General features: G+C 73.2%; 50 protein-coding genes (2 of these 50 running past the window's edge). 34 read left to right on the forward strand and 16 right to left on the reverse strand.

All coding sequences use genetic code 11. The features are described 5' to 3' along the window. The 5 genes from ACIQR3_RS17780 to hemC form a co-directional block, all read left to right on the forward strand. On the forward strand, positions 1-1,000 hold the 3' portion of the coding sequence (locus ACIQR3_RS17780) for a hypothetical protein (protein ID WP_403539637.1). The gene continues 755 nt to the left of window position 1, outside the view; 1,000 of the gene's 1,755 nt are visible here — the last part of the coding sequence; the start codon falls outside the window, past its left edge; the stop codon is at positions 998-1,000. A gap of 76 nt (positions 1,001-1,076) precedes the next feature. Next, entirely contained in the window at positions 1,077-2,132 is a 1,056-nt protein-coding gene (locus tag ACIQR3_RS17785) for a YncE family protein (RefSeq protein ID WP_403539639.1), read from the forward strand. A 187-nt stretch (positions 2,133-2,319) separates the two neighbouring features. Beyond that, positions 2,320-3,300: an ATP-dependent DNA ligase gene (locus tag ACIQR3_RS17790; protein ID WP_403540054.1), complete on the forward strand. Its 981-nt coding sequence runs from the start codon at positions 2,320-2,322 to the stop codon at positions 3,298-3,300. Positions 3,301-3,430: 130 nt separating this feature from the next. Further along, the gene (locus ACIQR3_RS17795; RefSeq protein ID WP_403539641.1) at positions 3,431-4,207 is read left to right on the forward strand and encodes an NPP1 family protein; all 777 of its coding nucleotides are present in this window, start codon (positions 3,431-3,433) and stop codon (positions 4,205-4,207) included. 125 nt (positions 4,208-4,332) lie between these two features. After that, positions 4,333-5,268: a hydroxymethylbilane synthase gene (hemC, locus tag ACIQR3_RS17800; protein ID WP_403539642.1), complete on the forward strand. Its 936-nt coding sequence runs from the start codon at positions 4,333-4,335 to the stop codon at positions 5,266-5,268. Positions 5,269-5,337: 69 nt separating this feature from the next. Here hemC and ACIQR3_RS17805 read toward each other — a convergent pair whose 3' ends face one another. Continuing rightward, positions 5,338-5,871, reverse strand: coding sequence for a hypothetical protein (locus ACIQR3_RS17805; protein ID WP_403539645.1), 534 nt, complete (start codon positions 5,869-5,871; stop codon positions 5,338-5,340). A gap of 442 nt (positions 5,872-6,313) precedes the next feature. Here ACIQR3_RS17805 and ACIQR3_RS17810 point away from each other — a divergent pair, with 442 nt between their 5' ends. Continuing rightward, positions 6,314-7,105 carry an RNA polymerase sigma factor SigF gene (locus tag ACIQR3_RS17810; protein WP_215167604.1) on the forward strand — a complete coding sequence of 264 codons (792 nt, stop codon included), beginning with the start codon at positions 6,314-6,316 and terminating at the stop codon, positions 7,103-7,105. A 22-nt stretch (positions 7,106-7,127) separates the two neighbouring features. Here ACIQR3_RS17810 and ACIQR3_RS17815 read toward each other — a convergent pair whose 3' ends face one another. Further along, positions 7,128-7,445: an ANTAR domain-containing protein gene (locus ACIQR3_RS17815; RefSeq protein WP_403539647.1), complete on the reverse strand. Its 318-nt coding sequence runs from the start codon at positions 7,443-7,445 to the stop codon at positions 7,128-7,130. A 191-nt stretch (positions 7,446-7,636) separates the two neighbouring features. On the opposite strand from ACIQR3_RS17815, the gene ACIQR3_RS17820 reads away from it, so the two are divergent. Next, positions 7,637-8,440, forward strand: coding sequence for a VOC family protein (locus ACIQR3_RS17820; RefSeq protein WP_403539650.1), 804 nt, complete (start codon positions 7,637-7,639; stop codon positions 8,438-8,440). Positions 8,441-8,442: 2 nt separating this feature from the next. Here the strand turns inward: ACIQR3_RS17820 and glgX are convergent, their stop codons facing one another. Beyond that, the gene (glgX, locus tag ACIQR3_RS17825) at positions 8,443-10,611 is read right to left on the reverse strand and encodes a glycogen debranching protein GlgX (RefSeq protein WP_403539653.1); all 2,169 of its coding nucleotides are present in this window, start codon (positions 10,609-10,611) and stop codon (positions 8,443-8,445) included. Next, the gene (locus ACIQR3_RS17830) at positions 10,608-11,126 is read right to left on the reverse strand and encodes a pep a2 (RefSeq protein ID WP_403539656.1); all 519 of its coding nucleotides are present in this window, start codon (positions 11,124-11,126) and stop codon (positions 10,608-10,610) included. The genes glgX and ACIQR3_RS17830 overlap by 4 nt, the downstream gene beginning before the upstream one ends. A gap of 286 nt (positions 11,127-11,412) precedes the next feature. Between ACIQR3_RS17830 and ACIQR3_RS17835 the strand changes: the two genes are divergently transcribed. From ACIQR3_RS17835 to ACIQR3_RS17860, 6 genes are all read left to right on the forward strand, one after another. After that, the gene (locus tag ACIQR3_RS17835) at positions 11,413-11,721 is read left to right on the forward strand and encodes a DUF5133 domain-containing protein (RefSeq protein WP_403539659.1); all 309 of its coding nucleotides are present in this window, start codon (positions 11,413-11,415) and stop codon (positions 11,719-11,721) included. A gap of 50 nt (positions 11,722-11,771) precedes the next feature. Further along, positions 11,772-13,769 (forward strand): alpha-1,4-glucan--maltose-1-phosphate maltosyltransferase, encoded by a 1,998-nt coding sequence (locus ACIQR3_RS17840; RefSeq protein WP_403539661.1) that lies wholly within the window; start codon positions 11,772-11,774, stop codon positions 13,767-13,769. After that, entirely contained in the window at positions 13,766-15,502 is a 1,737-nt protein-coding gene (gene treS / locus ACIQR3_RS17845) for a maltose alpha-D-glucosyltransferase (RefSeq protein WP_403539664.1), read from the forward strand. Before ACIQR3_RS17840 ends, treS begins: the two co-directional genes overlap by 4 nt. 28 nt (positions 15,503-15,530) lie before the next feature. Beyond that, positions 15,531-16,898 carry a maltokinase gene (locus ACIQR3_RS17850; protein ID WP_403539665.1) on the forward strand — a complete coding sequence of 456 codons (1,368 nt, stop codon included), beginning with the start codon at positions 15,531-15,533 and terminating at the stop codon, positions 16,896-16,898. A gap of 1 nt (position 16,899) precedes the next feature. Further along, complete coding sequence (glgB, locus tag ACIQR3_RS17855; RefSeq protein ID WP_403539667.1) at positions 16,900-19,119, forward strand: 1,4-alpha-glucan branching protein GlgB; 2,220 nt, start codon at positions 16,900-16,902, stop codon at positions 19,117-19,119. Between the two features lie 110 nt (positions 19,120-19,229). Further along, positions 19,230-20,318, forward strand: a complete 1,089-nt coding sequence (locus ACIQR3_RS17860) for a glutamate--cysteine ligase (RefSeq protein WP_403539670.1) — start codon at positions 19,230-19,232, stop codon at positions 20,316-20,318. Positions 20,319-20,372: 54 nt separating this feature from the next. Here the strand turns inward: ACIQR3_RS17860 and ACIQR3_RS17865 are convergent, their stop codons facing one another. Then, positions 20,373-20,606: a DUF6480 family protein gene (locus ACIQR3_RS17865; protein ID WP_215165984.1), complete on the reverse strand. Its 234-nt coding sequence runs from the start codon at positions 20,604-20,606 to the stop codon at positions 20,373-20,375. 189 nt (positions 20,607-20,795) lie between these two features. Here ACIQR3_RS17865 and ACIQR3_RS17870 point away from each other — a divergent pair, with 189 nt between their 5' ends. Next, positions 20,796-22,736, forward strand: a complete 1,941-nt coding sequence (locus ACIQR3_RS17870; RefSeq protein ID WP_403539672.1) for an AMP-dependent synthetase/ligase — start codon at positions 20,796-20,798, stop codon at positions 22,734-22,736. Here ACIQR3_RS17870 and ACIQR3_RS17875 read toward each other — a convergent pair. Beyond that, positions 22,714-23,001, reverse strand: coding sequence for a DUF4190 domain-containing protein (locus ACIQR3_RS17875; protein ID WP_403539674.1), 288 nt, complete (start codon positions 22,999-23,001; stop codon positions 22,714-22,716). The genes ACIQR3_RS17870 and ACIQR3_RS17875 overlap by 23 nt on opposite strands. A 370-nt stretch (positions 23,002-23,371) precedes the next feature. Between ACIQR3_RS17875 and ACIQR3_RS17880 the strand changes: the two genes are divergently transcribed. Beyond that, positions 23,372-23,806, forward strand: coding sequence for an ATP-binding protein (locus ACIQR3_RS17880; protein ID WP_403539676.1), 435 nt, complete (start codon positions 23,372-23,374; stop codon positions 23,804-23,806). Between the two features lie 40 nt (positions 23,807-23,846). On the opposite strand, the gene ACIQR3_RS17885 is transcribed toward ACIQR3_RS17880, so the two are convergent. Beyond that, positions 23,847-24,212, reverse strand: a complete 366-nt coding sequence (locus ACIQR3_RS17885; protein ID WP_403539678.1) for a PRC-barrel domain-containing protein — start codon at positions 24,210-24,212, stop codon at positions 23,847-23,849. Positions 24,213-24,616: 404 nt separating this feature from the next. Here ACIQR3_RS17885 and ACIQR3_RS17890 point away from each other — a divergent pair, with 404 nt between their 5' ends. The 10 genes from ACIQR3_RS17890 (at position 24,617) to ACIQR3_RS17935 (ending at position 40,358) form a co-directional block, all read left to right on the forward strand. Beyond that, positions 24,617-28,618, forward strand: coding sequence for a HAMP domain-containing protein (locus tag ACIQR3_RS17890; protein WP_403539681.1), 4,002 nt, complete (start codon positions 24,617-24,619; stop codon positions 28,616-28,618). 184 nt (positions 28,619-28,802) lie between these two features. Next, positions 28,803-31,154: a SpoIIE family protein phosphatase gene (locus ACIQR3_RS17895; protein ID WP_403540057.1), complete on the forward strand. Its 2,352-nt coding sequence runs from the start codon at positions 28,803-28,805 to the stop codon at positions 31,152-31,154. A 209-nt stretch (positions 31,155-31,363) separates the two neighbouring features. Further along, positions 31,364-31,765: an STAS domain-containing protein gene (locus tag ACIQR3_RS17900; protein WP_403539683.1), complete on the forward strand. Its 402-nt coding sequence runs from the start codon at positions 31,364-31,366 to the stop codon at positions 31,763-31,765. Positions 31,766-31,962: 197 nt separating this feature from the next. Further along, positions 31,963-32,862, forward strand: a complete 900-nt coding sequence (locus ACIQR3_RS17905) for an STAS domain-containing protein (protein WP_403539685.1) — start codon at positions 31,963-31,965, stop codon at positions 32,860-32,862. Next, positions 32,859-33,278, forward strand: a complete 420-nt coding sequence (locus tag ACIQR3_RS17910) for an STAS domain-containing protein (RefSeq protein ID WP_403539688.1) — start codon at positions 32,859-32,861, stop codon at positions 33,276-33,278. Before ACIQR3_RS17905 ends, ACIQR3_RS17910 begins: the two co-directional genes overlap by 4 nt. Next, positions 33,278-33,718: an anti-sigma regulatory factor gene (locus tag ACIQR3_RS17915; protein ID WP_403539690.1), complete on the forward strand. Its 441-nt coding sequence runs from the start codon at positions 33,278-33,280 to the stop codon at positions 33,716-33,718. Before ACIQR3_RS17910 ends, ACIQR3_RS17915 begins: the two co-directional genes overlap by 1 nt. Further along, positions 33,719-34,789: a SpoIIE family protein phosphatase gene (locus ACIQR3_RS17920; protein ID WP_403539692.1), complete on the forward strand. Its 1,071-nt coding sequence runs from the start codon at positions 33,719-33,721 to the stop codon at positions 34,787-34,789. Next, a complete protein-coding gene (locus ACIQR3_RS17925) occupies positions 34,789-36,507 on the forward strand; it encodes a PP2C family protein-serine/threonine phosphatase (RefSeq protein ID WP_403539695.1) in 1,719 nt (572 codons plus the stop codon). The genes ACIQR3_RS17920 and ACIQR3_RS17925 overlap by 1 nt, the downstream gene beginning before the upstream one ends. A 147-nt stretch (positions 36,508-36,654) precedes the next feature. Next, on the forward strand, positions 36,655-38,022 hold the full coding sequence (locus ACIQR3_RS17930; RefSeq protein ID WP_403539697.1) for an NAD(P)/FAD-dependent oxidoreductase: 1,368 nt from the start codon (positions 36,655-36,657) through the stop codon (positions 38,020-38,022). A gap of 89 nt (positions 38,023-38,111) precedes the next feature. Continuing rightward, entirely contained in the window at positions 38,112-40,358 is a 2,247-nt protein-coding gene (locus ACIQR3_RS17935; protein ID WP_403539700.1) for an FUSC family protein, read from the forward strand. A 29-nt stretch (positions 40,359-40,387) separates the two neighbouring features. On the opposite strand, the gene ACIQR3_RS17940 is transcribed toward ACIQR3_RS17935, so the two are convergent. The 4 genes from ACIQR3_RS17940 to ACIQR3_RS17955 all read right to left on the reverse strand — a co-directional run bounded on the left by ACIQR3_RS17940 (position 40,388) and on the right by ACIQR3_RS17955 (position 43,481). Continuing rightward, on the reverse strand, positions 40,388-40,819 hold the full coding sequence (locus tag ACIQR3_RS17940; RefSeq protein WP_403539702.1) for a hypothetical protein: 432 nt from the start codon (positions 40,817-40,819) through the stop codon (positions 40,388-40,390). 28 nt (positions 40,820-40,847) lie between these two features. Continuing rightward, positions 40,848-41,687: a DUF1206 domain-containing protein gene (locus ACIQR3_RS17945; RefSeq protein ID WP_403539703.1), complete on the reverse strand. Its 840-nt coding sequence runs from the start codon at positions 41,685-41,687 to the stop codon at positions 40,848-40,850. A gap of 283 nt (positions 41,688-41,970) precedes the next feature. Further along, entirely contained in the window at positions 41,971-42,852 is an 882-nt protein-coding gene (locus tag ACIQR3_RS17950; protein WP_403539705.1) for a SigB/SigF/SigG family RNA polymerase sigma factor, read from the reverse strand. A 170-nt stretch (positions 42,853-43,022) separates the two neighbouring features. After that, on the reverse strand, positions 43,023-43,481 hold the full coding sequence (locus tag ACIQR3_RS17955) for an ATP-binding protein (RefSeq protein WP_403539707.1): 459 nt from the start codon (positions 43,479-43,481) through the stop codon (positions 43,023-43,025). Positions 43,482-43,646: 165 nt separating this feature from the next. Here ACIQR3_RS17955 and ACIQR3_RS17960 point away from each other — a divergent pair, with 165 nt between their 5' ends. From ACIQR3_RS17960 to ACIQR3_RS17970, 3 genes are all read left to right on the forward strand, one after another. Then, positions 43,647-43,868 (forward strand): hypothetical protein, encoded by a 222-nt coding sequence (locus ACIQR3_RS17960; protein ID WP_403539710.1) that lies wholly within the window; start codon positions 43,647-43,649, stop codon positions 43,866-43,868. Positions 43,869-43,917: 49 nt separating this feature from the next. After that, positions 43,918-45,396, forward strand: a complete 1,479-nt coding sequence (locus ACIQR3_RS17965) for an aminotransferase class I/II-fold pyridoxal phosphate-dependent enzyme (protein WP_403539712.1) — start codon at positions 43,918-43,920, stop codon at positions 45,394-45,396. A gap of 371 nt (positions 45,397-45,767) precedes the next feature. Beyond that, complete coding sequence (locus ACIQR3_RS17970) at positions 45,768-46,226, forward strand: cyclic nucleotide-binding domain-containing protein (RefSeq protein WP_403539713.1); 459 nt, start codon at positions 45,768-45,770, stop codon at positions 46,224-46,226. Positions 46,227-46,268: 42 nt separating this feature from the next. Here the strand turns inward: ACIQR3_RS17970 and ACIQR3_RS17975 are convergent, their stop codons facing one another. Both ACIQR3_RS17975 and ACIQR3_RS17980 read right to left on the reverse strand, forming a co-directional pair. Continuing rightward, positions 46,269-47,582 (reverse strand): MFS transporter, encoded by a 1,314-nt coding sequence (locus ACIQR3_RS17975; RefSeq protein ID WP_403539715.1) that lies wholly within the window; start codon positions 47,580-47,582, stop codon positions 46,269-46,271. A gap of 76 nt (positions 47,583-47,658) precedes the next feature. Then, a complete protein-coding gene (locus tag ACIQR3_RS17980) occupies positions 47,659-48,285 on the reverse strand; it encodes a LysE/ArgO family amino acid transporter (RefSeq protein WP_403539717.1) in 627 nt (208 codons plus the stop codon). Between the two features lie 80 nt (positions 48,286-48,365). Here ACIQR3_RS17980 and ACIQR3_RS17985 point away from each other — a divergent pair, with 80 nt between their 5' ends. The 3 genes from ACIQR3_RS17985 to ACIQR3_RS17995 all read left to right on the forward strand — a co-directional run bounded on the left by ACIQR3_RS17985 (position 48,366) and on the right by ACIQR3_RS17995 (position 50,119). Beyond that, on the forward strand, positions 48,366-49,286 hold the full coding sequence (locus ACIQR3_RS17985; RefSeq protein ID WP_403539718.1) for a LysR family transcriptional regulator ArgP: 921 nt from the start codon (positions 48,366-48,368) through the stop codon (positions 49,284-49,286). 124 nt (positions 49,287-49,410) lie between these two features. Then, positions 49,411-49,662 carry a WhiB family transcriptional regulator gene (locus tag ACIQR3_RS17990; protein WP_403539720.1) on the forward strand — a complete coding sequence of 84 codons (252 nt, stop codon included), beginning with the start codon at positions 49,411-49,413 and terminating at the stop codon, positions 49,660-49,662. 94 nt (positions 49,663-49,756) lie between these two features. Continuing rightward, complete coding sequence (locus tag ACIQR3_RS17995) at positions 49,757-50,119, forward strand: DUF488 domain-containing protein (RefSeq protein ID WP_403539722.1); 363 nt, start codon at positions 49,757-49,759, stop codon at positions 50,117-50,119. Positions 50,120-50,143: 24 nt separating this feature from the next. On the opposite strand, the gene ACIQR3_RS18000 is transcribed toward ACIQR3_RS17995, so the two are convergent. Next, positions 50,144-51,817 (reverse strand): FAD-binding dehydrogenase, encoded by a 1,674-nt coding sequence (locus tag ACIQR3_RS18000; RefSeq protein ID WP_403539724.1) that lies wholly within the window; start codon positions 51,815-51,817, stop codon positions 50,144-50,146. 176 nt (positions 51,818-51,993) lie between these two features. Between ACIQR3_RS18000 and ACIQR3_RS18005 the strand changes: the two genes are divergently transcribed. The 3 genes from ACIQR3_RS18005 to ACIQR3_RS18015 all read left to right on the forward strand — a co-directional run bounded on the left by ACIQR3_RS18005 (position 51,994) and on the right by ACIQR3_RS18015 (position 54,035). After that, positions 51,994-52,620 (forward strand): alpha-ketoglutarate-dependent dioxygenase AlkB, encoded by a 627-nt coding sequence (locus ACIQR3_RS18005; protein WP_403539725.1) that lies wholly within the window; start codon positions 51,994-51,996, stop codon positions 52,618-52,620. An 89-nt stretch (positions 52,621-52,709) separates the two neighbouring features. Further along, entirely contained in the window at positions 52,710-53,492 is a 783-nt protein-coding gene (locus ACIQR3_RS18010; RefSeq protein WP_403539727.1) for an MBL fold metallo-hydrolase, read from the forward strand. 57 nt (positions 53,493-53,549) lie between these two features. Next, positions 53,550-54,035 (forward strand): RidA family protein, encoded by a 486-nt coding sequence (locus ACIQR3_RS18015; protein ID WP_403539729.1) that lies wholly within the window; start codon positions 53,550-53,552, stop codon positions 54,033-54,035. A gap of 17 nt (positions 54,036-54,052) precedes the next feature. Here ACIQR3_RS18015 and ACIQR3_RS18020 read toward each other — a convergent pair whose 3' ends face one another. Both ACIQR3_RS18020 and ACIQR3_RS18025 read right to left on the reverse strand, forming a co-directional pair. Continuing rightward, entirely contained in the window at positions 54,053-54,889 is an 837-nt protein-coding gene (locus ACIQR3_RS18020) for a PhzF family phenazine biosynthesis protein (RefSeq protein WP_403540059.1), read from the reverse strand. A 52-nt stretch (positions 54,890-54,941) separates the two neighbouring features. Next, a protein-coding gene (locus ACIQR3_RS18025) for a proline hydroxylase (RefSeq protein ID WP_403539731.1) crosses the window boundary here: on the reverse strand, positions 54,942-55,682 show its 3' portion. 81 nt of this gene lie beyond the right edge of the window; the window shows 741 of its 822 coding nt (coding positions 82-822); its start codon lies off the right edge, out of view — the gene reads right to left on this strand; the stop codon is at positions 54,942-54,944.

Consider the following 55,682-nt stretch of genomic DNA (forward strand, 5'->3'; position numbering starts at 1 on the left):
CAGCCTGAAGGCGGACCTCACCGTGACGTCGTCCTCGTCCGGCGGCTCGGGCGGCTCGGCCGGCTCGGGCGGCTCCACCGGCGGCAGCGGCAGCGGCAGCGGCTCGGTCAGCTCCGGCGGCGCCACGAGCGGCGGCACCTCCGGGTCGGTGAGCAGTACCTCCGGCACCTCCGCCACCATCACCGGCGGCTCCCAGGTGGCCGCGGGCGGCAAGGTCTCCTTCCGGGTGACCGGCTTCCCGGCGGGACAGCAGCTGACCGTGAAACTGGACGACAGCGAGATCCTCGGCCAGTGGACCGTCGGCTCCGACGGGTCGTACTCCGGCAGCGTCACCGTCCCCTCGGACGCCACGAAGGGCGCCCACTGGCTGCGCTTCCTCGCCCCCAATCCGCCCACCAGCCTGCGCGCCGACTTCGCGGTGACGTCCGGCTCCACCGCCGCCGCCTCCGCCGGCTCCTCCTCGGACAGCTCCGCGACCCCCGTCCCCGCGGCCTCCGGCGCACCGGCCAGCGCCACCAACGACGCCGGCGCCAAGGCCGAGATCACCGCCAGCGAGGTGCAGCCCGGCGGCACGCTGCACTTCGAGGTGACCAAGTTCCCGGCCGGGAAGCAGGTGACGGTCAAACTCGACGACGAGGCCATCCTCGGCCAGTGGAAGACCGACGAGAACGGCTCCTACGAAGGCGACGTGACCGTCCCCGCGGACACCTCCGCGGGCGCCCACTGGCTGCGCTTCCTCGCGCCCGACCCGCCCACGTCGCTCAAGGTGGAGTTCACGGTGAACGCCGCCGCGGCGGGCGGCACGGGCACGGAGGCATCCTCCACCACCGCCCCCGAGGAGGCGGCCGAAAGCCTGGTGGCCGCGTCCGGCTCCTCCGTCTCCTACGCGACCGTCGCCTGGTCAGCGGCGGCCGCCGCGGCCGGCGGTGCGGCCGGAGCCGCCGCGACCACGCTCATGGTCGTACGCCGCCGCACCGGGCGGCCCGCGCACGGCGCGTGACGCCGGGCACCCCGAGCCACCTTTCCGCAGCAACTCCGTCAATCCCCTGTCACCCCATCAAGGGAGTTCCCCCATCATGTCCCTCACCGGCACCCGCACCCACCGCCGTACCGCGATCGCCTCGGCCGTCGCCGTGGCGGTCGCCGCAGGCAGCGTCCTCGCCCTGACGGGCACCGCGTCGGCGCGCACGAGCGGCTCGACGGTCACCACCGCGAAGCTCACCAAGGGCCTGTACCAGTCGGCCTACTCCGAGCGGAACAACGTGCTGTGGGTCACCGCCGCCGTCGGCCGCCCGCCGGTCACCGAGTCCCACCTGCTGAAGGTCGACCCGAAGACCCTCACGGTCGAGTCGGACATCACCCCGCCGGTCACCGACACCGCCACCGGCGCCGTCGAGGCCGTCTACGGCGTCGCCGTGGACGACGAGCACAACACCGTCTGGACGACCAACACCCGCAACAACACGGTGTCCGTCTACAGCCAGCGCACCGGCGAGCACCTCGCCACCCTCCCCAACGTCAACCACGCCCGCGAGATCGTCGTCGACGAGAAGCACAACACCGTCTGGGCGAGCGCCTACAGCGACGGCTCGCTGGTCGCCTTCGACAGCAAGACGCTCGAGGAGAAGCAGCGCGTCACCGTCGAGGGCGCGGGCCCGGCCGGCCTGGCCGTCAACGAGAAGACCGGCACGGTCTACGCCGCCGACCTGACCAACGACCGGCTGATCGCGGTGGAGCGCGGCTCCGAGACGCCGACCTTCGTCCCGGCCGGCGACGGCGCGATCTCCGTCTCCCTGTCGAAGAACGGCAAGACCGCCTACACCGCGGACCAGACCGCGGGCACCGTGTCCGTGATCGACCTGAAGAAGGGCGTCGTCACCAAGTCCGTGGCGACCGGCGCGGGCGCCCTGTCGGTGGCCACCGACGAGCGTTCCGGTGACGTCCTGGTCGTCAACCGCACCGCCGCCGACGTCACCCGCGTCGACGTGAAGACGGGCACCGTCGAGGAGACGTTCGCCACCGGCGCCAACCCGAACCACGTGGAGGTCGCCGACGGCACCGCCTACGTGGTCGACAAGTCGGGCGCCGGCACGGCCGAGGACACCCTCACCGAGATCCGCCTCTCCCGCTGACGTCCCCCGAGCCCGGCGCCCGTCACGCCCCCGCTACGGTCAGCGGCGGTGCGTGGCGGGCGCCGTCCCCGTTCACGGGCACCCCGACGTTCAGCGGCACCCCGACGGGCCGACGCCGTTCAGGCGAACCTGCCCGAGGCCGCGCGTGGCGGAGCCCGGACGCGTCGACACCTTCTCCGTGGACCCCGTGGAGCTGCCGCTGATCCCTCCCATGCTGGCCACGCCCGGCACCCTGCCGCCCGCGGCGCAGGACGCGCGCTGGGCGTACGAGACCAAGCAGGACGGCCAGCGGGTGGTGGTCTACCTGCCCGGCGACGGCAGTGTGCTGCTGCGCGCCCGTTCCGGTCTGGAGATCACCGCCGCCTATCCCGAACTGCGGCCCCTGGGCACCGCGCTCGGCACCACCCCCGCCGTGCTGGACGGCGAGGTCCTGGCCCTGGACGCCGAGGGCCGCGCCGACTTCCAGCTGCTCCAGTCCCGGATGGGCCTGGCCCACGCGCCGGTCCGGGCGGCACAGCGCGCGGCCGAGGTCCCGGTCCACCTCGTGCTCTTCGACGTACTCCACCTGGGCAGCCGACCGCTGGTGTCCCTGCCGTACACGCGGCGGCGCGGGGAACTGGAGGGGCTCGGACTCGCCGGGCCGTCCTGGTCGACCCCGGCGGCCCTGGTCGGCCACGGCGAACAGGCACTCCGGGCCACCCGCGAGCACGGCCTGGAGGGGCTGGTGTGCAAGCGGCTGGACTCGCGGTACGAGCCGGGCGTGCGCTCCCGGGCCTGGATCAAGATCCGCAACATGCGCAGCGAGGACGTGGTGATCGGCGGCTGGCTGCCCGGCAAGGGCCGGCTGACCGGGCTGCCCGGCGCCGTGCTGGTCGGCCAGCGCGCCGCCGGACGCCTGCGCTACGTGGGCGGGGTGGGCACCGGCTGGAGCGAGACCGAGCGCGCGGAGCTGGCCCGGCTGCTGCGGGCCGCCGCCTGTGAGGCCTGCCCCTTCGATCCCGTGCCGGCGGTGCCGGAAGCCCGCTGGGTGGTGCCCCGGCTGGTGGGCGAGGTCCGCTTCAGCACCCGCACCCGGGAGGGGATGCTCCGCCAGCCGTCCTGGCTGCGGCTGCGGCCCGACCTGGCCCCGGAGGAGTCGGCCGCCGACGTCCCCGACGACCTGGTGTGACACCGGCCCGACTGTTGGGCTGCGCTTCACCACCGGGACGCCTGCGCCTCTTGGCACGGACGGGGAACGACGGCATCCTGAACTCCCTTTCCCCCCACAGCCGTTGGGCTGCGCCCAAGAGGAGGACGCAGTGTCGTCGAGCATGTCCCGGACCCGCCGCCGGAGATGGCTGACCACGGTCGCCGGAGCCATAGCCCTGGTCGTCGCCTTCCCCGCCACCGCCTTCGCCGCCCCGCCCCCCGCGCTCCCCGCCAACGCCGACCCGGCCGAGGCCGCCTACCAGCCCGCCTTCGACTACGACACGGACGGCTGCTACCCCACCCCGGCCATCAGCGCCGACGGAACGGTCAACGGCGGCCTCAGCCCGACCGGCGCCCTCAACGGCAACTGCCGGGACGCCTCCGACCTGGACAACACCAACGGTTACGCGCGCGCCAAGTGCGACGGCGACTGGTGCGCGTACATGTACGGCCTGTACTTCGAGAAGGACCAGGCCCTCGCGGGCAGCAGCATCGGGGGCCACCGGCACGACTGGGAGCACGTCGTGGTGTGGGTGCGGAGCGGCACCGTGGAGTACGTGTCGACCTCCAACCACGGCGCGTTCACCGTGCACGCGCGCTCGGCCGTCCGCTTCGAGGGCACCCACGCCAAGGTCGTCTACCACAAGGACGGCATCAGCACCCACTGCTTCCGGCTGGGCACCGCGAACGACGAACCGCCGGAGAACCACAAGGGCACCTGGCAGTACCCGCCGCTGGTCGGCTGGAACGGCTACCCGTCGGGCGTGCGCGAGAAGCTCAGCGCGTACGACTTCGGCAGCGCCACGTTCGGCCTCAAGGACGCGAGTTTCGCCTCCCACCTGGCCTCTGCGAAGCCCTCCGGCATCACCTTCGACCCCTACGCCTGATCCCGTTCGGCCGCCTCCGGCCGGTGCCGGGCCGGGGGCGGCGGTCGGTCCCCGGCCCGGCCGCGCCGTGCCCGGCCGGTGCCGTACGGCGGCCCGGCGCCCGTGCGAGGCACTATCGTGGCCGCATGTCCGTGCCCGAACTGATCCGCGTCGTCTCCCGTGACTCACCGATGGCGCTCGCCCAAGTAGCGCGCGTGCAGCGGGAATTGGCAGCCCTCCACCCCGGCGTGCGCACCGAGGTGGTGCCGGTCAGGACCACCGGTGACAAATGGCTGGGCGATCTGTCGGAGGTCGAGGGCAAGGGCGCCTTCACCAAGGAGGTCGACGCCGCGCTGCTGGCGGGCGAGGCCGATCTCGCCGTGCACTGCGTCAAGGACGTGCCCGCCGACCGGCCGCTGCCGGCCGGCACGGTGTTCGCCGCGTTCCTCGCGCGGGACGATATCCGGGACGCCCTGGTCCACCCGGGCGGGCTCACCCTGGACGAGCTGCCGGCCGGCACCCGGATCGGCACCTCGTCGGTCCGCCGGGTCGCCCAACTGGCCGCCGGCCACCCGCATCTGACGTGCGTGCCGATGCGCGGCAACGCCAACCGGCGGCTGGCGAAGCTGGCCGCCGGTGACGCGGACGCGCTGCTGCTCGCCGTCTCCGGCCTGGAGCGCATCGGCCGCACCGACGTGATCAGCGACGTCCTCTCCCCCGAGACGATGATGCCGCCGATCGGCGCGGGCATCCTGGCGCTGCAGTGCCGGGAGGACGACACCCGGCTGATCGACGCGGTCAGCGGCCTCGGCCACCCGGACACCCACCGGGAGGCCACCGCCGAGCGGATGTTCCTGCACGTGCTCCAGGGACATTGCAACAGCCCGATCGCCGGGTACGCGCGGGTGGACGGCGGCGGCGAACTCTCCCTGCGGGCCTGCGTGTTCACCCCGGACGGCAAGACGCGGCTGAACGCCCACGAATGGGCGGGCCGGCTGGACCCGGCCACCCTGGGCACCTCGGTCGCCGTGTCCCTGCTGCGCCAGGGCGCCCGGGAGATCATCGACGGGATCGCCCACTGACCCCGCGGACTCCCCGAACTCCCCGAACTCTCCGGACGCCGCGGACCCCGCGGGTCTCCCGGTGACGGATCAGGCGGTGCCTTCCTCCGCCTGACCCTGCGTCTGCCCGCGCAGGAACGCGCTCACCTGCCGCTCCAGTTCCTCGCGCCCCGCGGACGGGCACGCGCCGCCGGCGCCCTCCGCGAGACCGACGCCGCCGGTCCACAGCCGCCGGCCGGTCCACTCGTCGTCGACCCGCAGCTGCACCTGCACGTCCACCCGCCCGAGGTCGGCCTCCGCGCCGGCCGCGTGGACGACGGCGGTGACCCGGCGCAGCGGATAGACGTCGAAGCCCTCCACGAACTGGGAGTTGCGCCAGTCGATGAAGGCGCCCTCGCCGTCGGGGCCGAGCCGCACGTCGATCTGACCGTCCTCCAGGTGGACGCAGAACCGCCGTTCGCTCCGGTTCTCCACGGTCACGCGGAGCCGGAAGTAGGTGAGCCCCTCGGCGGCGTCGTCCCGGCCGCGCGGCGGATCGCCCGGCTCGACGCGGTGGACGCGGACCCGCAGCCCGGGGTGTTCGTCGTACTCCTGCCAGTCCCCGACCACGTTCGGCTCGTACACGCTGCACCCTCTCGACCTCTTGGAGCTGCTTCCTATCTGTGTGCTCAGTGCACTGTCAAATGAGCGGAATGCGCTGTGGCCAGGGAGTTCGCCCCTTTTGCTCACGATCAAGCGCTGCCCAGCGAGAACGGCGGACGCGCCGGCGCGACGGCCGGTCCGAGCGTGCCGCACATCACGTTCACCCTTCATTCTTTAGTGGAGCTAACCAACCGGGAGGCGCCAGGACCTGCCCGATCGCCAGAGTGACCGTAAAATCACCTGATATGGGTATTTGTTTCGGAATGGGTGTGGCGGGGAATGCCTTGGGAGTGCTTCGAACCGGAGGCACGTCTGTGGGAGCCGGCGCGTCCGGGCCCGACGTGCTCCGGCGCGGTCCGCGCCCCGCCTCCCTCCTCCCGGTGTCCGATCACCCAGAGCCCCCCTGCCGAGGGAGGTGCGCATGATGCGTATCGCCGGCCGAACCACACCGCACCCGCACGACGACGCCCCCGACACCAGCACGGCCTTCGCGCGGCTCGCGGAACTGCCGCCGGGGCCGGAGCGCAAGGCCCTGCGGGACGAGCTGATCCAGGTCTGGCTGCCGATGGCCGAGCGGATCGCGGTCCGCTTCCGGGGCCGCGGCGAGTCCCTGGAGGACCTCTACCAGGTGGCCGCCCTCGGCCTGGTCAAGGCCGTCGACCACTACGACCCCGCCCGCGGCCACGCCTTCGAGGCGTACGCCGTGCCCACCGTGACCGGCGAGATCAAGCGGCACTTCCGGGACCACATGTGGACCCTGCACGTACCGCGGCGGGTCCAGGACCTGCGCAACCGGGTGCGCCGCGCCGCCAAGGAGCTGGCGCAGACGACGCCGGGGCGCGCCCCCACGGTCGAGGAGATCGCCGCGTACGCGCATCTGACCACGGACGAGGTGCGGACCGGCATGGAGGCGCTGGAGTGCTTCACCGCGCTGTCGCTGGAGGCGGAGATGCCCGGCACCGACGGCTACGCCCTCGGTGACGCGATCGGCGGCCTCGACCCGGCGTTCGACGTCGTGGTGGACCGGGTGGCCGTCCAGCCCTGTCTGATGGCGCTGCCGGAACGCGAGCGCACCATTCTCTACCTGCGGTTCTTCCGCGGCATGACGCAGAGCTGCATAGCGCAGCAGCTCGGCATCTCCCAGATGCACGTCTCGCGGCTGCTCAGCACCTGCTTCGCCCGGCTCCGCGAGGAGATACTCGCCGAGACCGGCTGACACCCCTGCCGCGGCGGCCCCGCTACGGCGGCCCGGTGCCCGGGACCTGGGTCGGGCCGTGGCGGTCCAGGGCGTCCTCCAGCGCCGCCCGGATCTCCCGCGGCATCGCGCCGGTACGGCCCCAGACCAGGATCAGCTCCGCCACGTTGCGCAGTTTGATGTTGGTGTGCTGGGAGACCTCCTTGAGCACCAGCCAGCCCTCGTCGGGCGTCACCCGGCCGAGGACGACGACCATCCCGATCGCCTGGTCGACCACGGCGTGCGAGAAGACCGCCTCCTTGAGCTGCCGGACCTGTTCCTGCAGCTCGACTATCTGGTCCGGGCCCCCGTCCGTGGACATGGTCACCTCCGGTCGCTGAGACGCATCCATCGTCACCACTGGTCCCTCTCCCCGCCACTGGGCCGTCCGGGGTCAACCGGCGTCGTTTCGCTGGTCTCGTAGGGGTACTCGGCGGGCGCAACGGACGGCTGAGGCCGGACACTGGTCGGGAACCGGTGGCTGCCGGTGGACGAGACCAGGACGCGACTGCCATGAACGACGACATGACCTCCCCCACCGGTGCGAGGAACGTGGTTTCCACGCACTCCGTGTACGGGGCCCCCTGCTGGGTGAGTCTCACCAGCCGTGATCTCAAGGCCACCGAGGAGTTCTACTCCGCGGTGCTGGGCTGGCAGTGGAGACCGGCCCGGCTCGGCGACCGCTTCCGGATCGCGCTCGCGGACGGCGCGCCGGCCGCCGGGATCGCCGCGGTCGCCGGCATGTGGCAGATGGCCGTGGCCTGGCTGCCGTACTTCGCGGTGGTCAGCGCCGACCAGGCGGCGGCCCGGGTGCAGGAGCGCGGCGGGACCGCGGCGGTGGGCCCGATCTCCTTCCCGCCGGGCCGGGCCGCGCTGCTGGCCGACCGGGACGGAGCCGCCTTCGGGGTCTGGGAGGGCGAGCTGTTCACCGACTGGGAGACCTGGCGCCGCGCCCAGCCGGCCTTCATCCGGCTGCACACCCGCGACGCGTTCGACGCGGCGATCTTCTACGGCGAGGTCCTGGACTGGGCGACCGGGAAGCCCGGCGCCTGCGAGGTCGGCTACGAGGGCGGCGAGGTGGTGCTGCGCAGCGCCGGGGACGTCGTGGCGCGGATCGAGTCGGGCGCCCTGGAGGCGGCGCCCGACCCGGCCGTCCGGCCGCACTGGCAGGTGCACTTCTTCACCGCCGACGTCGCGGCCTGTGTCCGGGCCGCGCGGCTGCACGGCGGCAGCGTGCTCGTCGAGGGCGAGGACGAGGCCGTGCTGCGTGACCCGGACGGCGCGCGGTTCACGGTGACCGTGCGCCGCGATCGCTGACGTCATGATGCCCGCTCCCGGCCGGTGCGGGACGGCCGGGAGAGCAGCACCAGGCTGCGCGGCTCCACGGTGAGCCGGGTGCCGGCCTTGTGCTCCGCCTCGTCGGGGACGCCCCCCGGTCCGGCGGCGGCCGCGGTGTCGATCAGCGTCGTCCAGCGTTCGCCGTAAGCGGCGTCCGGCAGCCGGAAGACCGTCGGTTCCCAGTGGCTGTTGAGCAGCAGCACGAAGGAGTCGTCGGTGACGGGCCGGCCGCAGGGGTCGGGTTCGGCGATGGCGTCGCCGTTGAGGAAGACCCCGACGGCGTGCGCGTCGGGCCGCTGCCAGTCGTCGTCGGTCATCTCCTGGCCGTCGGGCCTGAGCCAGACCAGGTCGGGCAGCGGCTGCCCGGCGTGGGTGACGGTGTCGCCGCGGAAGTAGCGGCGGCGGCGCAGCACCGGGTGGGCGGCGCGCAGGCCGATGACCTGCCGGGCGAAGTCCAGCAGGCCGCGCTGTTCCTCGGTCAGCCGCCAGTCGACCCAGGAGATCTCGTTGTCCTGGCAGTAGGCGTTGTTGTTGCCGCGCTGGGTGCGGCCCAGTTCGTCGCCGTGGCAGAGCATCGGGATGCCCTGCGACAGCATCAGGGTGGCCAGGAAGTTGCGCTGCTGGCGGGCGCGCAGTTCCCGGACGGCCGGGTCCTTCACCGGGCCCTCGGCGCCGCAGTTCCAGGACCGGTTGTGGCTCTCGCCGTCCGCGTTGTCCTCGCCGTTGGCCTCGTTGTGCTTGTCGTTGTACGACACGAGGTCGCGCAGGGTGAACCCGTCGTGCGCGGTGACGAAGTTGACGCTGGCGCGGGGGCGGCGCCGGCTGTGCTGGTACAGGTCGGAGGAGCCGGTCAGCCGGGACGCGAACTCGCCCAGTGTGTGGTCCTCGCCGCGCCAGAAGTCCCGTACGGCGTCGCGGTACATGCCGTTCCACTCCGACCACAGCGGCGGGAAGTTGCCCACCTGGTAGCCGCCCTCGCCGACGTCCCAGGGTTCGGCGATCAGCTTGACGCGGCTGATCACCGGGTCCTGCTGGATCAGGTCGAAGAACGCCGAGAGCCGGTCCACCTCGTGGAACTGCCGGGCCAGGGTGGCCGCCAGGTCGAAGCGGAACCCGTCGACGTGCATCTCGGTCACCCAGTACCGCAGCGAGTCCATGATCAGCTGGAGGACGTAGGGGTGGCGCATCAGCAGGCTGTTGCCGGTGCCGGTGGTGTCGTAGTAGTGCTGCCAGTCGCCGTCCACCAGGCGGTAGTACGAGGCGTTGTCGATGCCCCGGAAGGAGAGGGTGGGGCCGTGCTCGTTGCCCTCGGCGGTGTGGTTGTAGACCACGTCGAGGATGACTTCGAGGCCCGCCTCGTGCAGCGTCTTGACCATCGCCTTGAACTCGGTGACCTGCTGGCCGAGGGTGCCGTGGGCGGCGTAGCCGTTGTGGGGGGCGAAGAAGCCGATGGTGTTGTAGCCCCAGTAGTTGGCCAGGCCGCGGGCCTGGAGGACGCCGTCGTGCACGAACTGGTGCACCGGCATCAGCTCCACCGCCGTCACCCCGAGCGAGGTCAGGTGCTCCACGACCGCCGGGTGCGCGAGGCCCGCGTAGGTGCCGCGCAGTTCCGGGGGGACGTCGGGGTGGGTGCGGGTGAGGCCCTTGACGTGGGCCTCGTAGATCACGGTGTCGGCGTAGGGCCGCCGCGGCGGGCGGTCGTCGCCCCAGTCGAAGAACGGGTCGGTGACCACGCCGAGCATGGTGTGCCCGGCGCTGTCGGCCGGGTCCGGGCGGCCCCCTCCCCGCTCCAGCAGGGAGGGGTGGTCGTCGATCTGCCCGTCGACCGCGCGGGCGTACGGGTCGAGGAGCAGCTTCGCCGGGTTGCAGCGGTGGCCCACGGCCGGGGCCCAGGGCCCGTGCACGCGGTAGCCGTAGCGCTGTCCGGGTCCGACGCCGGGCAGGTGGCAGTGCCAGACGAAGCCGTCGACCTCGGGCAGCGCGAGCGCGCTGTGGGTGCCGTCCTCGTCGACGAGGACCAGGTCGACGCGTTCGGCGACCTCGCTGAACAGGGCGAAGTTGGTGCCCTGTCCGTCGAAGACGGCGCCCAGCGGGTAGGGGTGCCCGCTCCAGACGGGCGCCCCCTTCCAGTCCGGCCGCGCCGCGGTCACCGGGCCTCCTCCAGGACGCCGTTGCCGCCCGCGGCGCCCGGCGCGGCCAGCCGGGCGACCGGCAGGATCTCGCGCGGGACCTCCAGGCCCTCCTGGGTGATGGGCTTCGGCGCGGTCGCGACCAGCGGGACGCGTTCGCCGGCCCGGGCGCGCTGGGAGAACCAGATGACCTTGGCTCCGGTGTCGGTGGCGCAGCAGCCCCAGCCGTCGCTGGTCGCGGCGAGGTGCTCCAGGCAGGCGCGCAGGTCGAGGTCGGGGCGGAGGGCGTGGTCGTTGCCGGCCACGGCCGTGATGAGGTGCTGGCCGTTCCACCACAGCTCTATCGACGTGTTCTTGTCGCTCGCGTGCTCGTCGATCGCCCGCAGCAGCATCTCGGTGCCGCGGCAGACGGGGTCCACGAGGTTCTCCAGGTTCCAGAACCGGAGGTGAGCGGCCAGGATGCGCCTGACCTGTCCGACCCGTTCCGGGCTCACTTCCACGTCGAGGTGGTAGTAGCAGGGCACTGCGGTCTTCATCGTCGTCGGCTCCTCACCGCGAGGCTCCCGCTCCTTCTCGTCCCGACGGGACGAGCCCCGAGCACGAAGCGTGAGCACGTATCGCTTCTGAGTCACTCCAGAGTGGAAGCAGTAGTCCATTCGTGCAACACGAGACCGTCGTTGAAGATCCAACAAGACGCTGCGTCGCTGTCCGTGCACCATGTGTGAAGAACTCGATCGCCCGTAACGACGACCGTGCCCCCGCGCGCGGTCGCCGCCCGAGGGTCGGGAACGCGTCCATCGAGTCCCGGAAGGGAACGGCACCATGCTGCTACCTGCGAAAGCCGAGGTCGACCGGCAGCTGCGGCGTTACCGGGCCCGGGAACGGATGATGCTCGCCGCCCCCGCCGACCGGACGGCGCGGGCGGTCTTCGAGGACGCCGGTTACACCCTGTGCGTGCTGATGGGGAAGCGCTGTGCGCGGGAGGCCGCGGACGCCGCCGAACGGTACCTGGCCGGCCTGGTCACCCATGCGCAGGAGCGGGACGAGCGGCCCCGGGCGGCCGGACGGAAGGCGCCGGTCGTGGACCGGCGGGCCCCGGCGGGGAGCGCGGTCCCCTCCGGCGCGGCGTGACCCCGGTCCGGGCCCCGGCCCGGCTTCAGCAACGGCGGAGGTGAGAACCGATGAGCACGACCCCTCGGATCGGGCGTATCCCGGTGCGTGACGTCCACCCGGTGGTGGAGGGCGGCAGGCGTCCGGCGAAGGCGGTGGCGGGTGAGACGTTCGAGGTGAGTGCCACCGTGTTCCGGGAGGGACACGACGCGGTCGCCGCCAATGTCGTGCTGGAGGATCCGGAGGGCCGCCCCGGCCCGTGGACGCCGATGCGGGAACTGGCCCCCGGCACCGACCGGTGGGGCGCGGAGGTCACGCCGGCCGCGCCCGGGCGCTGGACCTACCGGGTGGAGGCGTGGAGCGATCCGCTGGCCACCTGGCGCCGCACCGCGCGCGTCAAGATCCCGGCGGACATCGACACCGGTCTGGTCCTGGAGGAGGGCGCGGAGCTGTACGAGTGGGCGGCGGCGGGGGTGCCCGACCGGGCCGCCCGGGCCGTCGTCCGGGCCGCCGCGGCGACGCTGCGGGACGACACGCTGCCGGTGCCCACCCGGCTGGCGGCGGCGCTGACGCCCGAGGTGGACGCGGTCCTCGCCCGGTACCCGCTGCGCGAACTGGTCACCTCCTCCGACCCGTTGCCGCTGCTGGTGGAGCGGGAGCGGGCGCTGTACGGCGCCTGGTACGAGTTCTTCCCCCGCTCCGAGGGGACCCCCGAGCGCCCGCACGGCACCTTCCGCACCGCCGCCCGGCGGCTCCCGGCGATCGCCGCGATGGGCTTCGACGTCGTCTACCTCCCGCCGATCCACCCCATCGGCACCACCCACCGCAAAGGCCCCAACAACACCCTGTCCGCCGGTCCCGGCGACGTCGGTGTGCCGTGGGCGATCGGTTCCCCGGAGGGCGGTCACGACGCCGTCCACCCGGACCTCGGGACCATCGAGGACTTCGACCTGTTCGTGGACGAGGCGCGGGAGCTGGGCCTGGAGATCGCCCTGGACTTCGCGCTCCAGTGCTCCCCCGACCACCCGTGGGTGCACAAGCACCCCGAGTGGTTCCACCACCGCCCCGACGGATCGATCGCCCACGCCGAGAACCCGCCGAAGAAGTACCAGGACATCTACCCGATCGCCTTCGACGCCGACATGGACGGCCTGGTCGCGGAGACCTGCGAGGTGCTGCGGTACTGGATGGACCACGGGGTGCGGATCTTCCGCGTGGACAACCCGCACACCAAGCCGGTCGTGTTCTGGGAGCGGGTCATCGCCGACGTCAACGGCACCGACCCCGACGTGATCTTCCTGGCCGAGGCGTTCACCCGCCCCGCGATGATGCACACCCTCGCCCAGATCGGCTTCCAGCAGTCCTACACCTACTTCACCTGGCGCAACAGCAAGCAGGAACTGACCGAGTACCTCACCGAACTCTCCGGCGAGGCCGCCTCCTACATGCGGCCCAACCTCTTCGCCAACACCCCCGACATCCTGCACGCCTACCTCCAGCACGGCGGCCGCCCGGCCTTCGAGGCCCGCGCCGTCCTCGCCGCCACCCTCTCCCCCACCTGGGGCATCTACAGCGGCTACGAACTCTGCGAGAACACCCCCCTGCGGGACCGCAGCGAGGAGTACCTCGACAGCGAGAAGTACCAGCTCAAACCCCGCGACTGGGAGGCCGCCACCCGCGAGGGCCGCACCATCGCCCCCCTCATCACCCGCCTGAACGCCATCCGGCGCGCCCACCCCGCCCTGCACCGGCTCAGGAACCTCCGCTTCCACCACACCGACAACGACCAGGTCATCGCGTACAGCAAGCGCGCGGGCTCCGATGTCGTGCTGGTGGTCGTCAACCTCGACCCTCATCACACCCAGGAGGCCACGATCTCGCTGGACATGCCGCACCTCGGCCTCGAACGGCACGCGTCCGTGCCGGTGCATGACGAACTCACGGGTGAGACCTATCGCTGGGGCGGGAGCAACTACGTGCGGCTGACGCCGGGCCGGGCTCCCGCCCACGTCCTCCACGTCCGACCGCCGTCCGCCACGCCGAAGACCGGGGAGCCGGGAACCTCATGACCGTCAACGAGCCCGTCCCGGACACCTTCGAGGACACGCCCGCCCAGGACCGCGACCCGGACTGGTTCAAACGAGCCGTCTTCTACGAGGTCCTGGTCCGCTCCTTCCAGGACAGCAACGGCGACGGCGTCGGCGACCTCAAGGGCCTCACTTCGCGCCTGGACTACCTCCAGTGGCTCGGCGTGGACTGCCTGTGGCTGCCGCCCTTCTTCAAGTCCCCGTTGAAGGACGGTGGTTACGACGTCTCCGACTACACCGCCGTACTGCCCGAGTTCGGCGACCTGGCGGACTTCGTGGAGTTCGTCGACGCCGCCCACCAACGCGGCATGCGCGTGATCATCGACTTCGTCATGAACCACACCAGCGACCAGCACCCGTGGTTCCAGGAGTCCCGGAAGAACCCCGACGGCCCCTACGGCGACTACTACGTCTGGGCCGACGACGACACCCGGTACGCCGACGCCCGGATCATCTTCGTCGACACCGAGGCGTCGAACTGGACCTACGACCCGGTGCGCGGCCAGTACTACTGGCACCGCTTCTTCTCCCACCAGCCGGACCTCAACTACGAGAACCCGGCCGTCCAGGAGGAGATGCTGGGCGCGCTCAAGTTCTGGCTGGACCTCGGCATCGACGGCTTCCGGCTCGACGCGGTGCCGTACCTGTACGCCGAGGAGGGCACCAACTGCGAGAACCTGCCCGCCTCGCACGCCTTCCTCAAGCGGGTCCGGCGCGAGATCGACGCCCAGTACCCGGACACGGTGCTGCTGGCCGAGGCCAACCAGTGGCCGGAGGACGTCGTCGACTACTTCGGCGACTACGCCTCCGGCGGCGACGAGTGCCACATGGCGTTCCACTTCCCGGTCATGCCGCGCATCTTCATGGCCGTACGGCGGGAATCGCGCTACCCCGTCTCGGAGATCCTGGCGAAGACCCCGGCGATCCCGGCGCGCTGCCAGTGGGGCATCTTCCTGCGCAACCACGACGAGCTGACGCTGGAGATGGTCACCGACGAGGAACGCGACTACATGTGGGCGGAGTACGCCAAGGACCCCCGCATGCGCGCCAACATCGGCATCCGCCGCCGGCTCGCCCCGCTCCTCGACAACGACCGGGACCAGATCGAGCTGTTCACCGCCCTGCTCCTCGCGCTGCCGGGCTCGCCGATCCTCTACTACGGCGACGAGATCGGCATGGGCGACAACATCTGGCTCGGCGACCGGGACGCCGTACGGACGCCGATGCAGTGGACGCCGGACCGCAACGCGGGCTTCTCCACCTGTGACCCGGGCCGGCTCTCCCTCCCCACGATCATGGACCCGGTCTACGGCTACCAGGTGACCAACGTCGAGGCGTCGATGTCCTCCCCGTCCTCGCTGCTGCACTGGACCCGGCGGATGATCGAGATCCGCAAGCAGAACCCGGCCTTCGGCCTCGGCTCGTACAGGGAGCTGCCCTCCTCCAATCCGGCGGTGCTGGCGTTCCTGCGGGAGGCCCCCTCGGATGGGGAAAACGGGGACGACCTGGTGCTCTGCGTCAACAACTTCGCGCGGTTCGCCCAGCCCACCGAGCTGGACCTGCGCGAGTATGCCGGGCGTCACCCGGTCGAGCTGTTCGGCGGTGTCCGCTTCCCGGCCATCGGCGAACTGCCCTACCTGCTGACCCTCGGGGGCCACGGCTTCTACTGGTTCCGGCTCACCCGAGTCGCATCCCGCATCGGCCGCCGGGCATGAGCCCGTGCCGAGGAAAGGACGCGTCACCATGCCGAAGACCGCACCCCTGCGCCCGAGACCCGCGCACCATCCCGACGACCCGATGGCGTCGCTCGGCGGTCTGCTGCGCCAGTGGCTGCCCAGGCAGCGCTGGTTCGCGGGCAAGGACCGGCCCGTGGCCGACCTCGGCCTGCTGTCGATGACGGAGCTGTTCCCCGGCTGTCTGCACCTGCTGATCCACGCCGGGCACGGCACGGTGCCCGCGCCCGGCGGCGCCCCGCCGGCCGGTGACTGCTACCAGCTGCTGCTGGGCGTGCGCGAGCACCCCTCGCCACGCCTGGGCCGGGCGGTCATCGGCCGGGTGGAGGAGGGCTCGCTCGCCGGTCTGACGGTGTACGACGCGTTGCAGGACCCCCGGATGGCCCAGTTGCTGCTGGAGCGGCTGCGCCACCCCGGCACGGCGGGCCCGCTCCGCTTCGAGGCGGACCCGGCGCGTCCGGTGCCCGCCACCGCGCTGGCGCCCCGGCTGCTCGACGCCGAGCAGTCCAACTCCTCGCTGGTCTACGGCGACGAGCTGATCCTGAAGGTGTTCCGGCGCATCCAGCCCGGGGTCAACCCGGACCTGGAGGTGCCGGGCGCGCTGGCCCGGCAGGGCTGCGGCCGGGTGCCGGCGCCGGTGGCCTGGTTCCGCACCACGCACCCGTTCGAGGCGACCCTCGGCGTGCTCCAGCCGTTCCTGCCGGGCGCCACCGACGGCTGGACGCTCGCGCTGGACGCGCTGGCCGCCGGGGACGACTTCACCGCGCAGGCGCACGCGCTGGGGCGGGCCACCGCCGATGTGCACGTCGCCCTGGCTTCGGCGTTCCCGGCCGGCACCCCCGGGGAGAACGGCCGCACGGCCGCGGCGATGACCGAGCGGCTGACCGCCGCCGCTCACGCCGTCCCGGCGCTGCGGCCCTTCGTGCCCCGGCTCCAGGGCGCGTTCGCCGCGCTGACCACCTGCGACGTCGGACCGGCCGCCCAGCGCATCCACGGCGACCTGCACCTCGGGCAGGTGCTGCGGGCGGGGCGCGACTGGTTCGTCATCGACTTCGAGGGCGAGCCGTCCCGGCCGCTGACCGAGCGGCGCAGCGCCCACTCCCCGGTGCGGGACATCGCGGGCATGCTGCGCTCCTTCGACTACGCCGCCCGCCAGCGCCGCCCGTGGCGCCCGGAGTGGGCGCGCCGCTGCCGGGAGGCCTACTGCGCGGGTTACGCCGTACGGGCCGGCTGGGACCCGCGCAAGAAGCACGGCCTGCTGCGCGCCTACGAGACGGATCGTGCCGTCTACGAGGTGCTGTACGAGGCCCGGCACCGTCCCGACTGGCTTCCCGTACCCATGGCGGCGATCGAACGACTCGCCGTGAGAGGAGACTGACATGGCCCTCCGCGACACCTCGCTCCCCGAGCCGTCCGGTCCCGCCGCGCCCACCGGGGCGGCCGGTACCGCGCCGCCGCTGGACCCGGCCGACCGGGGGCGTCTGCTGGCGGGCGCCCACCACGACCCGCACGCGCTGCTCGGCGCCCGTCCGGTGCCCGGCGGGGTCGCCTTCCGGGCGCTGCGCCCCTTCGCACGGGCGGTGAGCGTGGTGATCGACGGCGAGCGCCACGCCCTCGCCTCCGAGGAGGACGGCCTCTTCTCCGGCGTACTGCCGCTGACCGCGATCCCCGCGTACACGCTGCTGGTGGAGTACGAGAACGGGACGCAGGAGACGCACGACCCGTACCGTTTCCTGCCCGCGCTCGGGGAGCTGGACCTGCATCTGATCTCCGAGGGCCGGCACGAGCAGCTGTGGCGGGCGCTGGGCGCCGAGCCGATGGTCCACGAGGGCGTGGCCGGCACCCGCTTCGCGGTCTGGGCGCCGAACGCGCGGGGCGCGCGGGTCGCCACGGACTTCACCCACTGGGACGGCACCGCCTTCCCGATGCGCTCGATGGGCTCGTCCGGGGTGTGGGAGCTGTTCCTGCCCGGTGTCGGCGAGGGCGTGAAGTACAAGTTCGAGATCCACTCCCGTTACGGGCACCGCTTCCTCAAGGCCGACCCGATGGCCCGCGCCGCCGAGGAGCCGCCGAACACGGCGTCCGTGGTCACCGCGTCGCACCACGAGTGGAGCGACGCGCAGTGGATGCGCGACCGGGCGGCGACACCCGTGCACCAGGCGCCGTTCTCGGTCTACGAGGTGCACCTGCCGTCCTGGCGGCCGGGGCTCGGCTACCGGGAGCTGGCCGAGGTGCTCCCCGCGTACGTCAGGGACCTGGGCTTCACGCACGTGGAGCTGATGCCGGTCGCCGAGCACCCCTACGGGCCGTCCTGGGGCTACCAGGTCACCGGCTTCTACGCGCCGACCGCGCGCCTCGGCACGCCGGACGACTTCAAGTACCTGGTCGACGCCCTGCACCGGGCCGGGATCGGCGTGATCATGGACTGGGTGCCGGCGCACTTCCCGAAGGACGACTGGGCGCTGGCCCGGTTCGACGGGGACCCGCTGTACGAGCCCGGGGACGAGCGGCGGGCGACGCATCCGGACTGGGGGACGTACACCTTCGACTTCGCGCGGACCGAGGTGCGCAACTTCCTGGTCGCGAACGCCGTGTACTGGTGCGAGGAGTTCCACATCGACGGGCTGCGGGTGGACGCCGTCGCCTCGATGCTGTACCTGGACTACTCGCGCGACTCCGGGCAGTGGGAGCCCAATGTGTACGGCGGCCGGGAGGACCTGGCGGCGGTGGCGTTCCTCCAGGAGATGAACGCCACCGTCTACCGGCGCTGCCCCGGCGTGGTGACCATCGCGGAGGAGTCCACCGCGTGGGGCGGGGTGACCCGGCCCACCGACGTGGGCGGGCTCGGCTTCGGGTTCAAGTGGAACATGGGGTGGATGCACGACTCGCTGGAGTACGTGGCCAAGGAGCCGGTGCACCGCAAGTACCACCACCACGAGATGACCTTCTCGATGGTGTACGCCTACAGCGAGAACTACGTGCTGCCGATCTCCCACGACGAGGTGGTGCACGGCAAGCAGGCGCTGGTGTCGAAGATGCCGGGCGACTGGTGGCAGCGGCGCGCCAATGTCCGCGCCTATCTGGGCTTCATGTGGGCCCATCCGGGCAAACAGCTGCTGTTCATGGGGCAGGAGTTCGCGCAAGGGGCGGAGTGGTCGGAGAAACAGGGTCCGGAATGGTGGCTGCTCGACGACGGGTACCACTCGGCGGGTGATCACCGCGGGGTGCGGGACCTGGTCCGTGACCTCAACGCGCGGTACCGGGCCGCCCCGGCGCTGTGGCAGCGGGACACCGACCCGGCCGGTTTCCGCTGGGTCGCGGTGGACGCCGCCGAGGACAACGTCTTCGCCTTCCTGCGGTACGACGCGCAGGGCAGCCCGCTGCTGGCGGTGTCGAACTTCTCCCCCGTCGTCCGGCACGACTACCGGCTCGCCACCGGCGACGACGTCCCCGCCTGGCGGGAGGTCCTCAACACCGACGCCGCGCGGTACGGCGGCTCCGACGTCACCGTCCCCGGCCCCGTCAAGACCGAGGACGGTCATCTCACGCTGACGCTGCCGCCGCTGGCCACCGTGTGGCTGATGCCGTTCGCCGGGTGAGACCCCGGCGGCGCGGCCAGGTGTCCGACGGCGGCTGAGGGGGCAGTCAGGTTCCTACGACCCGAGAACCCTCGTCGTCGCCGCGGCAGGCCACAGGAAGGCGGCATCAGGTGCGTACCGTCGGAGTGGAGGAAGAACTCCTCCTGGTCGATCCCGAGACCGGTGAGCCGCGGGCGATGTCCGCGGCGGTGCTCGCCCGGGCCGCTCTGGACCCGGGCGACCAGGACGTGTTCGAGAAGGAACTGCACGACCAGATGCTGGAGTTCGCCACGCATCCGCAGGCAGAGATGGAGCGGCTCCAGGCGGAGATCGTGCGCTGCCGCAAGGAGGCCGCGCGGCACGCCGGCGAGCTGGGCTGCACGGTGGCCGCGCTCGCCACCTCCCCGCTGCCGGTCAGCCCCGCCGTGGGGATCAACAACCGCTACCAGTGGATGGCCGGCCAGTACGGCGTCGTCGTCCAGGAGCAGCTGGTCATGGGATGCCATGTGCATGTCGCCGTGGACTCCGACGAGGAGGGCGTCGCCGTCGTCGACCGGGTGCGGCCCTGGCTGTCGGTGCTCGGCGCGCTGAGCGCGAACTCGCCGTTCTGGCAGGGCAAGGACACGGGGTACAGCAGCTACCGCAGCCGGGTCTGGCAGCGCTGGCCGTCGGCCGGCCCCACCGAGCTGTTCGGGTCGGCGGAGCGCTACCACCGGAGGGTCGCCGACATGGTGGCCACCGGCACCATCCTCGACGAGAAGATGGTCTACTTCGACGTCCGGCTTTCCGAGCGGTACCCGACGGTGGAGTTCCGGGTCGCGGACGTGTGTCTGCACTCCGACACGGCCGTGCTGATCGCCTGTCTCGCCCGGGGCCTGGTGGAGACCGCCGCGCGCGAGTGGCGGGAGGGGGTGGAGCCGGCCGGGCACAGCGTGAGCCTGCTGCGGCTGGCCGCCTGGCGGGCCGCCCGGTCCGGGCTGACCGGCGAGCTGCTGCATCCGGCGACCATGCGGCGGATGCCCGCCGAGACCGTCGTACGGGCCCTGCTGGATCATGTGGGGGACGCGCTGGCCGAGGCCGGGGACATGGAGCGGGTGCGCGAGGAGTGTGCCGCGCTGCTGCGGCGCGGCAACGGGGCCCGGGTGCAGCGGGAGCTGCTGGAGCGCACGGGCAGCCTGCGGGACGTCGTCACCGGCTGCGTGCGCCGTACCCAGGGGTGACGCCGTCCCGCCGGCCGCTCCGCCGTCCCACCGGTCATGTCACCGTTTCGCCGGTCACACCATCAGGGTGATCGCGTAGGCGAGGAAGAAGGCCGCGACCAGGACGACCAGGAGGACGATCAGCGTCAGCGGACCTTTGCCCCAGCCCTTCGCGGGGTTGTGGACCTCGCGCGGACCGGCCTCGGGCAGGCTGCTCTCCGCGGGCGGGGTCTCGCCGGGCGGTACGCCGCCGCCGGGTTCCAGGCCGGTGGTGCGCTCGGGTTCGGGGTCGGGATTCGTATAGCTCATGCCGTCCGGGTCCCCCTTCTCGCCGAGGTCATCAGGGCGGACGCGGTTCCCTTCCCGCCGGGGTGGCCGAGGGCGGACGCAGTTCGGCCGTCCGGGTGCCCGGCCGCCGTCGCCTCGGCTAGATTCGGGCACCGTCGACCACGCTGTCCGACGGTTTCCGTCACAGCCCGTACACATCAGGAGCAGTGCATGCGCGACTCCGCTCCCGCTGCCTGGGCCTTTCCCCCGCTGACCGGCGGTCTGGCCGACCGCCTCTTCGAGACGGCGGACCGCGACCCGGCGCTGCCGCTGCTGGCCCGCCGCCCGGAGGAGGGCCCGGCCGGCTGGCGGGAGGTGACGGCCGCGGAGGTCCGCGACGAGGTGGCCGGGCTGGCCAAGGGGCTGATCGCGGCGGGGATCGCGCCGGGCGAGCGGGTCGCGGTCATGGCCCGCACCCGGTACGAGTGGACGGTACTCGGCTACGCGCTGTGGACGGTGGGCGCCGAGGTCGTCCCCGTCCACCCGGCCTCCTCCCGGGACCAGGTCGCCTGGATGCTGCGGGACGCGGGCTGTGTGGCCGTGGTGGTGGAGGACGAGCGGTGCGTGATGACCGTCGGTTCGGTGTGCGCGGCGCTGCCCGCGCTGCGCCACGTCTGGCAGCTGGACGCGGGGGCCTGCGCCGAGCTGGCGGCCCGGGGCGCGGACGTGCCGGCCGCCGCGGTGGACTCGATGCGCCGCATCGTGCTGCCGGAGGCCACCGCGGTGGTCGCCTACACCTCCGGCACCACGGGCCGGCCCCTGGGCTGCGCCCTGAGCCACCGCGCGCTGGCGTCCCCCTGCGACGTCCTGCTCGACGGCTGGGGCTCGACGGCGGCGGCCCCGGGGGAGCAGGGCTCCGTCCTGGCGTTCTTGCCGTTCTCGCACGTGTACGGCCTGATGGTCCAGGGACTGTGCGTCCGCGGCGGTCTGCTGATGGCCCACGAGCCGGAGACGACGGAGGCGGCGCTGGCGTCCGCCCTGCGCTCCTTCCGCCCCACCTGCCTCTACGCCGTCCCCTCGGTGCTGGAGAAGATCTACAAGAACTTCCTGCGCACCGCCCAGCGGGCGGGCCGGGGCGCCCTGTTCGAGCGGGCCGCCGCCACGGCACGGGACTACGCCGAGGCCCGGGAGCGCCGAAGACTGGGCGCGGGCCCGGGACCCGGTCTCGACCTGCGGCTCCAGCACGCGATGTACGAGCGGACGGTCTACCGCCGGCTGCGGGAGTCACTGGGCGGCCGGGTGCGCCGCGCGACGTCCGGCGGCTCGCCGCTGGGCCGCGAGCTGTCCCTGTTCTTCGAGGGCATCGGCATCTACGTGCACGACGGCTACGGGCTGACCGAGACGGCCGGCGGGGTGACGATGCAGCCGCTGGGCCGGGAGAAGTCCGGCACCGTGGGCCGGGCGCTGCCCGGCACGGAGATCCGGGTGGCGGACGACGGGGAGATCCTGGTCCGCGGCCCGTCGGTGTTCCAGGGGTACGTCGGCGACGAGGCCGCCACCGCGGCCGTACTGCGCGACGGGTGGCTGGCCACCGGCGACCTGGGGCGGCTGGACGACGAGGGGTATCTGACGATCACCGGCCGCAAGAAGGACACCGTGGTCACGAGCGGCGGTACGAGTGTGGCCCCGGCCGTCCTGGAGCAGCGGCTGCGGGCGCACCCGCTGGTCCACCAGGCGGTCGTGCTGGGCGACGGCCGGCCCTGCGTGGGCGCGCTGATCACCCTCGACCCCGAGTTCCTGACGCACTGGCGGGCGGGCCTGGCGCTCCAGGGGGACGCCCCGGCGCGGGAGGCCCGTGAGGAGAACGCCCTGCGCGAGGAGATCGCGCGGGCCGTGGCCGCCGCCAACAGTGCCGTGTCGCGCGCGGAGTCGATCCGGGTCTTCCGGGTCCTGCCCGAGCCCTTCGACGTGGCCAGGGGGCTGCTGACGCCGTCGATGAAGCTGCGCCGCGACGAGATCGCGAGGGTCTTCGCCCTGGAGATCGACGCCATGTACGAAACGCGCTCCGCCCGGCCCGCGCGGGCCCTGGAGCGGGCCGCGGGCCGGGCGGACGGCGACGCGGACTGGGAGGAGCCCGACAACGTCTTCGTCAGCCGCCGACGTACCAGCTGAACCCGCCGTTGGCCGCGCTCACCGCGAGCAGCACGCCGAAGAGGACGAGGTCGAGCACGCCGAGCACGATGCCCGCCTTGGCCATTCCCGCACCGCCCTTGACCCCCGCCTGCCGCAGTCCGACGGCGCCCAGCACGATGGCGACCGGTCCGAGGATCACGTTGAAGACGAACAGTCCGACGATGCCGCAGACGAGGCTCGCGATGGCCAGGCCGTTGGTACGGGACCGGGGGGACGCGGTGGAGGAACTGCCGTAACTGGTCATCAGAATCTCCTGGTGTAGGGGGATTCGAGCGGCGGAGCACCCCCTGTCATGAATGCTCCGGTGTGTTCCGCCCACCGAGTGCCCGCACAACTGCCCCCGCATTCCCGGGAATTGACAAGTCGCGGATTCGCCGGTAAGTGGAATTCGGCAATCCACTCCCCCGGTGCCCTTTTCCCGTGGACGCCCGGTACCGGAATTCCGCCCGGCCCGGGCGGCATACACGTTCGGCTACGTTCCGGTCACGCTGGGCCATCTTCCGGTGTCCCCGCAAACAGGCGCGTAGGCTCTGCCGGCACGGGAACTAGCAGACGAAGGGGGCGCACGGGAAAGGACGAGACAAGCCCTGCTGATGCCGGGCCGGGAAGGCGAAATGGCAGCCGAGTCGCGTTGGGACAGGACACTGGCTTCCGAGGAGATCACGGATCGCACCGCCAGCTTCACCGGGGAGCTGCACAATGTGACCGGTGCGCGCCTGGTCGCGGAGGAATTCCTCTACGACCTCTCGCGCGTGGCGTCACCGGCGGCCCCCGAGCACTGGGACGACATTCTCCTGGTGGTCACGGAGCTGGCCGCGAACGCGGTGCAGTACGCCCCGGGGCCCTTCCAGCTGCGGCTGCGGCGCACCTTCGACGGTGTGCACGTGGCGATGCGCGACACCAATCCGACCCCGCCCGCGCCCCGGCCCTTCCACCCGAGCAACGGGGGCGGCGGCATCGGCTGGCATCTGATCCACACCCTGTGCGACCAGGTCAGCGTCGTACCCGACGAGCGGGGCAAGGACATCCACGTCTTCCTGCCCTGGTGACGGCCGCCCGCCGGGGGCGGCCGCGGGCCCGCCCCCGGTGTCAGGTCGCGGAGGTCTCCCGGGGCGGCAGCGCCGCGTAGTAGGCGCCGACGGCCGCCAGGTACTCCGGGTCCATCGTCTCGCTGTCGGTGCGGAACCGGGGCGCGGCCTTGACCTCGGCCCTGGTGCAGGACACCGTGACCTTGCGGGCCTCGGCGTCGACGGCGCTCACCACGCCGACCGGCACCAGCACGCTGCGGCCGAAGACCCAGACGCCGGTGTCGACGACCAGGTGCCGCATGCCGAAGTGGTCCGCCTGGCGGTCCACGTGGCCGATGGTGCCGTCGCTCGCGACGACGGTGCAGCCCGACAGGTCCTCTCCCTCGACGTGACCGCTCTCCGGTGCGTACGACCAGATTCGTTCCATCGGCACGCTGCTCCTTCCCTCCCGCGTCATGGCCGGTCGTGGCCCGGGCCGGGCAGCACGCCCGCCCGGCTCCACAGCAGCAACTACCCTCCCCGGCGACCGGCATTCGGCGCGCGCCGCCGCACGTCGCGCCACGGCGCCCGGCCGGGCGGGGAAATCCGTCCGAGTACCCCAGTGACGCCGGAGCATGCCCGGTCCGCCCCGAAGGCATGAGGCAGGCCCGGGACAGGGCCGACTTTTCGTTCCCCGCCCGGCGGGCACCTCTGACTCTGGCGTATTTTTCTCCTCGGGCAGTTCCGCTGAACTGTGGAAACGCACCACGAAGGACCGGGCCGCGGATCGGCCCGTACGGGGTTCCGAGTCCTCTGCCGCGAGGACTCCTGGGGAGCGGAACGAGGGTGGGCATGACGAGCGACAGCACCGGGGTCGTCGACGCGGCCTGGGGCGACCAGGAGCTGCGACGGCTCCTGGCCGGCCTGACGGCCGTACGGGACGGCGATTTCGGCACGCGTCTGCCGGACGACGCCGACGGCCTGATGGGCGACATCGCCAAGGTCTTCAACGGCATGGTGGACCAGTTGTCCGTGTTCACCTCCGAGGTCACCCGGGTGGCCCGCGAGGTCGGCACGGAGGGGCAGCTGGGCGGACAGGCGAAGGTGCCGGGGGTCTCGGGCACCTGGGCCGATCTGACGGACTCGGTCAACGCGATGGCCGGGAACCTGACCACGCAGGTCCGGGACATCGCCCAGGTGGCCACCGCCGTGGCCAAGGGCGACCTGTCCCAGAAGATCGACGTGGACGCCCGGGGCGAGATCCTGGAGCTGAAGAACACCATCAACACGATGGTCGACCAGCTCTCCGCCTTCGCCGACGAGGTCACCCGCGTCGCCCGCGAGGTCGGCACGGAGGGCCGCCTGGGGGGTCAGGCGGACGTGCAGGGCGTGCGGGGCACCTGGCGGGACCTCACCGACTCGGTGAACTTCATGGCGGGCAACCTCACCAACCAGGTCCGCAATGTCGCGCAGGTCGCGACCGCCGTGGCCAAGGGCGACCTGTCCCAGAAGATCACCGTGGACGCCCGCGGCGAGATCCTGGAGCTGAAGAACACCATCAACACCATGGTCGACCAGCTCTCCGCCTTCGCCGACGAGGTGACGAGGGTCGCCCGCGAGGTCGGCACGGCCGGGAACCTCGGCGGGCAGGCGCAGGTGCGCGGGGTCTCCGGCACCTGGAAGGACCTCACCGACAACGTCAACGTGATGGCGTCCAACCTCACCCACCAGGTCCGCTCCATCGCCCAGGTCGCCACCGCGGTCGCCAAGGGCGATCTGTCGCAGCGGATCACCGTGGAGGCCAAGGGCGAGGTCGCGGCGCTGGCCCAGGGCATCAACACCATGGTCGACACGCTGTCCGCGTTCGCCGACGAGGTGACCCGCGTCGCCCGCGAGGTCGGCACCGAGGGCCGGCTCGGCGGCCAGGCGCACGTGCCCAACGTGGCCGGCACCTGGAAGGACCTCACCGACAACGTCAACTCCATGGCCAACAACCTCACCGGCCAGGTGCGCAACATCGCGCTGGTGACGACCGCGGTGGCCCGGGGCGACCTGTCGAAGAAGATCGACGTCGACGCCAGCGGCGAGATCCTCGAACTCAAGACGACCATCAACACCATGGTCGACCAGCTCTCCGCCTTCGCCGACGAGGTCACCCGCGTCGCCCGCGAGGTCGGCACCGAGGGCCGGCTCGGCGGCCAGGCCGAGGTGGAGGGCGTCTCCGGCACCTGGAAGCGGCTGACGGAGAACGTCAACGAACTGGCGGGCAACCTGACCCGGCAGGTGAGGGCCATCGCCGAGGTCACCAGCGCGGTCGCCGAGGGCGACCTGACCCGCTCCATCAACGTGGAGGCGTCCGGCGAGGTCGCCGAGCTGAAGGACAACATCAACGCGATGGTGGAGTCCCTGCGCGAGACCACCCGGGCCAACCAGGAGCAGGACTGGCTCAAGACCAACCTGGCCCGGATCTCCTCCCTGATGCAGGGCCACCGGGACCTGCCCGTCGTCGCCGAGCTGATCATGGACGAGCTGGCGCCGCTGGTCGGCGCCCAGTACGGCGCCTTCTACCTGGCCGAGGACGGCGTGCGCGGGCCCGAGCTGCGGCTCGTCGGCTCCTACGGCTATCCCGACGACGAAGGCCGGCCCTCCCGCATCCCGTTCGGCCGGACCCTGGTCGGCCAGGCCGCCCGCAGCCGCCGCGCCATCACGGTGGACGAGCTGCCGCCCGACTACGTGACGATCTCCTCCGGGCTGGGCCAGGTGGTGCCCAGGGCCCTGGTGCTGCTGCCCATCGTCGTCGAGGGCCAGGTGCTCGGCGTCATCGAGCTGGCCTCGGTGTCCGCCTTCACCCAGATCCACCACGACTTCCTGTCCCAGCTGATGGAGACCATCGGGGTCAACGTCAACACCATCGTGGCCAACGCCCGCACCGACGAGCTGCTGGCCGAGTCGCAGCGGCTGACGGCCGAGCTGCAGGTCCGGTCCACGGAGCTGCAGGTACAGCAGGACGAACTCCAGCGCTCCAACGCCGAACTGGAGGAGAAGGCGTCGCTGCTCGCCACCCAGAACCGGGACATCGAGGCGAAGAACCTCCAGATCGAGCAGGCCCGCCAGGAGCTGGAGGCCCGCGCCCAGCAGCTCTCGCTGGCCTCGAAGTACAAGTCGGAGTTCCTGGCCAACATGAGCCACGAGCTGCGCACCCCGCTCAACAGCCTGCTCATCCTGGCCCAGCTGCTCGCCCAGAACCCCTCGCGCAACCTCACCCCCAAGCAGGTCGAGTACGCGGGCATCATCCACTCGGCGGGCTCCGACCTGCTCCAGCTCATCAACGACATCCTCGACCTGTCCAAGGTCGAGGCCGGGAAGATGGACGTGGCGCCGGAGCGGGTCACGCTGCGGCAGCTCATCGAGTACGTCGAGGCCACCTTCCGGCCGATGACCACGCAGAAGAGCCTGGACTTCACGATCAGCACCGCGGCCGGGGCGCCGGCCGACCTGCTGACCGACGACTCCCGGCTGCGCCAGGTGCTGCGCAACCTGCTGTCCAACGCGGTGAAGTTCACCGAGCGGGGCAGTGTGGAGCTGCGGATCGAGCCCGCCGCGGACGGTGAGGTCCCGCACACCGTGCTGCGCGGCGGCGCGGTGGTCGCCTTCCGGGTGCGGGACACCGGCATCGGCATCCCGGAACAGCACCTGGAGACGATCTTCGGCGCGTTCCAGCAGGCGGACGGCACCACCAGCCGCAAGTACGGCGGCACCGGCCTCGGACTGTCCATCACCCGGGAGATCGCCCAGCTGCTGGGCGGGGCCGTCACCGTGGACAGCACCCCCGGCCAGGGCAGTACGTTCACGCTGTTCCTGCCCGTGGCCCGGCCCGACTTCGAGGAGCTGCTGGGGCACGGCCGGCCCGACGGGCACGGCACGGCCGACATGTCCGCCGACGCGCTCGACGGTCCGGCTCCGCTGCCCGAGCTGGCCGCCGGACCCCGGCAGCGGCCGCGGCGGCTGCTGGTCGTGGAGGAGCGGCCCCGGGGGCTGCTGACCCTGGTCGCCGAGAGCGTGGTCGCCGACCTCGCGCACGGCCGGGACGAGACGGGCGACCGCCCGCCGCTGGACGTGATCACCGCCGTCGGGGCGCAGGAGGCCGCGGGCGCGCTGGCCGCCGACCCCTGCCACTGCGTGGTCCTGGAGCTGGGCATGCCGGACGGTGAGGCGTCCCGCTTCCTGAAGGCGCTGCGGGGCGACTCGGCGCTGGCGAGCGTGCCGGTGCTGGTGCACAGCGGGCACCGCGCGGACGCCGCGCTGGAGGAGTCGCTGCGGTCCGGGGTGCCGGGCGGGGCGCTGGAGTTCCTCTCCAGCCTGGACGAGCTGCGCGAGCGGATCGCCCTGCACCTGTCCGCCGAGGAGCCCGGTGACGTCCTGTCCCTGGTCCGCGCCGAGGAACCGCGTCGGCCGGCCGCGCCGGAGCCCGGCGGCGCGGCGGACGGACGGACAGTCCTCGTCGTCGACGACGACGCCCGCAACCTGTTCGCGCTGAGCGGCATACTGGAACTGCACGGCTTCCGGGTGCTGCACGCCGAGAACGGCCGCAAGGGCATCGACACCCTGCTGGACAACCCCGACATCGCGCTGGTGCTGATGGACGTGATGATGCCGGAGATGGACGGCTACACGGCCACGGCCGAGATCCGCGCCATGCCCCGGTACGCGGAGCTGCCCATCATCGCCGTCACCGCCAAGGCGATGCCCGGCGACCGGGAAAAGTCCCTCGCCTCGGGCGCCAGCGACTACGTCACCAAGCCCGTGGACACCGACGAGCTCATGGCCCGCGTACGACGGTGGCTGCCCGCGTGAGCGGACCGGCCCCCGTCCCGTACCCCGGCGGGCACCGCGGCGCGCGCCGTACCGTGCCGCGCGCCGCGGCGCCCGCCATCCGAGGAGCAGTGACACCGTGAGCATCTCCGAACGCACACCCGGCGGCGGCCCCGACGGACCCGTCGGACCCGGCGGACCCGTCGGTGACTTCGCGGGCGACCTCGTGGGCGTCTCCGCCGAGTCGCCCGTGGGCCGGCTGGCGGCCACCGTGGAGCGGCTCAGCCGCGAGGTGAGCCGGGCCCAGGCGGAGGCCGAGGGACGCGCCCTGATCGAACTGGCCAAGGGCATCCTGGTCGAACGGCTCGGCTGCGGCCCGGCGCAGGCCGCCCGGCAGCTCGCCGAGCTGGCCGAGCAGGCCCAGGTGACGCCGCTGGAGTTCGCGGTCGACGTCATCAACCAGGCCGCCCGGGACCGGATGTCGGAGGTGACCGACGCCTTCCTGGCGGCCACCGCCGCCGCCGAGGCCGAGGACGAGCAGACGGCGGAGTCGGCCGCGGTGCGGCTGCGGGCCGCCGAGAGCGGCGCGCTGGCCGCCGACGACACCCAGGCCGTCGCCGACGCCCTGCTGGAGCAGGCGCTGCGTCCGCTGGGCGCGGTGGCGGTGGCGATCTGGGCGGCCGGCTCCGACGGCTCGCTCACCCTGGCCGGCAGCGCGGGCTTCTCCCCCGCCGAGGCGGCCCGCTGGCGGTACGTGCCGCCGGACGTGGCGACGGTGGCCCGCTCCGGCCTGACCGGCCGGGACGGGCGGTGGATCACCTCGCTGACGGACACCGGGCTGCCCAGCCTCGGCCGGCACCAGTACCCCCGGGGCGGCCGGGTGGCGCTGCCCGCGGGGACCGGCGGGCGGGTGCACGGCGTCCTGGAGATCGCCTGGCCGGTGCCGCTGGCCCCGCAGCCCCCGCAGGTCGTCCGGCAGGTGGAGGCGCTGGCCGAGCTGTGCGCGCACACGCTGGAGACGCGCGTACCGGTGCCGGGCGCCGGGCTGGAGCCGCGGGTGCTGCCGGACGCGGCGGAGCTGATGGACCTGGCCGACGGACTGCACGACCCGGCCCTGGTCCTGGTGCCGCACCTGGACGACTCCGGGAGCCTGGCCGACTTCCTCATCCAGCACGTCAACGACCGCTTCCTGGACCCGGCGGGGCGGCCCCGTGCCGTGGTGAACGGCGCGCTGCTGCTCCAGGCGTACCCGATGGCCGCCGGGGACAGCGCACTGTTCCAGAACGTGGAGCGGGTGTACGCCACCGGGGAGCCGTTCCGGGCGCACCGGATGAACCTGACCGCCCTCGTCGACCAGGTCCCGCTGTCGGCGGTCGCGGACATCAGCATCAGCCGGCACGGCAACGCCGTCCTGCTGATCTGGCGCATCGAGGACGAGACGGCGCGGCTGGCCAGCCTGCTCCAGCACGCCCAGCGGCTCGGGCGCATCGGCGGGTTCGAGGAGAACCTGCTGACCGGCGAGATCACCTGGAACGGGCAGCTGTTCGACCTGTACGGGCGTCCGGAGACGAGCACCCCGGTGCCGCTGGAGCAGTTGCCGGCCCACGCCCACCCCGACGACGCCGTCACCATCGGCCGGTTCCTGCGCACCCTGATGCACCACCGGCGGCCGGCCTCGGCGGCGTTCCGGCTGGCCCGGCCGGACGGCGTGACCCGGCACATCCGGGTGGTGGCCGAGCCGGTGCTGGACACCGACGACCGGCTGCTGATGCTGCGCGGCGCCTGCCAGGACATCTCGGCGCAGCACTGGACCGAGGTGGCGCTGGCCGCGACCCGGGACCAGCTGGCCCACACCGAGCAGCAGGCCAGCGAACGCAACCGGCTGACCCTGCAGTTGCAGCACGCCATCATGCCGCCCGCGCAGGCGCCGCTGCGGATGGACGGCCTCCAGGTCGCCGTGCGCTACCGGCCCGCGGAGACCGAGCAGCTGGTGGGCGGCGACTGGTACGACGCGGTGGTGCTGCCGAACCGGCTGGTGCTGCTGTGCGTGGGCGACGTGGCCGGGCACGGCATAGAGGCCGCCACCACCATGGTGGTCCTGCGCAACGCGCTGCGCGGCCTGGCGGTGACCGGGGCGGGCCCGGGCCAGCTGCTGTCCTGGCTGAACATCGTGGCGCACCATCTGACCGGCGGGGTGACCGCGACGGCGGTGTGCGGGCTGTACGACCCCACCCGGCGCACCCTGCGCTGGGCCCGGGCGGGCCATCTGCCGCCGGTGCTGGTGCGGGACGGGTCGGCGGCGCCGCTGCCGCTGGTCAAGGGCATGCTGCTGGGCGCGGTCCCGGAGGCCCGGTACGAGGAGGCCGAGACGCAACTGGCCGCCGACGACACCCTGTTGATGTACACCGACGGTCTGGTCGAGCGGCGGGACCGTTCGGTGGAGGAGTCGCTGAGCCAGTTGCTGACCACCGTACGGACCGCGCCGACCACGCTGGACCAGCAACTCGACCGTCTGCTCACCTACAGCAGGTCGGACACGGACGACGACACCTGTCTGGTGGGCGTCCGCCTCGCGTGAGCCCCGGCGCGCGCGTATCCGCTGCCCGTCCGGCAGGCATGAAGGGCGCGGCAGCGGGTAAGCGCGCGGGCGCGGTGAGGACACCGCGGCCGAGGGAGGGGGTCCGCATCCGATGAGATCTTGATCACCCGCGCGCCCCGGAAAGGGCACGCATCGAAACGGCTCACGGGGGTAACCGGCCTGGCTGTCCGCATCTGATGGAGGTACACGTGCCCATTGCCCAGAATCCGCTGTCCGTCGAGGTGACCCTGCCGCGGCAGGACGTGGCGCTGCTCACCGTCGAGGGGTACCTGGACGTCGACACCGCGACGGAGTTCCAGCACCACCTGGCCAACCAGCTCCACCACGGCCGGCGGCACTTCCTGCTCGACCTGTCGGCGGTGCCGTTCATGGACTCCTCCGGCATGAACATCATCCTGCGGGTCTACCAGGAGGCCCGGGAGCTGCCGGGCAGCGTGCACATCATCCGGCCCACCTCCGCGGTGCGCCGCATATTGGACCTCACCGGCGTCAGCATCACGGTCCCCGTCTCGGAGAGCGTCGAGGACGCGCTCGCCCTCGTCGACGAAGGGGCGGCCGGGCGGGACGGGGAGCAGGGGCACGACGGCTGACCGGCACCGGCGCCGCTCGCCCGGCCGCGGCCGGCGCCGGCCGTCCGGCGAGCTGCCGCACGAGGTGTCGTACGAGTGTCGTGCGAGGTGTCGTACGAGGTCGGCGGGTGGTTACAGTTGTCGCCCGGCAGAGTCACGTCGCCGGTCCGTTGCCGCAACGGTTCGCGCGACGCAGTTGCGGATGAGGAGTGGAACAGGTGCCGGAGCACGCAGTGGACACAACGCCCGGATCGCCGACCGGTGAGGTCCGCGACTTCCTGCGCGGCCGTCGGGAGCAGATCGCGCAGCGCTGGGCGGACGAGCCCCTGTTCCGGGCCGTGTTCACGGTCTCGCGGGACGAGGCGGTGGAGGCGGGCAAGGCCGTGGTCGACGCCCTGGCCGAGGTCGCGGACGTGGCGCGGGTGGAGGACCCGGACGCCGCCGGATTCGCTCCCGTACGGGAGCAGTTGGGGCGGATGGCCGCGGCCCGTTCGCGGGCCGGTCTGAGCACCGGGCAGATCTCCAGCGAGCTGGCGTCGCTGCGTCCGCCCGTGGAGAACCTGCTGCTGGAGGACCTGCGGGACGCCCCGACCGACCACGTCCGGGCCTGTACGACCACGCTGAGCGTGCTCATGGGCACCCTGCGGGTCCTGGTCATGCAGACCGCGCTGAGCGAGGGGCAGGCCCTCATCGACCGGCAGCGCCTGCAGCTGATGGAGGTGGCCACCCCGGTCATCAAGCTGTGGGACGGCATCGTGGCGGTCCCGCTGATCGGGACGCTGGACAGTGCCCGCAGCCAGGTGGTGATGGAGACGCTGCTGGAGGCCATCGTCGAGCAGCAGGCGCGGTACGCGATCCTGGACATCACCGGGGTGCCGACGGTCGACTCGCTGGTGGCCCAGCACCTGATGAAGACGGTCCAGGCGGCCCGGCTGATGGGCGCCGAGTGCATCGTCTCCGGCATCCGCCCGGCGATCGCGCAGACCATCGTCCACCTGGGCCTGGACCTGGGCGGGGTGATCACCCGCGCCGGCCTCGCCGACGCGCTGGGCTACGCGCTGCACAAGCTGGGCGCCGGCATCTTCAACACCTCGCCGAACGGTACGGATCAGCGGTGAGCCAGGCCTTCTCCGGCCCCTCCGCCGGACACGTCCCGGTGCTCAGGCTGGGGCAGGTCCTGCTCGTCACCCTCCAGGGAGACCTGCACGACAGCACCGCCCAGCAGCTCCAGCAGGACCTCTCCGAGACGGTGGTGGCCAGCGGGGCCACCGGTGTGGTCATCGACATCTCCGGCGTGGAGATCGTCGACTCCTTCCTCGGCCGGGTGCTGGCCGAGATCGCCGCCCAGTCGAGTCTGCTGGCCGCCCGGACCGTGATCGTCGGCATGCGGCCCGCGGTCGCGATCACCCTGGTGGAGCTGGGTCTGACGCTGCCCGGGCTGCACACCGCGCTCAGCACCGAGGCGGCCATGGAGCTGCTGGCCGTGCCCGTCCCCTCCGCCCGTCCCGGCGCCCCGCGCCCGGAGCGTCCGTGATGGGCACGGCAGCGGGTGTCGAGGCCCGCCTGCCGATCCGTTCGGACCTGGACCTGATGTGGGTGCGCCAGCACGTGCGGCAGGCCGCCGCCCAGCTCGGCTTCGGCCTGGTGGACCAGACCAAGCTGGTGACCGCGGCCAGCGAACTGGCCCGCAACACCCTGGTGTACGGCGGTGGCGGCACGATGGAGTCGCAGCACCTCGTCGACGGTTCCGCGCACGGGCTGCGGCTGGTCTTCAGCGACCAGGGGCCGGGCATCGCGGACGTGGAGCAGGCGCTCAGCGACGGCTACACCTCCGGCGACGGGCTGGGCATGGGCCTGGGCGGGGCACGCCGCCTGGTGCACGAGTTCGCGATCGAGAGCGCCCCGGGCGCCGGTACCACGGTCCGGGTGACGTCCTGGACCGGTCGGCCTCCCAGGCCGCGTGAGGAGTTCTGAATGCCGCGCGTGTGGGAGGTGCCGGTGCACGACTCGACCCGGGTGCGGGACGCCCGGGTCGCGGCCGAGCACGCGGCCGCCACCGCCTCGCTGGACGAGCCGCGCACCGCGGTGGCGGCGCTGGTCGCCACCGAGCTGGCCACCAATCTGCTCAAGCACGCGGGCGGCGGCCGGGTCCTCATCGACGTCGTGGCGCCGCCCGTGCTGGCGGCCGGCCGGGACGCGGACCCGGTGGTGCAGATCGCGGCGATCGACCACGGCCCGGGCATCGCCGACGTGTCCGAGGCGCTGCGCGACGGGTTCTCCACCGCGGGGTCGCTCGGCGCGGGCCTGGGCACCTGCCGGCGGATCGCCGGCCACTTCGAGCTGCACAGTGTCCCGGGCCGGGGCACGGTGGCGCTGGCCCGGGTCGGCGCCGCGCTGCCCCGGACGGGCGCCGGCCCGGACGCCCCGGGGCTGACGGCCGGGGTCCGGGCGGGCGGGGTGAACGTGCCGTTCGGCGGGGCGGAGTACTCGGGGGACGCCTGGGCGTGGGTGCGGTCCGGGGACCGGGTGACGCTGATGCTGGCGGACGGGCTGGGACACGGCCCGGAGGCGGCCCTCGCCTCCACGGCCGCCGCCGACGCCCTGCGCGCGTCGGCCGGACTGCCGCCCGCCGAGGCGCTGCGCCGGCTGGACGGGGCGCTGCGCGGTACCCGGGGGGCGGCCGTCGCGGTGGCCCAGGTCGATCTGCGGGCCGGGCGGCTGCGGTTCGCCGGGATCGGCAACGTGGGGGCGCGGCTGTGCGCGGCCGGGGTGTGGCGCCCGCTGGTGTCCCGGCCCGGGATCGTCGGGGTGCACCGGCCGGGGACCCTGCGCGAGGACGAGGCGGTCTGGGGCGACGACCACCTGCTCATCCTGCACAGCGACGGCCTGCCCAGCCGCTGGACGCCGCCGCCCGAGACCTGCCGTCCCTCCGTCGACCCCGCCGTCACGGCGGCGGTGACCGTGCGCGACGCCAGCAGCCCGGCGCGTCCGGTGCGGGACGACACCGCCGTGGCCGTGCTGACCTCCAACCCGTCGGACCGGTGATGATGCGTACGTGGCAGATCTCCGGTGTCCTGGACGCGGCGCGGGCGCGTATCGCCACCGCCCGGCTGGCCGCCGCGTACGGGGTGCCGCCGCTGGAGCGGACCCGGCTGTCGGCGGCGCTCAGCGCGCATCTGCGCCAGTGCCTGACCAAGGGCGGCACCTGGCGGCTCACCCTGAACCCGATCGCGCGGGAGTGCGGGGAGGCCGCCCTGGAGGTGCTGGTGACGCCGTCCCGTGAGGTGTCGGAGGCGGGCCAGCCGCCCTGGCGGATGACGCTGGTCTGCCGGGAGCCGGACCTGACGCCGGAGGCGGGCGCGGTGGCCGACGATCCGGCGGTGCTGGCGGAGGCGCTGCTGGGCGCCGACGAGGACACCGCGCTGGTGCTGCGCAAGCTGCGCGAACAGGAGGAACTGGTCGCCTTCCACCGGGAGGAGCTCCAGCAGACCAACCAGGGCGTGGTGGCGCTCCACGCCGAGCTGGACGCCGCCGGGCGGGCGCAGCGGGAGGCGTTCGCCGCCGAGCGCAAGGCGCGCACCGAGGCGGAGGAGGCCCGGCGCCGGCTGACGTTCCTGGCGGACGCCAGCGCGGTGCTGACCACGCCGCTCAACCACCACGAGATCCTGCGCCGCCTCCCGGACCTGCTGGTGCCCGCCTACGCCGGGAACGTGGACCTGTGGCTGTTCGAGACCGACGACGACGCGCGCGGCGCCGCGGCGCACCCGGCGGCGCTGACCGCGGCCCGCACCGGGCGTCCGCAGTACGCCGCCGGCCATCCGGGCGGTCTGGCCGGCGTCGACGACCACCCGCCGTCCCCGGAGCACACGGACCGGCCGGTGCTGTGCATCCCGCTGCCCACCCGGCGCGAGCCGCTGGGCGTGCTGACCATGTCGCCGCCCGGGGAGCGCTGGGACCCCGACGACGCCGTGATGCTGGTGGAGCTGACCCGGCGGGCCAGCATCGCCATCGACAACGCGCGGCGCTACGAGCACAACCGGGACATCGCCGAGACGCTCCAGCGGGCGCTGCTGACGGAACTGCCCACGCCCGGCTTCCTCGGCATGGCCGCCCGCTATCTGCCGGCCACCCAGGGAATGAACATCGGCGGCGACTGGTACGACGCGTTCCGTCAGCCCGACGGCGGGGTGATCGCGGTGGTCGGCGACGTCACCGGGCACGGGCTGCACGCGGCGGTCATGATGAGCCAGCTGCGCACCGCCCTGCGCGCCTACGCGGTGGACGGCGGCAGCCCCGGCCGCCTGCTGACCCGGCTCCACACCTTCCTGCACAACCTCCAGCCCGACCTGTACGCCACCGCCGTCATCGCCCGCTTCCACCCCCAGGAGCCGACGATGACCTGGGCCGCGGCCGGTCATCCGCCGCCGGTGCTGCGCGGCCCGGACGGCCGGGTGCGCATCCTGGACGCCAAGCCCGGCGCCATGCTGGGCATCCCGCTCAAGCAGGACATCGCCGACCACACCGTACGGGTGGCGCCCGGAACCACGCTGGCGCTGTACACGGACGGGCTGGTGGAGCGGCGGGCGCGGGGCATAGACCCGGGCATCGAACGGCTGGCGGCGGCGCTCGGGTCGTTCGGGCCGGCGGAGCTGGACATCGACCTGGGGGGTGCGGCCGACGGCATCCTGGGCCCGCTGCTGAGCGACTCCGAGCGGGACGACGACGTGTGCCTGCTCCTGTGCCACCTGCGGGATCACGGCTGAGCCGAGGGGTGTTTTCGCCGGGCTGCCGCGTTCGACTGGCGAAACGGCGGGCGGCGCGATGAGATCGGTGGGTGCGAAGCAGCGATCCAGGGGCAGGCGAAGGACGTTCGAGGAAGACCGCCCGGAGCCGCAGAAAGGGATGACACCGTGACACGACCCAGGATCCTGGTGGTCGGCGCAGGTTTCGCCGGTGTGGAGTGCGTCCGCCGCCTGGAGAGGAAGCTCTCCCCGGGCGAGGCGGAGATCACGCTGGTGACGCCCTTCGCCTACCAGCTCTATCTGCCCCTGCTGCCCCAGGTCGCCTCCGGCGTCCTGACGCCCCAGTCGGTCGCGGTCTCGCTGCGCCGCAGCAGCAAGTACCGCACCCGGATCATCCCGGGCGGTGCCATCGGTGTGGACCTGAAGGCCAAGGTCTGTGTGGTCCGCAGCATCACCGGCAAGATCGTCAACGAGCCGTTCGACTACATCGTGCTCTCGCCCGGCAGCATCACCCGCACCTTCGACATCCCGGGGCTGACCGACACCGCGTTCGGCATGAAGACCCTGGCGGAGGCCGCGTACATCCGGGACCACGTCATCACCCAGCTCGACCTGGCCGACGCCAGCGAGGACCCCGCCGAGCGCGCCTCCCGGCTGCAGTTCGTGGTGGTCGGCGGCGGCTATGCCGGTACCGAGACGGCGGCCTGCCTCCAGCGCCTGACCTGCGCCGCCGTCAAGCGCTACCCGCGGCTGGACCCGAAGCTCATCAAGTGGCACCTGATCGACATCGCCCCGAAGCTGATGCCCGAGCTGGGCGACAAGCTGGGCCGCAGCGCCCTGGAGATCCTGCGCCGGCGCGGCATCGAGATCTCGCTGGGCGTCTCCATCGCCAAGGCCGCTCCGGAGGAGGTCACCTTCACCGACGGCCGGGTGATCCCGACCCGCACGCTCATCTGGACCGCGGGCGTCGCCGCCAGCCCGCTCATCGCCACGCTCGGCGCGGAGACGGTCAAGGGCCGGCTCGCGGTCACCGCCGAGATGTGCCTGCCCGACCACGACGGGATCTTCGCGCTCGGTGACGCGGCGGCCGTGCCCGACCTCGCCAAGGGCCAGGACGGCGCCGTCTGCCCGCCGACCGCGCAGCACGCGATGCGCCAGGGCGTCCACGTCGCCGACAACGTCATCGCCGCCCTGCGCGGTCAGCCGCTGCGGCCGTACGTCCACAAGGACCTGGGTCTGGTCGTCGACCTCGGCGGGGCGGACGCGGTGTCCAAGCCGCTGGGCGTGGAGCTGCGGGGCGTGCCCGCGCAGGCGGTGGCCCGCGGCTACCACTGGTCGGCGCTGCGCACCGGCGTCGCCAAGACCCGCGTGATGACCAACTGGCTGCTCAACGCGGTGGCCGGCGACGATTTCGTACGCACCGGCTTCCAGGCCCGCAAACCGGCCAAGCTGAAGGACTTCGAGTACACCGACGCCTACCTGTCGCCGGAAGAGGTCCGGGCCCACGTCGAGGGGGCCGGCCGGACGCCGGCCTGACCCGGCGCGCGGGACCCGGTCACGGCATGAGATGCTGAGAAGTCGATCTAGGTGTTGGACCGGGTTCGACCAGGGGAGAGTACGGCGGCGTGAAGGCAGCGGGGCGCTCGGTGCGGACACGGCTGCGGGACCGCGTCGCCGCCTCCGATCCAGGACTGCTCCGGCTGGTCGCCGGGCTGCGGACGGTGGGCGCGATCGCGCTGGCGCTCGCCGTGCTGGCCGTGCTCGGCTCCGACGTCCCGCATCTGGTCGCGGGCGCGATGGCGGCGATGGTCGCCACCTTCGCCATCCAGGAGAAGCAGCGCGGCGCGCAGGCCGTCACGCTGGCGCTGGGGCTGCCCGTCGCGCTCGCCTCGGTGTCGCTGGCGGCGCTGCTCGCCTCGCGGGTGGTGATCGGCGACGCGTTCTTCGTCGTCCTCATCTTCTGCGCCGTCTACGGCCGCCGGTTCGGCGACCGGGGCACGGCGCTCGGTCTGATCGGCTTCCAGCTGTACTTCGTCTCCCTGTTCGTCGGGGCGACCGTGGCGGAGCTGCCGGAGCTGTACCTGTCCCTGGCCGTGGCGTTCGCGTCCAGTGCCCTGGTCCGGTTCGCGATCGTGCCGGCGACCCCGGCGGGCATCCTCCAGCGGCTGCGGCAGGCCTTCCGGGCCCGGCTGGCCCAGTTGATCTCCGCCCAGCTGGAGTTGCTGGACGCCGGTCCTGACGACATCGACAAGGTGCTGGAGGACCTGCGGGAGGGCCACGCCCGGCTGCACGAGACGGCGCTGATGATCCAGACCCGGCTGGACGACAACACGCTGGACGCGTCCACGACCCGGCTGGTGCAGCGCCGCATCGCGGACGCCGAGATCGCCGCCGAGCGGCTCGGGCTGCTGCTGCTGACCGCGCGCAGCGCCCGGCGGGCGGACACCCTCACCCTGCACCTGCCGGGCGCCCCGGCGCCGTCGGTGCGCCGGATGCCGGGTGCGGACGAGGCCGTCACGCTGCTGCGCCGTGACCTCACCGCGCTGCGGGAACTGGTGGTACGGCCGCCCGCCGAGGCGCGCGGCACCGCCCTGTCCCATCTACGCAACCGGCTGCTGGGCTACCGCGACGAGGAGAACCTGCCCGCCGCCTCCCCGGCCGTCCAGGACGTCTTCCGCGGCATCGGGGAGACCGCCCGCGCGGTGATGGGCCTCAGGGTCGCCCTGGACGGGCCGCAGGACGAGTCCGACGACTCCCCCGCCACCACCCGCTCCCGCGAGGAGCTGGACGCCGAGGACGCGGCGATCGACGCCGGGGAGGAGGCGGCGGACGAGGCGGAGCCGACCGGGCTGCGCCGGCCCACCACGCGCGCGGCCGTGCAGGTCGCGGTCGGCTCGTCGCTGGCCATCGTCGGCGGCGAGATGCTCTCCGCGCAGCGCTGGTACTGGGCGGTGCTCACCTGCTGGATCGTGTTCATCAACACCGCGTCGACCGGCGAGATCCTGGTCAAGGGCTACCGGCGGCTGCTGGGCACGGTCTTCGGGGTGGTGGCCGGGATCGTGCTGGCCGGGCTGGTCGGACAGCACACCTGGACGGCGTTCGCGCTGGTCCTGGTGTTCATCTTCGCGATGTTCTACACGGCGCCGCTGTCCTACACCCTGATGTCGTTCTTCGTCACCGCCATGCTGGGGCTGCTGTACACCCTGCTGCACACCTACAGCATGTCGGTGCTGCTGCTGCGGGTGGAGGAGACTGCGCTCGGCGCGGCCTGCGGGGTGGTGGCGGCGGCGCTGGTGCTGCCGGTGCGCACCGACAGCCGTACGGACGACCTGCTCGGCACGGTCCTGGAGCGGCTCACCGGTGTCACCGAGGGCGCCGTGGACCAGCTCAGCGGCGGGCCGGCCGCCGATCTGCTGGACCGGGCGCGCGACCTGGATCAGGCGCTGGGCGATCTGCGCGGCGCCACCCAGCCGCTGACGCACCCGATCACGCCGCTGCGGGCCCGGCGGGACACCGCGCGGTACGTGGTGGCGCTGCTGGAGACCTGCGCGTACCACGCGCGTTCGCTGGCGGCGACGGCCGAGCTGCTGCCCACCCACCCGTCCATCGCGGCCGATCCCCGGCTGCGCGGCGCGGTACGGCGCACGGTGCGCAACATCGGGGCGATCGCGGCGCACGTCGCGGACCCGAGCACGCCGGTGGAGGTCGAGACCGGGCCCAGTATCGCCTCGCTGCTGGAGTACGACACCGCCGGCGTCCCGCGGTACGGCCGGATCACCGGCCGGGTGCTGCGCCACCTGGAGCGGCTGGACGAGGCGGTGACCGGCCTCGCCCGGCCGCTGGGCGTGCCCGTGGCGACGCCGAAGCGGTGACGGCGGGGCTCGCCGGGGGCCGTGGGCGGTCAGAAGTCGCTGGGCAGGCCGCTCGCCTCGGCGATGCCGCGCAGTTCCTCGTTCTGCCGGTGGCGTTCCTTGAGGTAGTCGGCGATCTCGCCGAGGCGGTCCGGGTCGGAGGCGGTGGCGGCGTCGGTGACCACGCGGATCGGCCCGGTCTCGTCGGTGCTGATCTCGATCACCTCGTTGTCGAGCCGGCCGGTCACCGCGGTCGCGATGACCAGGGCGGCCTCGTCGCGGATCTCCTGGGGCAGGGCGTCGGCGTCCCGCCCGTCGAGGGCGAAGTCGATGGTGGGCATCTGCTGGTCGTCGATCGCCCGTAGAACCGGCTCCACGACGCTGAGCAGCATCCGGTAGTCCTCGGTGTCCATCCGGACGCGCAGAAGGTCGAGGTAGACGTCCACGGGACGGCCGTCCGGCGGAATCTCGTGTTCGTTCATCTGCTCCGTGTTCCCTCTCCCGCGTCCCTCAGACGCGGCGCCAGCGGGCCAGTGCGAACGAGAACACGCCGAACAGCACCAGTCCGGCCGCGACGCAGGCCAGGAGCATGGGTCCGAGCGGGGTCTCGGCGAAGGAGCGCAGGGTGTCGTCCAGGCCCTTGGCCCGGCCCGGCTCGTAGTCGACCGCGGCCCGTACGGCGAAGGCGCCGGCCACGGCGAACACCAGGCCCCGCGCCACTCCCCCGGCCACGCCGGTCACGTCCACCAGCCGCCGGGACCAGGGGGCCAGCTCGCTCGCCTTGAGCTTCTTGCGGTAGCCGCGCCGGGCGGCCTGGACGCCGATCACGACGCCGGCGACGACTATGCCGGCACCGGCGACGCCCACCAGCCACTGTCCGCCCGGCACCTGGAGGACCCGGGCGGTCACGTCACGGGACTGCTGGTCGCTGGAGCCGCCGGAACCGTTGCGGGGGCTCGCCGCGAACGCCAGCACCGAGTAGGCGACGAAGGCGTAGAAGCCGCAGCGGGCGGTGGCCGCCAGCCGCTTCTTCGCCGTACGGCCGTCGGGCCCGACGGCGCCGAACACCGCCTCCGACAGCCGCCACAGGGCCATGCCCACCAGCCCGATGCCCAGCGCCCACAGCAGGACCGAGCCGAACGGCTGGTCCGCCAGTGCCTCCAGGGCACCCGAGCGGTCGGCCTCCTCGGTCCCGTCGCCGAAGGCGATCCGCAGGGCCAGGGTGCCGACCAGCAGATAGATCACGCCCCGGGCGGTGAGCCCGGCGCGGGCGGCGCCCTCGGCGACCGTTCCGTCGGCCGCCCGGCGGGCCCGTCCGCGGGCGGTCGCGGTCAGTACTCGCGTGGTCATCTCGTCCTCCCCTTCCGAGACTCCCGGATGCCCCGGCGCGCACCGCGCACACCCTGCGGCCCGGGTGCCGATACGGACCGTTCGGTTCCGGCGGGGACGGCTCTCCGGGCGGGTGCCGTGCCCTTCCAGGGGCACACCTGTGCCCCGCACGCCGGTCGGCGTGCGGGGTGGGTGCGCCAGGTTTTCCGGGCGCACGGTGGCCTCGGCCTCCCCTCGGCCGGGCCACGGTGACCTCGGCCTGAGGCCGGCAGGGACGTCCCGGCAGCTCAGGCCGTCGTCCGGGTCAGGGCGCCGAGCGGCGTCCGGGGCCCCGGCGGGCGGGGCGCCGGCCCATCGCCTCGTCGCGCACCCGGGCGCAGCTGCGGCTGATGAGCCGGGAGACGTGCATCTGCGAGATGCCGAGCTGGTCGGCTATCCGGCTCTGGGTCATGTCCTCGAAGAACCGCATGTAGAGGATGGCGCGCTCCCGCTCGGGCAGCCTGCGCAGCCCTTCCTTGGCGGACTCGCGGTCGACCACGACGTCGTAGGAGTTGTCCGACGCGCCGAGGGTGTCGGCGAGGCTGTAGCCGTCGTCGCCGGCCGACAGCTCGGCGTCCAGCGACAGGGTGCTGAAGCTCTCCAGGGCCTCCATCCCGGCGCTGACCTCCTCCTCGGTCAGTCCGGTGTGGGCGGCGATGTCGGCGGTGGAGGGCTCGGGGCTGCCCGGGTTCTGGGTGAGTTCGCGCCGGGCCACGCGGACCTTGTTGCGCAGTTCCTGGACCCGGCGGGGCACCCGAAGGGCCCACATCCGGTCCCGGAAGTGCCGCTTGACCTCACCGGTGATGGTGGGCACGGCGTAACTCTCGAAGGCGCCCCGCTCCGGGTCGAACCGGTCGATGGCCTTCACCAGGCCCAGTGCCGCGACCTGGCGCAGGTCCTCGACGGACTCGCCGCGGTCGCGGAAGCGGCCCGCGATGCGGTGGGCCATGGGCAGCCACGCGGTGACGAGTTCGTCGCGCACCGCGTCGCGTTCGGGCCCCTCCTCCAGTGCCGCCAACCGGGTGAACAGGCTCGCGGTGTCGGGGGCGTCGTCGTGGCGGCGCCGGGGCGGCGCGCTCGTCGGCTCGGTGGCGGCGGTGGTGGACTCGGGGGTGGCGGGACGGTCGGTGGGGGTGTCGATGAGCATGCGGATCGCTCCTGAACGGTGGTCTCAGGGGGACTTCCGCGGGAACGGCGCTGCGGTCGACTGGAGTGCCGAAGCAGCCATACCGCTCCCGCTGCTGCGCCTCCGGTCCGAAGCACGAAACTGCGACTGCCCTTCCCCTGGGGGAACAAACTCCGCTTTTCGAAATGTACTCAGGACAGCGGTATCAGGACGCTGATGCACTTGCCTCCGGAGGGCAGCTCGGACACGCGTACGTCGCGGGCCAGGCGGCAGACGATCGGCCAGCCCCGGCCGCCCACCCGCCAGCGGCTGCGCGGGTCGGCGGGCGGCGGGGGCGCCGGCAGTTCGTCGCTCCGGTCGCTCACCGAGACCCGCAGCCCGGGGCCGTCGACGTCGACCCGGAAGTCGGTGACGCCGCCGCCGTGCAGGATGGCGTTGGTGGTCAGTTCCGAGGCGACCAGCACGGCGTCCGACAGGGCGTCGGCGTCGTACCGGGTGCCGCCCTCCCGGCAGCGCGCGGTGACCGCGCGCTCCACGGCCCGGCGCGCGTCGGCGGGTTTGCCCGGCCTGGGCGGCCGGGCGCGCCCGGCACCGTCGCGTTGCTCGCCGTTCCGCTCGGTGGCGGAGGGGGTCATGGGCTTCTCACACATCCGTCAGCTCCCTGGTCGTGTGGAACATCGTGTGAACCGAGCCGGAGCCCGCCCTGCCCGCGGCTGTCTCGTGTTCCGGCTGACCTCTGACCGCACGCGCAAACCTCAGGGCCTCCGTACGGCCCAGCGGCCATGCGGCCGCCGTACCGGGGGTACGCGGTGTGCATGACGGATGTTGTGGACTCGGACGAACTGCTGCGGCGCATGCACCGGGCGCGGGCCTGCGCGGCCCAGGAGGAGCAGGCCTGGCGGACCCGGCGGGACGAACTGCGGCCGACCGACCCGGAGGGAGCGCGGGAGGCCGAGGTGCGGTCGGTGGCCTACGAGGCGGTGCTGCGGGTGCTGGACGAGGTACTGACGCCCGGCCGGCGCACGGAGCGGGGCTGACCCCCGGACGGCGCCGATTGGGGCGTCCGCTGCGGGGAAGCCGCAGGGCATGGCCATCGATCACACCCAGGCTCCGGTGCTCCAGGCTCTCGCCGACTACCGCCGGGAGGGCCGGCTGTCGTTCACGCCCCCGGGGCACAAGCAGGCGCGGGGCGCCGATCCGGCCGTCCGGGAGGTGCTGGGCGACGCGGTCTTCCTCGGTGACGTACTGGCGATCGGAGGGCTCGACGACCGGCTCACCCGCGACCGGGTGCTCCAGCGTGCCCAGGAGCTGATGGCGGACGCCGTCCACGCCGACCACACCTTCTTCTCGACGTGCGGCAGTTCCCTGTCGGTCAAGGCGGCGATGCTCGCGGTCGCGGGGCCGCACGAGAAGCTGCTGATCGGCCGGGACGCGCACAAGTCGGTGGTGTCCGGTCTGGTGCTGTCGGGCATCGAGCCGGTCTGGGTCGAGCCGCGCTGGGACGCGGAGCGCCATCTCGCCCATCCGCCGTCCGCGGCGGAGTACGAGGCGGCCTTCGCCGAGCACCCCGACGCCAGGGGCGCCCTGATCACCAGTCCGACACCGTACGGCGCCGGCGCGGACCTCGCCGCCGTCGCCGAGGTCTGCCACCGGCGCGGACGGCCGCTGATCGTCGACGAGGCGTGGGGCGCGCACCTGCCCTTCCACCCGGACCTGCCGTCCTGGGCGATGGACGCGGGCGCCGACATCTGTGTGACCAGCATCCACAAGATGGGCAGCGGTCTGGAGCAGGGTTCCGTCTTCCACCTCCAGGGCGACCTGGTGGAGCCGAAGCTGCTGGGCATGCGCGCGGACCTGCTGAGCACCACCAGCCCGTCGGTGCTGATCTACGCGGGGCTGGACGGCTGGCGCCGCCAGATGGCGCTGCGCGGGCAGGAGGTCATGGGCGGCGCGCTGGAACTGGCGGCCGAGGTGCGGGCGGCGATCGAGGAGATCGACGGCATGCACGTCAACGACCGGGCGGACTTCTGCGGCCCGGGACTGGCCGACGGCTTCGACCCGCTGCCGGTCGTCATCGACCTCGCCGGGCTCGGCATCTCCGGCTACCAGGCCGCCGACTGGCTGCGCGAGCGGCGCGGCATCGTCGCCCATCTGACCGACCACCGGCGGATCGGCGCGCAGATCACCCACGGCGACGACCGGGAGACCACCGGGGAGCTGCTGACAGCGCTCAAGGAGCTGGCGCACGCCGCCCCCGGCCTGCCGGACGCCCCTCGGGTGGCGGTCCCGTCACCGGCCGAGCTGCGGATGGCGCAGGTCGTGCTCCCCCGGGACGCGTTCTTCGGGCCGACCGAGGACGTCCCCGTGGAGCGGGCGGCCGGCCGGATCGCGGCGGAGATGATCACCCCGTACCCGCCGGGCATCCCGGCCGTCCTGCCGGGCGAGCGGCTGACCGAGCCGGTGCTGCGCTACCTGACCAGCGGCCTGGCCGCCGGGATGTACCTGCCGGACCCGAGCGACCCGGCGCTGGGGACGGTACGGGTGGTCGCGGAGCACGCCGGCTGAGGCAGGCACCCCGCCCGTGCATCGCGGCCCGAACGGCAACGGGGAGAGGCGGGCCGGGACGGCGGTGAACAGGGAGGCAGGTGAGAGGTGAAACGGGTGAGACGGGTGAGACGGGTCACGTACACCGTCCCCGGTTTCCTGGAACGTCCACAAATGGTTTAGCGTTCACCTATACGTGGTGACGGAGTCGATCCGCGCGGTCCTCCGGCGCCACTGTTCACGGCCCTGGCTGGATCCCCCCGTCCAGCCAGGGCTTTTTCATACCGTCACGGAATCTCCGCGCCCGCCGAGGTGCCCGGGGCCGCGCCGGCCGCTGAAATGGGCGTAGGGAAAACACCGGAACCGCATCGGCCGGCGAGGAGTTCCGTGTCATGACCAAAGCGATCAAACTGCTCAACGCCCTCCCCCCGCCCCAGCGGGCGCGGCTGACCGAACTGGCCAGGGAGGTCCACTTCCCGGAGGACACCCGGATCTTCGAGGCGGGCGGCACGGCCGACCGCTTCTGGGTGGTCCGCTCCGGCGCCGTCTCCCTCACCCAGCGGGTGACGTCCCTGCAGAGCGTGACGGTCGCCAGCCTCGGCGCCGGCGACCTGCTCGGCTGGTCCTGGCTGTTCCCGCCGTACCAGTGGGACTTCGGCGCCGAGGCGTTCAGCGCGGTGCGCGCCTACGAGTTCGACGCCGCCGCGGTGCTCCGGCTCTGCGAGGACGATCCCCGGCTCGGCGTGGTCCTGGTGCGGTCCGTCGCCGAGATCCTGGCGCACCGGCTGGAGACGACCCGGGGCAAGCTGCTGGAGCAGTACGCGCTGCACCGGCGCGGCGGCCCGCTGTAGCGGGTCGGACCCGGTAGCGGCGCAGGGCGGGCACCGTCAGGGTCAGACCCGGTAGCGGCGCAGGGCGGGCACCGTCAGGGCCAGGCCCAGCATCACCACGACGACCAGCAGCCCGCCCCCCGTCACCGCGCCGCGCGCCCCGAAGGCCGAGCCCGCGGTGCCGTGCAGCACGTCGGCCAGACGCGGTCCGCCCGCGACGACGACCGTGAAGACGCCCTGCATCCGGCCGCGCATCTCGTCGGTCGCGGCGGACAGCAGGATGGCGCCGCGGAAGACCATCGAGACCATGTCGGCGACGCCCGCGACCGCGAGGAAGACCACCGCGAGCCACAGGCTCCCGCTCAGTCCGAAGCCCGCGACGGCGGCGCCCCAGGCGACGACCGCGCCGATCACCATCCAGCCGTGCCGCCTGGCCCGGGAGAAGGTGCCGGAGAACAGTCCGCCGGCCACCGCGCCGATCGGGATCGCCGCGTACAGCAGCCCCAGCGCGAGCCCCTCACCCGAGCCCGCGTACGTCTCGGCGGCGAGCTGCGGGAACAGGGCCCGGGGCATGCCGAACACCATCGCGACGATGTCGGCGAGGAAGGACAGCAGCAGCACCGTGTGCCCGGCGATGTAGCGGAAGCCGGCCACCACCTCGCGCAGGCCCGCTCGCCCCTTCCCCCCGCCCGTCAGCGGCAGCAGTGCGGGCAGCCGGTGGACCGCCCACACCGTGACGCACAGGGCGACCGCGTCGATGAGGTACAGCTCGGGCAGGCCGATGACCGGGATCAGGACGCCCGCGAGCAGGGGGCCCACCACCTGGCCGGTCTGCATGACGGTCGAGCCGAGGGCGTTGGCGGCGGGCAGCTCGTCCTCGGGGACCAGCCGGGCGATGGAGGCGCTGCGCGCCGGGGAGTTCAGGCCCCAGAAGGCCTGCTGGAGCGCCAGCAGCACCATCAGTACGACGACCGACTCCAGGCCGGTGACGGCCTGCACCCAGAACAGCAGCGAGGTCACGGCTATGCCGCTGTTGGTGATCAGCAGCAGTTTGCGGCGGTCCATGGTGTCGGCGACCGCGCCGCCCCACAGCGCGAACACGACCAGCGGCACCAGTCCGGCCAGGCTGGCGGCGCCCACCCAGGCCGAGGAGCCGGTGATGTCGTAGATCTGCTTGGGCACGGCGACGGCGGTGAGCTGGCTGCCGACGGCCGTGACGATCGTGGAGACCCACAGCCGCCGGAAGGCGGGGCGGCGCAGGGGGCGGGTGTCCATCGCCCAGCGGCGCCAGCCCCGGCGCGGGGCGGGAGGCGTTTCGTCGGGGCCGGGGCCAGGGCCCTGGGCCCGGGGTTCGGTACTGCTGTCGCTCGTGTCCACGCATCCCTACTTGGTCGTTACATCTTTCGATTTCCTCACTATCGCAGGACGGCGGGGCGGCGCGGTGTGACGGGCGTCAACTCCCGGCGATCAGCGAGACGCCGAGGGCGATCATGACGGCGGCCACCAGGCCGTCCAGGACCCGCCACGCCGTGCGGCTGCCGAGGAAACGGCCGAGGTGGCGGGCGCCGAAGCCGAGCGCGGCGAACCAGGCGAGGCTCGCGAGCGCCGCGCCCAGGCCGAAGGTCCAGCGCAGCGGGCCGCGGTCGGCGGCGACGGAGCCGAGCAGGAAGACGGTGTCCAGGTAGACGTGCGGGTTGAGCCAGGTCAAGGCCAGGCAGGTGAGCACCGCCCGCCGCCGGGAGCCCGCCCCGGCGTCGCCGTACCCGCCGTCCGCCCGCAGCGCGCCGGCCGGCCGGAACACCCGCCGGGCGGCCAGGGCGCCGTACCCCAGCAGGAAGGCCCCGCCGATCCAGCCGACCGCCGTCAGCGCGCCCGGCCACGCCACCACCAGGGCGCCGACCCCGCCGACGCCCAGGGCGATCAGCACCGCGTCGGACAGGGCGCAGATGCCGACCACGGCCAGGACCGCGTCCCGGCGGACGCCCTGACGCAGGACGAAGGCGTTCTGGGCGCCGATGGCGACGATGAGGGAGAGGCCGGTACCGAAGCCGGCGGCCGCGGCGGCCAGGGCGTTGTTCATGCCCCCGACGCTAAGCGAGCGGTCATCGCGCGTACAGCTGAAGATTCTTACGTATCTTTAGCTCTTGTGAAGGTGACGCGATGACGACATCGGCGACGGCGGCCCTGGGCGACCTGCCCCTGGACCAGGTGCGGACCCTGCTGGCGGTGGTGGACGAGGGGACGTTCGACGCCGCCGCGGCGGCGCTGCACGTGACGCCCTCGGCGGTGAGCCAGCGGGTGAAGGCCCTGGAGCAGCGCACCGGCCGAGTCCTGCTGCTGCGCACCAAGCCGGTGCGGACCACCCCGTCCGGCGCGGTGCTGGTGCGGCTCGCCCGGCAGGTGGCGTGGCTGGCCCGGGACGCCCACGCCGAGCTGGGGCTGAGCGGGGCCGGTGAGCCGGTCCGGGTGTCGGTGGCGGTGAACGCGGACTCGCTGGCGACCTGGTTCCTCGACGCGCTCACCCGGGTGCCGCGCGATCCGCCGCTCTGCTTCGAGCTGCGCCGCGAGGACGAGGACCACACGGCGGCCCTGCTGCGGGAGGGCGTGGTGATGGCCGCGGTGACCTCGTCGCCGGACGCGGTGCCGGGCTGCTCGGTACGGCCGCTGGGGCGGATGCGGTATCTCCCGGTGGCCGCACCGGAGTTCGCCGCCCGGTACCTGTCCGGACCGCTGCGCCGGGCGCTGGCGGAGGCGCCCGTGGTGGTGTTCGACCGGCGCGACGACTTCCAGGACGGCTTCGTCCGCCGGCTCGGCGGCGGACACGGGTCGGCCAGTCCGGTGCGGCACTACGTCCCCACGTCGGAGGGGTTCGTCGAGGCCGTCGCCGCCGGACTGGGGTGGGGCATGGTGCCCGAGCCGCAGGCCGAACCCCTGCTGCGCAGCGGCCGGTTGGCCGAGCCGGCCCCCGGGACGGCGGTCGACGTGCCGCTGTACTGGCAGCAGTGGAAGCTCGACTCGCCGGCCCTGGCCACGGTGGCCGAGGCGGTGGGGGCGGCCGCGGCCCGGGCGCTGCGGGCGTAGGAACTTCCGCACCCGGGAACGACTTTGCGGCCTCCCGCCCGTTTGGCCCCGGCGTCCACAGGTCACCCGAGGGTGAGCAACCCGAATCCGTGACAGCGCGACACGACGATCGCAGGTGACTTCGATGGATGACTGGCGAGAGCACGCGGCCTGCCGCGCCGAGGACCCCGACCTGTTCTTCCCGGTCGGGACCTCAGGCCCGGCCCTGCTGCAGACCGAGCAGGCGAAGGGGGTCTGCCGGCGCTGCCCGGTCCGGGACCAGTGCCTGGAGTGGGCCCTGGACACGGGGCAGTCCATCGGCGTCTGGGGCGGGACCGACGAGAACGAGCGGCGCGCCCTGAAGCGGCGCCTGGCGTCCCGCCGGCGGACGGGCTGACCGTGCGGCACGGCCCCGGGAAGCGGACGGGCGGACGGCGCCGGGGCCGCGTAGGCTCGGCCCCAGCGCCGTCCGCCGCCGAAGGGACCGAGCCGTGAACGTCCGTGTGCGCCGCGTCTACGACCCGCCCGAGCCGGACGACGGCACGCGGGTGCTGGTGGACCGGCTGTGGCCGCGCGGCCTGAAGAAGGACGCCGCGCGCGTGGACGAGTGGCCCAAGGAACTCACCTCGTCCACGGAACTGCGCCGCTGGTACCACGCGGGCGAGGGCTCCGACGAGGAGTTCGCCGGGCGTTACGAGGCCGAACTGGCCGCTCCGGAGGCGGCGGAGGCACTCGACCGGCTGAGAGAGCGGGCGGACGAGGGGCCCGTGACGCTGCTGACCGCGTCCAAGGACACCGACCGCGGCCACACCGCCGTACTGGCCCGCCTGCTCGGCGAGAGCCGCTCCCCCTGAGCCCCGGCCCTCGAGCCCCGCTCCTCAAGCCGTCTGCCGTGCCGCCGCGCGTCCGGCCGCCCGTCCCGAGAAGAGGCAGCCGCCCAGGAAGGTGCCCTCCAGGGCGTTGTACCCGTGCACCCCGCCGCCGCCGAACCCGGCCACCTCACCGGCCGCGTACAGGCCCTCGACCGGCGTGCCGTCGGCGCCGAGGGCGCGGGAGTCGAGGTCGGTCTGGATGCCGCCGAGGGTCTTGCGGGTGAGGATGTGCAGCTTGACGCCGATCAGCGGACCGGCCGCCGGGTCGAGGATCCGGTGCGGGGACGCCACCCGGCTGATCCGGTCGCTGAGGTAGCGGCGGGCGTTGCGGATGCCCTGGACCTGGGCGTCCTTGCTGTAGGGGTTGGCCAGCTGGAGGTCGCGGGCCTCGATCTGGCGGCGGACGGCGGCGGCGTCGAGGAGCGGCTTGTCGGTGAGCCCGTTCATCCGGTCGACGAGCTGTTCGAGGGTCGGCGCGGTCACGAAGTCGGCGCCTTCGCGCACGAAGGCGGCCACCGGCCCCGGGGCGCCCTTGCCGACGACCCGCTCCCGCAGGAAGGCCGCCCGGTCCTTGGCCGTGATGTCCGGGTTCTGTTCGGAGCCCGACAGCGCGAACTCCTTCTCCACGATCTTCCGGGTGAGGATGAACCAGGAGTGGTCGTACGGGGCGATGTCCTCGTCGGTGCGCAGGTGCCTGAGGGTGCTGAGGGTGTCGTAGCCGGGCAGGCAGGGGTCGGGCAGGCGGCGGCCGAGCGCGTCGAACCACATCGGGGACGGGCCCGGCAGGATGCGGATGCCGTGGCCGGGCCAGACGGGGTTCCAGTTGCGCAGGCCCTCGGTGTAGTGCCACATGCGGTCGCGGTTGACCAGGCGGACGCCCGCCGCCGCGCTGATGTCCAGCATCCGTCCGTCGACGTAGGCGGGGACACCGGTGACCATCTCGGCGGGCGGGGTGCCCAGGCGCTCGGGCCAGTAGCGGCGGACGATGTCGTGGTCGGCGCCGATGCCGCCGGAGGTGACGATCACGGCCTGGGCGGTCAGTTCGAAGTCGCCGATCCGGTCGCGGTTGGAGGCGACGCCGCGCGGTGATCCGTCCTCGGCGAGGACCGTGCCCCGTACGCCGCGCGCGGTGCCGCCCTCCACGATCAGCTCGTCGACGCGGTGCCGGTGGTGGAAGGTGAGCAGTCCGTCGCGCACGGCCTGCTTGGCGTACCGGGCGAAGGGCTCGACCACTCCGGTGCCGGTGCCCCAGGCGATGTGGAAGCGGGGCACCGAGTTGCCGTGTCCGTCGGCCCTCAGGTCGCCGCGCTCGGCCCAGCCGACGTTGGGCAGCAGCTTGATGCCGTGCCCGTCCAGCCAGGACCGCTTCTCCCCCGCCGCGAACTCGACGTACGCCCGGGCCCAGCGCACCGCCCAGGAGTCCTCGTCGTCCAGGCGGTCGAAGCCGGCGCTGCCCTGCCAGTCGTTCCAGGCCAGCTCGAAGCTGTCCTTGACGCCGAGGCGCCGCTGTTCCGGTGAGCCGACGAGGAACAGCCCGCCGAACGACCAGAACGCCTGTCCGCCGAGGTTGGCGGCGTTCTCCTGGTCGACGAGGGCCACCCGGCGACCCCGGCTGGTCAGTTCGTGCGCCGCGACCAGTCCCGCAAGGCCCGCTCCGACGACGATGACGTCGGCGTCCATGGCGACCGTCCCTTCCTCGTTCCCTTGTTCCCTGTCCCTCGGCCACCGCCCCGCCGCGGCCGGCTCCGTCACCGCCGGTCTCCGTTCGCTACGGGAACGTATCCGATTCACCGGCGCCTGCGAACCTCCCGCACCACACTTGGAACGTACGTTCGATTGAGAGGTACGCTCGGAGTATGAGCACGCATCTCCAGGGTTCCCTCTTCGACCAGACCGACCGCCCACGGCTCGGCCCGCTCGACGGAGTCCGCCGCACCCGGCTGGGCTCCGGCGCCTGGATCGACGTACTCCCGGGGTGGCTGAGCGGCGCCGACGCGCTGTTCGAACGGCTCGCCGCCGAGGTCCCCTGGCGCGCGGAGCGGCGCGAGATGTACGACCGGGTGGTCGACGTCCCCCGGCTGCTCGCCTTCTACGGGGCGCGGGACCCCCTGCCCGACCCGGTCCTCGACGAGGCCCGCGATACCCTCACCGCGCACTACGGCGAGGAGCTGGGCGAGCCGTTCACCACCGCGGGCCTGTGCTACTACCGGGACGGCCGGGACAGTGTCGCCTGGCACGGCGACCGGATCGGCCGGGGCGCGCGTGAGGACACGATGGTCGCCATCCTCTCCGTGGGCACGCCCCGGGACCTGCTGCTGCGTCCGGTGGGCGGCGGCGGCACGGTGCGCCGGCCGCTGGGCCACGGCGACCTGATCGTGATGGGCGGCTCCTGCCAGCGCACCTGGGAGCACTGCGTACCGAAGTCCGCGCGGGTGGCGGGCGGCCGGATCAGCGTCCAGTTCCGCCCGCGCGGCGTGCGGTGAGACCGACCGGAACCCATCGCTCCGCCACCGCCCGGCGTCTGGTTGGCTGTTCCCGGTCCACCAGCCCCTCTCAGGACGCGGAGTGAGCGATGAGCGCCGACGTGCGGCAGGTCGCGGACGGCACCTATCTGGTGCACGGCAGCAACACCAACTGGGTGATCCTCACCGACGGGGACGCGGTGACGCTGATCGACACCGGCTACCCCGGTGACCGGCAGGCGGTGCTCGACTCCCTCGCGTCCGTGGGGAGTTCGCCGGAGGCGGTGGCGGCCGTCCTCGTCACGCACGCCCACAACGACCACCTGGGCTCCGCCGAGTACCTGCGCACCGCGTACGGCACGCCCGTCCTGCTGCACGAAGCCGAAGTGCCGCACGCCCGGCGGGACTTCCTCCAGCAGGTCTCGGTCCCGACGGTCCTGCGCAACGCCTGGCGGCCGGGCGTGCTGCCGTGGATCGCGCACGCCGCCCGCTCCGGCGGCACCGCTCGACTGCCGGTCGCCGAGCCGCGGCCGTTCCCGGCGGCGGGCGCCCTGGACCTGCCCGGCAGGCCCGTTCCCGTGCACACTCCGGGACACACGGACGGCCACTGCGCCTACCACCTGCCGGAGACCGGGGTGGTGGTCTCGGGCGACGCCCTGGTCACCGGCCACCCCATCTCCCGCACCGAGGGTCCGCAACTGCTGCCCGACCTGTTCCACCACGAGCGCGCCCGGACCGTGGCGTCGCTGGACGTGTTCGAGGAGCTGGACGGCGACCTGCTGCTGCCCGGGCACGGGCCGGCGCACCGCGGGTCCGTGGCCCGGGCCGCGCGGCGCGCACGGGAGCGCGCCGAGTCCGCCGGCCGGGCACGGAGGTCCGCTCCCCTCCGCTGACGTGGAACACCTCCCGACTCCCCCGACGTCCGGGCGCGGCCCCTCTAGACTCGGCCCATGTCACCGCATGAGCCGGACCGGGCCGTTCCCCCCTCGGAGGTTCTCGCCTCACTGGGACTCCGCCTGCCGTCGGTCAGTCCGCCCAAAGGCCGGTACGTGCCCGCCGTCGTCAGCGGCCGGTTCGTCTTCGTGGCGGGGCAGATTCCCCTCGCGGACGGCAGGCTGGTGGCGACCGGGCGTGTCGGCGGCGAGGTGCCGGTGGCCCTGGCCCGGGAGCTGAGCCGGCGCTGTGCCCTCGCGTCGCTGGCCGCCGTCGACGCGGTGGCGGGGATCGACCGGGTGACCCGGATCGTCAAGGTCACCGGCTATGTGGCGGTGGCACCCGGGTTCCGTGACCTGGACGCGGCCGTCGACGGCGCCAGCGCGCTCTACGAGGCGGTGTTCGGCGCCCGTGGCGCACATGCCCGTGCGGTGGTGGGGGTCGCGGACCTGCCGCTGAACACGCCTGTGGAGATCGAGACCCTGGTCGAGATCGACCGGTGACGGCGGGGCCGCGCCCCTCACAGGGATACGGCCGTACCGGTGATGCCGATGCCGGTGTGCGGGTCCTCGGGGACGGTGACGGTGATGGTGCTCGGGCGGCCCATGTCGTACCCCTGGAGGACGGTCAGCCGGGACGGCAGGGGGATCAGGCGCGCCTGGCGCAGATAGCCCCCGAGCGCGGCGGCCGCGGCCCCCGTGGCCGGGTCCTCGAAGACCCCGCCGGTGGGGAAGGGGTTGCGGGCGTGGAAGACCGTGGTGCTCTCCCTGCGGACCAGATCGACCGTCACCCAGCCGTGGCGGTCCATCAGGGCGGCCAGCCGCGGCATGTCGTAGTCGAGACGGGCCAGCCGGTCCCGCGAGGCGGTGGCCAGCACGACGTGCCAGGCGCCGGCGTAGGCGGCTCGGGGCGGCAGGAGCGGGTCGAGGTCCGACGGCCGCCACCCCAGGACGTCCAGCAACTGGCCGGTCTGGGCGTCGGTCACCGCCGCCGTCCGCGGGGGCACGCTGGTCAGGGTGGCGACGACCCAGCCGGTGTCGTCGACGCCGGTGTGCACCGGGACGACACCCGCCCGCGTGTGCAGGGTGAGTTCGCCCGCGCCGTGCCGCCGGGCGAAGGCGACCGCGGTCGCGATGGTGGCGTGTCCGCAGAAGGGGACCTCGACGCTCGGGCTGAAGTACCGCACGTCCAGGTGGCCGTCGCCCCTCGGGACGACGAACGCGGTCTCCGAGTATCCGACGTCCTTGGCGATGCCCGCCATGTCGGTGTCCGCCAGTCCCGTGGCGTCCAGGACGACACCGGCCGGGTTTCCGCCGTCCGCCTGCTTGGTGAAGGCGGCATAGCGCAGTACTTCCATGGTCACCACATCAGTTAGGTGTTTCGGTACGCGACCGGGGTCCGCGACAGCCTCAGCCCCAGGCCAGCAGGTCTCCGGTGTCGGCGAGGCCCAGGGAGAAACCGAGAGCGATCCGCCGGCCACCGTGACTCGGTTTCACGGCGTGGTAGTTCCGCGAGTCGAAGAGCAGGCCGTCCCCCACGGCGGGCTTGATCACCAGGGACTCGTCGTCCCGCACGCACTCTTCGGTGAAGCCGTACGAGCCGGGAGCCCGGTGGCGTTCGTCCGCGGGCTGCCAGCGATGGCGCCAGATGACGGTCTCGCCGCCGGTTTCCGGCACGGTGACATAGACGTTGAAGGCCAGCTGGGCCACGAGCGGCGCGTCGAGCAGCGGGGCGGAGAACTCGCGCCCGGCGTCGTCGTAGTGCACCAGGAACCCCTGCGGGGCCTCACGCGCCACTCCGGCGCCCATCTCGCGGCCGCCGCGGCGTCCGACGCCCACCCTGCCGGGCCAGTCCGCCCCCAGGGCCTGCCGGGCCCTCTCCCAGGGGTCGAAGGGGAGGGACAGCCTGCGCCAGGCCGCGCGGGACGCCTCCAGGTCCGGCCAGTAGGAGTCGGCCACGCCGCCGTCGGCCCGGTAGTCACTGACGCCGACGCCGAAGCGCATCACCATGGGCTGGACGCGTTCCGCACCGTAGTTGTCGAACTCGGCGGCCAGCAGGGACCGTGCAATGCGGTCGCACACCGACGGGGGGAACAGCCCCGGAACCCGGACGGCCGCGCAGCGTCCCGACGCCAGGTCGGCGATGTGACC

The organism is Streptomyces sp. NPDC090994 (genome assembly GCF_044768905.1).
Taxonomy (GTDB): domain Bacteria; phylum Actinomycetota; class Actinomycetes; order Streptomycetales; family Streptomycetaceae; genus Streptomyces.

What these genes read in the sequence shown, in the direction of transcription:
- ACIQR3_RS17785 (WP_403539639.1), top strand. Translation starts at nt 1,077, where the DNA reads ATGTCCCTCACCGGCACCCGCACCCACCGCCGTACCGCGATCGCCTCG.
- hemC (WP_403539642.1), top strand. Translation starts at nt 4,333, where the DNA reads ATGTCCGTGCCCGAACTGATCCGCGTCGTCTCCCGTGACTCACCGATG.
- ACIQR3_RS17810 (WP_215167604.1), top strand. Translation starts at nt 6,314, where the DNA reads ATGCGTATCGCCGGCCGAACCACACCGCACCCGCACGACGACGCCCCC.
- ACIQR3_RS17815 (WP_403539647.1), bottom strand. Translation starts at nt 7,445, where the DNA reads ATGTCCACGGACGGGGGCCCGGACCAGATAGTCGAGCTGCAGGAACAG.
- ACIQR3_RS17820 (WP_403539650.1), top strand. Translation starts at nt 7,637, where the DNA reads ATGAACGACGACATGACCTCCCCCACCGGTGCGAGGAACGTGGTTTCC.
- ACIQR3_RS17830 (WP_403539656.1), bottom strand. Translation starts at nt 11,126, where the DNA reads ATGAAGACCGCAGTGCCCTGCTACTACCACCTCGACGTGGAAGTGAGC.
- ACIQR3_RS17835 (WP_403539659.1), top strand. Translation starts at nt 11,413, where the DNA reads ATGCTGCTACCTGCGAAAGCCGAGGTCGACCGGCAGCTGCGGCGTTAC.
- ACIQR3_RS17840 (WP_403539661.1), top strand. Translation starts at nt 11,772, where the DNA reads ATGAGCACGACCCCTCGGATCGGGCGTATCCCGGTGCGTGACGTCCAC.
- treS (WP_403539664.1), top strand. Translation starts at nt 13,766, where the DNA reads ATGACCGTCAACGAGCCCGTCCCGGACACCTTCGAGGACACGCCCGCC.
- ACIQR3_RS17850 (WP_403539665.1), top strand. Translation starts at nt 15,531, where the DNA reads ATGCCGAAGACCGCACCCCTGCGCCCGAGACCCGCGCACCATCCCGAC.
- glgB (WP_403539667.1), top strand. Translation starts at nt 16,900, where the DNA reads ATGGCCCTCCGCGACACCTCGCTCCCCGAGCCGTCCGGTCCCGCCGCG.
- ACIQR3_RS17865 (WP_215165984.1), bottom strand. Translation starts at nt 20,606, where the DNA reads ATGAGCTATACGAATCCCGACCCCGAACCCGAGCGCACCACCGGCCTG.
- ACIQR3_RS17870 (WP_403539672.1), top strand. Translation starts at nt 20,796, where the DNA reads ATGCGCGACTCCGCTCCCGCTGCCTGGGCCTTTCCCCCGCTGACCGGC.
- ACIQR3_RS17875 (WP_403539674.1), bottom strand. Translation starts at nt 23,001, where the DNA reads ATGACCAGTTACGGCAGTTCCTCCACCGCGTCCCCCCGGTCCCGTACC.
- ACIQR3_RS17880 (WP_403539676.1), top strand. Translation starts at nt 23,372, where the DNA reads ATGGCAGCCGAGTCGCGTTGGGACAGGACACTGGCTTCCGAGGAGATC.
- ACIQR3_RS17885 (WP_403539678.1), bottom strand. Translation starts at nt 24,212, where the DNA reads ATGGAACGAATCTGGTCGTACGCACCGGAGAGCGGTCACGTCGAGGGA.
- ACIQR3_RS17890 (WP_403539681.1), top strand. Translation starts at nt 24,617, where the DNA reads ATGACGAGCGACAGCACCGGGGTCGTCGACGCGGCCTGGGGCGACCAG.
- ACIQR3_RS17915 (WP_403539690.1), top strand. Translation starts at nt 33,278, where the DNA reads ATGGGCACGGCAGCGGGTGTCGAGGCCCGCCTGCCGATCCGTTCGGAC.
- ACIQR3_RS17920 (WP_403539692.1), top strand. Translation starts at nt 33,719, where the DNA reads ATGCCGCGCGTGTGGGAGGTGCCGGTGCACGACTCGACCCGGGTGCGG.
- ACIQR3_RS17925 (WP_403539695.1), top strand. Translation starts at nt 34,789, where the DNA reads ATGATGCGTACGTGGCAGATCTCCGGTGTCCTGGACGCGGCGCGGGCG.
- ACIQR3_RS17940 (WP_403539702.1), bottom strand. Translation starts at nt 40,819, where the DNA reads ATGAACGAACACGAGATTCCGCCGGACGGCCGTCCCGTGGACGTCTAC.
- ACIQR3_RS17945 (WP_403539703.1), bottom strand. Translation starts at nt 41,687, where the DNA reads ATGACCACGCGAGTACTGACCGCGACCGCCCGCGGACGGGCCCGCCGG.
- ACIQR3_RS17950 (WP_403539705.1), bottom strand. Translation starts at nt 42,852, where the DNA reads ATGCTCATCGACACCCCCACCGACCGTCCCGCCACCCCCGAGTCCACC.
- ACIQR3_RS17955 (WP_403539707.1), bottom strand. Translation starts at nt 43,481, where the DNA reads ATGTGTGAGAAGCCCATGACCCCCTCCGCCACCGAGCGGAACGGCGAG.
- ACIQR3_RS17960 (WP_403539710.1), top strand. Translation starts at nt 43,647, where the DNA reads ATGACGGATGTTGTGGACTCGGACGAACTGCTGCGGCGCATGCACCGG.
- ACIQR3_RS17965 (WP_403539712.1), top strand. Translation starts at nt 43,918, where the DNA reads ATGGCCATCGATCACACCCAGGCTCCGGTGCTCCAGGCTCTCGCCGAC.
- ACIQR3_RS17970 (WP_403539713.1), top strand. Translation starts at nt 45,768, where the DNA reads ATGACCAAAGCGATCAAACTGCTCAACGCCCTCCCCCCGCCCCAGCGG.
- ACIQR3_RS17980 (WP_403539717.1), bottom strand. Translation starts at nt 48,285, where the DNA reads ATGAACAACGCCCTGGCCGCCGCGGCCGCCGGCTTCGGTACCGGCCTC.
- ACIQR3_RS17985 (WP_403539718.1), top strand. Translation starts at nt 48,366, where the DNA reads ATGACGACATCGGCGACGGCGGCCCTGGGCGACCTGCCCCTGGACCAG.
- ACIQR3_RS17990 (WP_403539720.1), top strand. Translation starts at nt 49,411, where the DNA reads ATGGATGACTGGCGAGAGCACGCGGCCTGCCGCGCCGAGGACCCCGAC.
- ACIQR3_RS18000 (WP_403539724.1), bottom strand. Translation starts at nt 51,817, where the DNA reads ATGGACGCCGACGTCATCGTCGTCGGAGCGGGCCTTGCGGGACTGGTC.
- ACIQR3_RS18005 (WP_403539725.1), top strand. Translation starts at nt 51,994, where the DNA reads ATGAGCACGCATCTCCAGGGTTCCCTCTTCGACCAGACCGACCGCCCA.
- ACIQR3_RS18010 (WP_403539727.1), top strand. Translation starts at nt 52,710, where the DNA reads ATGAGCGCCGACGTGCGGCAGGTCGCGGACGGCACCTATCTGGTGCAC.
- ACIQR3_RS18015 (WP_403539729.1), top strand. Translation starts at nt 53,550, where the DNA reads ATGTCACCGCATGAGCCGGACCGGGCCGTTCCCCCCTCGGAGGTTCTC.
- ACIQR3_RS18020 (WP_403540059.1), bottom strand. Translation starts at nt 54,889, where the DNA reads ATGGAAGTACTGCGCTATGCCGCCTTCACCAAGCAGGCGGACGGCGGA.